Source organism: Bradyrhizobium sp. UFLA05-125 (assembly GCF_059803515.1).
On record NZ_JBANBJ010000056.1, the window covers coordinates 1 to 53,446 of the forward strand.

36 protein-coding genes and 7 pseudogenes are annotated in these 53,446 nt (G+C 57.6%); 22 read left to right on the top strand and 21 right to left on the bottom strand.

The window, feature by feature from the left end:
• The 9 genes from SO156_RS33380 to SO156_RS33420 form a co-directional block, all read left to right on the top strand.
• Window positions 1-160 (top strand): Dabb family protein (locus SO156_RS33380; RefSeq protein ID WP_498537771.1); only part of this gene is annotated, 160 nt, incomplete at its 5' end.
• A 117-nt stretch (window positions 161-277) separates the two neighbouring features.
• Window positions 278-1,672, top strand: coding sequence for an aminodeoxychorismate synthase component I (gene pabB / locus SO156_RS33385; protein WP_498537739.1), 1,395 nt, complete (start codon window positions 278-280; stop codon window positions 1,670-1,672).
• Entirely contained in the window at window positions 1,669-2,253 is a 585-nt protein-coding gene (locus SO156_RS33390; protein ID WP_498537740.1) for an anthranilate synthase component II, read from the top strand. The genes pabB and SO156_RS33390 overlap by 4 nt, the downstream gene beginning before the upstream one ends.
• 396 nt (window positions 2,254-2,649) lie before the next feature.
• Window positions 2,650-3,975, top strand: a complete 1,326-nt coding sequence (locus SO156_RS33395; RefSeq protein ID WP_498537741.1) for a lysine N(6)-hydroxylase/L-ornithine N(5)-oxygenase family protein — start codon at window positions 2,650-2,652, stop codon at window positions 3,973-3,975.
• A complete protein-coding gene (locus SO156_RS33400; RefSeq protein WP_498537742.1) occupies window positions 3,972-5,219 on the top strand; it encodes an MFS transporter in 1,248 nt (415 codons plus the stop codon). The genes SO156_RS33395 and SO156_RS33400 overlap by 4 nt, the downstream gene beginning before the upstream one ends.
• Before the next feature lie 23 nt (window positions 5,220-5,242).
• A complete protein-coding gene (locus SO156_RS33405; protein ID WP_498537743.1) occupies window positions 5,243-6,022 on the top strand; it encodes a phytanoyl-CoA dioxygenase family protein in 780 nt (259 codons plus the stop codon).
• Window positions 6,023-6,046: 24 nt separating this feature from the next.
• Window positions 6,047-6,376, top strand: a complete 330-nt coding sequence (locus SO156_RS33410) for a cupin domain-containing protein (RefSeq protein ID WP_498537744.1) — start codon at window positions 6,047-6,049, stop codon at window positions 6,374-6,376.
• 1 nt (window position 6,377) lies between these two features.
• Window positions 6,378-7,964: a class I tRNA ligase family protein gene (locus tag SO156_RS33415; protein WP_498537745.1), complete on the top strand. Its 1,587-nt coding sequence runs from the start codon at window positions 6,378-6,380 to the stop codon at window positions 7,962-7,964.
• Window positions 7,965-7,976: 12 nt separating this feature from the next.
• Window positions 7,977-9,113 carry an aminotransferase-like domain-containing protein gene (locus SO156_RS33420; RefSeq protein ID WP_498537746.1) on the top strand — a complete coding sequence of 379 codons (1,137 nt, stop codon included), beginning with the start codon at window positions 7,977-7,979 and terminating at the stop codon, window positions 9,111-9,113.
• Between the two features lie 1,257 nt (window positions 9,114-10,370).
• Here SO156_RS33420 and SO156_RS33425 read toward each other — a convergent pair.
• Window positions 10,371-12,464 (bottom strand): prolyl oligopeptidase family serine peptidase, encoded by a 2,094-nt coding sequence (locus tag SO156_RS33425; RefSeq protein ID WP_498537747.1) that lies wholly within the window; start codon window positions 12,462-12,464, stop codon window positions 10,371-10,373.
• Between the two features lie 1,376 nt (window positions 12,465-13,840).
• On the opposite strand from SO156_RS33425, the gene mddA reads away from it, so the two are divergent.
• Entirely contained in the window at window positions 13,841-14,626 is a 786-nt protein-coding gene (mddA, locus tag SO156_RS33430; RefSeq protein ID WP_498537748.1) for a methanethiol S-methyltransferase, read from the top strand.
• Between the two features lie 333 nt (window positions 14,627-14,959).
• Here the strand turns inward: mddA and SO156_RS33435 are convergent, their stop codons facing one another.
• Window positions 14,960-15,613 (bottom strand): methyltransferase, encoded by a 654-nt coding sequence (locus SO156_RS33435; RefSeq protein ID WP_498537749.1) that lies wholly within the window; start codon window positions 15,611-15,613, stop codon window positions 14,960-14,962.
• A 566-nt stretch (window positions 15,614-16,179) separates the two neighbouring features.
• Here SO156_RS33435 and SO156_RS33440 point away from each other — a divergent pair.
• The gene (locus SO156_RS33440; protein ID WP_498537772.1) at window positions 16,180-16,926 is read left to right on the top strand and encodes an outer membrane protein; all 747 of its coding nucleotides are present in this window, start codon (window positions 16,180-16,182) and stop codon (window positions 16,924-16,926) included.
• A gap of 1,119 nt (window positions 16,927-18,045) precedes the next feature.
• Here the strand turns inward: SO156_RS33440 and SO156_RS33445 are convergent.
• Window positions 18,046-18,810, bottom strand: coding sequence for an autoinducer binding domain-containing protein (locus tag SO156_RS33445; RefSeq protein ID WP_498537750.1), 765 nt, complete (start codon window positions 18,808-18,810; stop codon window positions 18,046-18,048).
• A 503-nt stretch (window positions 18,811-19,313) separates the two neighbouring features.
• Window positions 19,314-19,508, bottom strand: a complete 195-nt coding sequence (locus SO156_RS33450; RefSeq protein WP_498537751.1) for a hypothetical protein — start codon at window positions 19,506-19,508, stop codon at window positions 19,314-19,316.
• A 780-nt stretch (window positions 19,509-20,288) separates the two neighbouring features.
• On the opposite strand from SO156_RS33450, the gene SO156_RS33455 reads away from it, so the two are divergent.
• Window positions 20,289-20,498 (top strand): hypothetical protein, encoded by a 210-nt coding sequence (locus SO156_RS33455; protein WP_498537752.1) that lies wholly within the window; start codon window positions 20,289-20,291, stop codon window positions 20,496-20,498.
• The gene (locus tag SO156_RS33460; protein WP_498537753.1) at window positions 20,495-20,971 is read left to right on the top strand and encodes an isocitrate lyase/phosphoenolpyruvate mutase family protein; all 477 of its coding nucleotides are present in this window, start codon (window positions 20,495-20,497) and stop codon (window positions 20,969-20,971) included. Before SO156_RS33455 ends, SO156_RS33460 begins: the two co-directional genes overlap by 4 nt.
• A 507-nt stretch (window positions 20,972-21,478) precedes the next feature.
• On the opposite strand, the gene SO156_RS33465 is transcribed toward SO156_RS33460, so the two are convergent.
• Window positions 21,479-22,600, bottom strand: coding sequence for a KamA family radical SAM protein (locus tag SO156_RS33465; RefSeq protein WP_498537754.1), 1,122 nt, complete (start codon window positions 22,598-22,600; stop codon window positions 21,479-21,481).
• 371 nt (window positions 22,601-22,971) lie between these two features.
• Here SO156_RS33465 and SO156_RS33470 point away from each other — a divergent pair.
• Both SO156_RS33470 and SO156_RS33475 read left to right on the top strand, forming a co-directional pair.
• Window positions 22,972-23,180: pseudogene (locus SO156_RS33470) on the top strand (transposase); the annotation flags it as partial.
• A 1,010-nt stretch (window positions 23,181-24,190) separates the two neighbouring features.
• A complete protein-coding gene (locus SO156_RS33475; RefSeq protein WP_498537755.1) occupies window positions 24,191-24,517 on the top strand; it encodes a hypothetical protein in 327 nt (108 codons plus the stop codon).
• Between the two features lie 58 nt (window positions 24,518-24,575).
• Here the strand turns inward: SO156_RS33475 and SO156_RS33480 are convergent, their stop codons facing one another.
• Window positions 24,576-24,779, bottom strand: a complete 204-nt coding sequence (locus SO156_RS33480) for a hypothetical protein (protein ID WP_498537756.1) — start codon at window positions 24,777-24,779, stop codon at window positions 24,576-24,578.
• A 607-nt stretch (window positions 24,780-25,386) separates the two neighbouring features.
• Complete coding sequence (locus SO156_RS33485) at window positions 25,387-25,593, bottom strand: aminotransferase class III-fold pyridoxal phosphate-dependent enzyme (RefSeq protein ID WP_498537757.1); 207 nt, start codon at window positions 25,591-25,593, stop codon at window positions 25,387-25,389.
• Between the two features lie 1,227 nt (window positions 25,594-26,820).
• Here SO156_RS33485 and gabT point away from each other — a divergent pair.
• From gabT to SO156_RS33500, 3 genes are all read left to right on the top strand, one after another.
• On the top strand, window positions 26,821-28,137 hold the full coding sequence (gene gabT, locus SO156_RS33490; protein ID WP_498537773.1) for a 4-aminobutyrate--2-oxoglutarate transaminase: 1,317 nt from the start codon (window positions 26,821-26,823) through the stop codon (window positions 28,135-28,137).
• Window positions 28,138-29,020: 883 nt separating this feature from the next.
• On the top strand, window positions 29,021-30,247 hold the full coding sequence (locus SO156_RS33495) for an aminotransferase-like domain-containing protein (protein ID WP_498537758.1): 1,227 nt from the start codon (window positions 29,021-29,023) through the stop codon (window positions 30,245-30,247).
• A gap of 537 nt (window positions 30,248-30,784) precedes the next feature.
• Window positions 30,785-30,931, top strand: coding sequence for a hypothetical protein (locus SO156_RS33500; RefSeq protein ID WP_498537759.1), 147 nt, complete (start codon window positions 30,785-30,787; stop codon window positions 30,929-30,931).
• A gap of 374 nt (window positions 30,932-31,305) precedes the next feature.
• Here the strand turns inward: SO156_RS33500 and SO156_RS33505 are convergent, their stop codons facing one another.
• Window positions 31,306-32,958, bottom strand: coding sequence for a class I adenylate-forming enzyme family protein (locus SO156_RS33505; RefSeq protein WP_498537760.1), 1,653 nt, complete (start codon window positions 32,956-32,958; stop codon window positions 31,306-31,308).
• A gap of 650 nt (window positions 32,959-33,608) precedes the next feature.
• On the opposite strand from SO156_RS33505, the pseudogene SO156_RS33510 reads away from it, so the two are divergent.
• Window positions 33,609-34,469: pseudogene (locus SO156_RS33510) on the top strand (transposase family protein); the annotation flags it as partial.
• Window positions 34,470-34,589: 120 nt separating this feature from the next.
• Window positions 34,590-34,856 (top strand): ATP-binding protein, encoded by a 267-nt coding sequence (locus SO156_RS33515; protein ID WP_498537774.1) that lies wholly within the window; start codon window positions 34,590-34,592, stop codon window positions 34,854-34,856.
• Between the two features lie 635 nt (window positions 34,857-35,491).
• Here SO156_RS33515 and SO156_RS33520 read toward each other — a convergent pair.
• Both SO156_RS33520 and SO156_RS33525 read right to left on the bottom strand, forming a co-directional pair.
• Window positions 35,492-35,683, bottom strand: a complete 192-nt coding sequence (locus SO156_RS33520) for a hypothetical protein (protein ID WP_498537761.1) — start codon at window positions 35,681-35,683, stop codon at window positions 35,492-35,494.
• Window positions 35,684-35,859: 176 nt separating this feature from the next.
• A pseudogene (locus SO156_RS33525) lies at window positions 35,860-36,048 on the bottom strand (recombinase zinc ribbon domain-containing protein); the annotation flags it as partial.
• Between the two features lie 1,222 nt (window positions 36,049-37,270).
• Between SO156_RS33525 and SO156_RS33530 the strand changes: the two are divergent.
• Window positions 37,271-38,125: a formyl transferase gene (locus SO156_RS33530; RefSeq protein ID WP_498537762.1), complete on the top strand. Its 855-nt coding sequence runs from the start codon at window positions 37,271-37,273 to the stop codon at window positions 38,123-38,125.
• Window positions 38,126-38,180: 55 nt separating this feature from the next.
• Here the strand turns inward: SO156_RS33530 and SO156_RS33535 are convergent.
• The 4 genes and pseudogenes from SO156_RS33535 to SO156_RS33550 all read right to left on the bottom strand — a co-directional run.
• Window positions 38,181-38,486 (bottom strand): annotated as a pseudogene (locus SO156_RS33535) (IS481 family transposase); the annotation flags it as partial.
• A 370-nt stretch (window positions 38,487-38,856) separates the two neighbouring features.
• Window positions 38,857-39,615, bottom strand: a pseudogene (gene istA, locus SO156_RS33540) (IS21 family transposase); the annotation flags it as partial.
• A gap of 685 nt (window positions 39,616-40,300) precedes the next feature.
• On the bottom strand, window positions 40,301-41,560 hold the full coding sequence (locus tag SO156_RS33545; RefSeq protein ID WP_498537763.1) for a Glu/Leu/Phe/Val family dehydrogenase: 1,260 nt from the start codon (window positions 41,558-41,560) through the stop codon (window positions 40,301-40,303).
• A gap of 1,023 nt (window positions 41,561-42,583) precedes the next feature.
• On the bottom strand, window positions 42,584-42,808 hold the full coding sequence (locus SO156_RS33550) for a hypothetical protein (RefSeq protein WP_498537764.1): 225 nt from the start codon (window positions 42,806-42,808) through the stop codon (window positions 42,584-42,586).
• 455 nt (window positions 42,809-43,263) lie between these two features.
• On the opposite strand from SO156_RS33550, the pseudogene SO156_RS33555 reads away from it, so the two are divergent.
• A pseudogene (locus tag SO156_RS33555) lies at window positions 43,264-43,428 on the top strand (transposase); the annotation flags it as partial.
• 318 nt (window positions 43,429-43,746) lie between these two features.
• On the opposite strand, the gene SO156_RS33560 reads toward SO156_RS33555, so the two are convergent.
• The 7 genes and pseudogenes from SO156_RS33560 to SO156_RS33590 form a co-directional block, all read right to left on the bottom strand.
• Complete coding sequence (locus SO156_RS33560) at window positions 43,747-45,264, bottom strand: porin (RefSeq protein WP_498537765.1); 1,518 nt, start codon at window positions 45,262-45,264, stop codon at window positions 43,747-43,749.
• 563 nt (window positions 45,265-45,827) lie between these two features.
• Window positions 45,828-46,460 carry a Crp/Fnr family transcriptional regulator gene (locus tag SO156_RS33565; protein WP_498537766.1) on the bottom strand — a complete coding sequence of 211 codons (633 nt, stop codon included), beginning with the start codon at window positions 46,458-46,460 and terminating at the stop codon, window positions 45,828-45,830.
• A 1,024-nt stretch (window positions 46,461-47,484) separates the two neighbouring features.
• On the bottom strand, window positions 47,485-48,972 hold the full coding sequence (locus SO156_RS33570; RefSeq protein ID WP_498537767.1) for a porin: 1,488 nt from the start codon (window positions 48,970-48,972) through the stop codon (window positions 47,485-47,487).
• A gap of 705 nt (window positions 48,973-49,677) precedes the next feature.
• Window positions 49,678-49,785, bottom strand: a pseudogene (locus tag SO156_RS33575) (IS630 family transposase); the annotation flags it as partial.
• A 298-nt stretch (window positions 49,786-50,083) separates the two neighbouring features.
• Window positions 50,084-50,224, bottom strand: coding sequence for a hypothetical protein (locus SO156_RS33580; RefSeq protein ID WP_498537768.1), 141 nt, complete (start codon window positions 50,222-50,224; stop codon window positions 50,084-50,086).
• A gap of 524 nt (window positions 50,225-50,748) precedes the next feature.
• The gene (locus SO156_RS33585; protein WP_498537769.1) at window positions 50,749-52,965 is read right to left on the bottom strand and encodes a N,N-dimethylformamidase beta subunit family domain-containing protein; all 2,217 of its coding nucleotides are present in this window, start codon (window positions 52,963-52,965) and stop codon (window positions 50,749-50,751) included.
• Between the two features lie 55 nt (window positions 52,966-53,020).
• Window positions 53,021-53,446: nuclear transport factor 2 family protein (locus SO156_RS33590; RefSeq protein WP_498537770.1), on the bottom strand; the 426-nt coding region annotated here is incomplete at its 5' end.

The following is a 53,446-nucleotide window of genomic DNA, read 5'->3' on the forward strand; positions in this document are numbered from 1 at the left end:
GTTCGAGAACGAGGCGAAACTCGAGGCCTACAAGGCGCACGATCTTTACCAGGAATCAATCAGGCGGGTACGGCCACTGCGCGAGATGCGGTTGGCGGCAGACTACTGTGTATCGACTGATGTGCGGCTCATCACGCGCCGCACGGCGTCCGCCGGCTGAGGCTAAGCTGACCGTCGGTCTCACGAGCTTGCAAACTTCCGACCGAATGTCACTCTCCTTTGGCGGGCTATCATCGGAAGCGCGCGGACGCCAACTCGCAGGTCAAGTGATAGCCCGATGTACGTCCGCGAACTGCAATGGACTGCCCCTGTCACAGCAATGCGGCGCCTCGCCCGCGGGCCCCATCTTACATTTCTAGATAGCGCCGCAAGCCACGAGCTCCTTGGGCGCTACTCATATCTGACTTGCAACCCGTTCGGCACCTATATCATCGCGGACGGGCAGGCGAGCTGGAACGGACAGGCCATTGACGGTGACCCCTGGGACGTCCTTCGCACACTTCTCGCCAAGTATCCGCAAGAGCATCATCCTGATCTGCCGCCATTTCAGGGAGGAGCGGCCGGATTCTTCGGTTACGATCTGAACAGGACACTGGAGCGGTTGCCCGTGCCGGTACGTTCCGGACACCGCTTGCCTCAATCCATTCTCCACTTCTATGACGTCGTCGTCAGTTACGATCACCGCGACGGCAGGTGCTGGATCGTGTCGACAGGTTGGCCGGAGCAGGATCCCGCACGCCGGGCCTCGCGTGCCCGCCAACGAGCCGATGAGTTTGCAGCTCTCCTTGCCGGCCCATACTTGCCGCGGGACAATGCCTATGGCGCAGTCGGACCATGGCAGTCGAACTTCAGCCGCGCGTCTTACATTGCGGCGGTACAGCGCGTCATCGACCTCATTCTGGCTGGCGATGTCTTTCAGGCCAACATTGCGCAGCGCTTTAGCGCCAGGCTCCCGGCCTCATTTGATCCTGTTGCCTTCTACTGCCAACTGCGATCATTGAACCCCGCACCCTTTGCAGCGCTCCTGCGTTACGGCAATCTCACCATTGCATCGAGCTCGCCGGAGCGATTCCTGAAGCTCGACGGACGGCGGGTCGAAACGCGCCCCATCAAAGGCACGATCGCGCGCTCAACGGATTTTGGGGAAGATCAGCGTCGTGCACAACTCCTGGCCGCGTCCGATAAAGACCGGGCCGAGAACATTATGATCGTCGATCTCCTACGAAGTGATCTGTCTCGTGTTTGCACGCCGCATTCAGTCGAGGTTCCAGCGCTGTGCAATCTCGAAACCTATGCCTCAGTGCACCACCTCGTGTCGGTCGTCACGGGAGAGCTTGCAGGGGACCAGGACGCGGTCGGCCTCGTTCGCGCCTCTTTTCCAGGCGGCTCCATCACCGGGGCGCCAAAGGTGCGAGCGATGGAAATCATTGCGGAACTCGAGCAAGCCGCGCGAGAGGTCTATTGCGGGGCGATCGGTTTCATCGGCTTCAACGGGCACATGGATACGAATATTGCGATCCGCACGGTCACGATCGACGACGGCTTGGCTGTCTTTCACGCAGGGGGCGGGATAACGGCGATGTCGGATCCGGCTGCCGAATATGAGGAGACGCTCGCGAAGGCGCAGCGGGTTTTCGACGCATTTCGCGCCATTTCTACCGGTGAACTTTGATTATCATCATCGACAACTACGACTCCTTTGTCTTCAACATTGCCCGCTACTTCCGCCGGCTTGGTGAAGCAACAGAAGTTGTCCGAAATGATGCGATCAGCCTTACTGATATTGTTCGTCTCAAGCCGCGCGCCATGGTCATTTCCCCCGGTCCCTGCACGCCAACAGAGGCAGGCATTTCGCCCTCAATCGTTCGCCACCTCTCAGGTCGTGTCCCGATTCTCGGTATCTGCCTTGGACACCAGTGCATCGGAAGCGTTTTCGGCGCGCGCCTGAGGCGTGCACGTCGCCCCATGCATGGTCGCTCCTCATACGTTGCGCATGACGGCCGCAGGCTATTCGAAGGACTTCCTTCCCCCCTTTGCGTCGGGCGCTACCATTCCCTCATTGTTGAACTCGACCAATCACACGCGTCGCGTCTTATGGTCACGGCGCGCTCGGACGAGGGCGAGATCATGGCCCTTGCACATCGCGACCAGCCTACCTATGGCGTGCAATTCCACCCTGAATCGATACTGACCCAACAAGGAGACGCTCTGCTGACGAACTTTTTGCAACTGGCAAAGAGTTTCCAAGCCTGAGGATGGGCATTTATGTCGCCCGCCTCTCCTCCAATGAGGCGTCGGCGGAATCCGTAACACTTTAAGTCCGATCGCATTTCTCTGCCCTCTGGCTCGACCAGATTGATCGCGCCTTTCGGCAAGCGGAGGGCGGCTACGTCGCCCGGGCACGGCCAGTTCACACATCCCCGACTGCCGACCAGCGATTGACGTTAATCCCACCATTTACTCGCCATCCGTGAGACTGCTCGGCAGGAGAGGCGAATTTCTGCGCGCGGCGAGAAGACGCTAGCTTACCTAAATCCCGGCCCGGTCGGGGTATAAAAAGTCTTGTATCTCACGCGGTGTCAGATTGTAGGCTTTCAAACGCAGCAACCGACCACCTTCAATCCCTATACAGTTGTGAGAGAGACCTTCGTGGATACGCTGGATGTCATTGGCGTCGGGATCGGTCCCTTCAATCTCAGCCTGGCAGCCCTGATCGAACCTACCCCGCTCCGCGCACTATTCCTGGAGAAGCGCGGGGCATTCTGCTGGCATCCAGGGCTGGCGCTGCCGAACTGCCGGTTACAAGTGTCGCCATTCAAGGATTGCGTGACGCTGGTGGACCCCACCAGCCCCTATTCTTTCCTGAACTACCTGGCACAACACGGACGGCTCTACGGCTTTGTCAACAGACGCAATGCTTCGACCTCGCGGCGAGAGTTTACTGACTATTACCGGTGGGTCGCACGACAACTTGGCACGCTTCGCTACAACGAAGAGGTCGTCGACGTCGCGCCCTTCAGGGACGGCTATCGCGTCGATACGAGCACAACGACATACCTCGCTCGCGCCGTCGTAATAGCGGTTGGCGTTGAGCCAACGATCCCCCCGTGTGCCAGACCCTTCATTTGCAACACCGTCTATCACGCCGCTGACTATCTCGACGAGGACTCACCTGGTGCAGACGAGCATGTGCTCGTCGTGGGAGGTGGTCAGAGCGGCGCGGAGATTGTAGAGCACCTCCTCAATCATCCCAGCGCTCCCCGGATTACCTGGGTCACATCGCGCTCAAACCTGTTTGCGATGGACGATACCAGTTTCGTGAACGAGGCCTATGGGCCGGGCTACAGCCGGCGCTTTCATGCCCTGCCGCTCCAGCACCGCCGCACAATCATCGAGCGCGAAAAGCTAACAAGTGATGGCATTTCTGCCGAATTGTGCAATCGCCTCTATGACATTTTGTACGAAAGGAACGTGGAGGGTACGCCGTCTGACAGCTTCCTTCTCCTGTCCAGCGTCGTTGTGAAAGACATCGCGCCCCTTAACAAGCGCTGGGGAGTCAATCTGACGGATCTTGCCACGCAGCAACATCACAGCATCCTCGTTGATCGCATCATACTTGCCACGGGTTTTCGGCCGCGCACTCCACCCTTTCTAGAATCGCTCCTGGGCGGCGCGCATATGGAGGATGGCCTACCCGTGCTGGGCTCGGACTACGCGGTTAGCTTCAATCAGCATATGCCAGGACCGGTATATCTCCAAAATCAAGGTCGTCTGCAGCACGGACTGCAGAGCGCAAACTTATCGCTGGTGGCGTACCGCAACAGTCTCATCATCAACAGCCTCCTCGGACGTCCCTTCTATCTGGATCAATCAGGCCAGCAGATTCTCGATGGTTACGAGTCCACAGGCGCTGCGGATCTGAGCACCGTGCCGGATGCAACGAGACTTGCAGAACATCTGAGCGCAATCACATGAGTGCGTCCCGATCCTCCATCTTACGAATTGTCGATGTGCCCCCTTCAGCTGCGGACCGGCTATCTTGCAAACTGCCCTATCGCGCCTTTGCACCATTTTTGGTCGCATCCAGTATCATTGCGGCAGCTTACGGCACGAGCTTCATATTGCCGGAATATATGGAAGCGCTCGGTATGGAGGGCGACGCCGCGGGTACCGTTATCTCAAGTGGCATGGTTGCAACGATCGTGTGCTGTTGCCTGGCAGGCCGAGTGGCCCAGCGCATTGGCATTATGCTGACGATAGCTGCCGCATCGTTGGTGATGGCGCTGGCCATGGCGGCCTTCGCTGCTGCAGCATACGACACGCGAATGGCATACGCGGGCGGCATGCTCGTCGGTGCAGGATGGTCGGTATTGTTCATCCTCTCGCCGCTGCAGCTTATCCGTCACTTACGTCCCGCAGCCCGTATAGAACATCTGACGATCCTGTCCGGCGCCCAGATGGTAGGACTTGGGCTAGCGGCCCCACTCGGCCACTTTCTGACAGAATGCACCGGCTCCATGGCAATGATGTACGCAGTTTTCGCGATGGCCTGCGCAATCGCAGCCATCTGCGTAGGCGTCGCACGGCATGCCATGTTGAGCATCCCCTCGGTACCCATGCCTCACATCGAGGTCACCCTGGTCGAAACCATCGCCCTGCTCCGACACGCAACAGTCGCACCGATCCTCATGATCGTGGTTGCGGCCTGCATTTTTTCCGGGCTATCGACATATCAGAGCGCCTATGCAGCGTCACGTCAGCTCAATCCCGACCACTTCTTCCTCGTATTCACCGTTACCACCGTCGCGCTCCGCTTTTCAGTCGCCCATATGCTGAACCAAGTGCCCGTACACCGGCTTGCGCTCACGCTCTTTATTGCTACCGGCGCTTCATTGGCGTTGCTCATTATCAATCCTGGCGACACTCTGCTGTATCTATTGGCCGCCGCAATCTTCGCCACAGGCTACGGGCTCAGCTATTCCGCCCTTATCGGAATGGCCGTCAATCTTGCCGGCGAGCGCGGGCTTTCCGTACCAGTTACCTCACAAATCTTCACCTTAGCCTATTTCCTCGGGTTGTTCGGCTTTCCGTTCCTCGGAGGGCAGTTGATCGGTGGATTTGGCGTTGACGCGATGTTGCTCACGCTATTGGGCGCGACTGCCTTTAACGGGGTGCTGGCAATCGCACTTCGGCCAAAGGCAACAACCTACTCTCTGTAATCTTCAAAAAAAGGAGCTCGCACATGCTGACCGAGGCACAGAAGGCAAAATGGCATCAGGATGGATATCTTCGGCTTGAAGGCTTCTTTGATGCGCCTACGCGCGACAAGATCTCTGACTTCGTGGACGGCGTCGCGCGCTGGGATGTGAGCATCGACAAGTGGATGATGTGGTTCGAAAAAACGGCCGATGATCGCAAGATCATCTCAAAGGTCGAGAACTTCCTGGACTACCATGGCGCTCTACGCGAGACGCTGCTGGCCGACGGCCGCATTTGCAACGCGATCAAGACGCTACTTGATGAAGACACGCGGATGCTCAAGGAGCTGCTGATCTTCAAGTACCCTGATAGCGGCGGGTATCGCCCTCATCAGGACATATATCATATACCTCACAAGCTCTCCGAGCGGATGGTGCACGCCATAGCAGCCGTTGCCATCGACGATTCGGCTCCGGACAATGGAGGTCTATTCTTCACTCCGGGTCGCCATAAGGAGGGAGTTTTTCCCATGGATGCCGGTGGCGTCATAAATCCGGACGTGGTCGAGAGCTTTGAATGGGAACCAGTGCCGTGGAAGGCGGGTGACGTCTTTATTTTCGACGACTACGCGCCCCACTACTCACTGCCGAACAAGAGCGATCGCTCTCGCCGCACCCTCTATTTGGTGTTCCAACGCGCGTCGACCGGCGGTCCTGATCGCGCCGAATACAATCGCATGAAGCGCGCCTACAACCCGCCAGAAGGCAAGGTCGCTGACTCTGAAAATCTAAAGACGCCTAACGCTATCTTCTATCGCGACTGATCGCAGCCCTTAAGGAAAGACCACGTGTACACCAAGCAGATCGATCGCTCTCTGATGCGGACCGAATATGGCGTGCTGGTTTGCCGCCTGCTGGAGCATTTACCGGATGATCTCAGCCCCGAGTTCGGTGCCTCGGTCGTTGAGGTCGCCCCCGGTGGGGCGGTCGATCTGCACGCGCACCACGAACACGAACTGTGGCTCTTGATTTCAGGCCAGGGAGAATTCGAAGCTGACGGGCAGACGCAGTCGGTGAACGAGGTGACATTGTTCTACATGCCTCCACACCAGAAGCACGCTATCCGGAATGTCAGCCAGGAGAGCACGCTGAAATTCCTGTCCATCTGGTGGGATTGACATGCGCACCTATTTCGTATGTCCCGCTCCCCCCTGCCCTAACGGCAAATTACATCTCGGTCACATCGGCGGCGTGTATTTGCTTGCCGACATCTTCGTGCGCTTTCAGCGCCTGGCCGGCCACCGTGCGCACTTTATCACCGGCGCCGATGAGCACGGCACCTATACGCTTGTAAAGGCACGAAAGCTCGGCCAACCCGTTGGCGACGTTGCACAAAAGCACATTGACGAGATCCTGCAGGGCCTGCGTGCCATGCACATCACGCCCGATGTCTTCGTTCGCACATCGAGCGAAATACATAAGGAGAACGCGCTAACGATTTTCCGCGAGCTGCAGGAAGCTGGTTATGTCGAGGTCCGCAATGGTGTCCAACTCTATTGCGAGCATTGCGACGAATTTGTCGCGGACTCGCTGGCAGCTGGGAACTGTCCGGCGTGCGGCTCTGCGACCGACAGTAACTTGTGCGAGAACTGTGGCCTCGCCATTCGGCACGACGCCTTATGCAATGCCCGTCATGTCACCTGCGGTCACAATCTTGTACTTAGACCAATTGAGCAGGCCGTATTCGATACGCCTCGCCTTGCGAAGCTGCTGGACACAGCTATTGGAGAAAGTGCTTGGGCCCAGATCATTCGGGACAAGGCGCGCGCTTGGCTATCCAGCGACATGCATGGCTTGCCGATGTCGCGCCACTTCAGTCATGGTGTGGAGTTAGTCGAGCCCGAACCTTTGTTCGGCCAAACCCTGCTCACATGGTTTGAGGGCCTGTGGTGCTTTGACACCGGAATTCGCGAGCAATGCGCCAATGATTTTCTGGGCCCAGAAACAACCTTGCACGACCCTAGCACCCGGCTTGTGTTTTTCATGGGCCAGGACAATCGCTTCTACTATACGGTAGGTGTAACCGGCGCGCTGCTCGCGCGCGGCTACCCGATGCCCACCAATCACTCCATCCAGGATTTCTACAAGCTCGAAGGGGAGAAGTTTTCCACTAGCCGTAACCATGCGCTTTGGGCCGATGAAGTCGCGCGCGAGGTAGACCCCAATGTGCTTCGCTATGCGCTCGCTCGAATTGCGCGACCATTCGGCAGAGATGAAAACGAATTCGACGTTGATCAGCTGATCAGGGCGGCATCACATCTTCGGGTCTGGGAAACGGCATTACGCCAATATGCCAACAATGCACGCACATTGGACAGCAGGCGTTTCAGATCTCGTCTGTACATGCTCGCTCAGCATTACGCTGATGCGATCGAGGAGCTCCGATTCTGGGATGCGCTTGATGTCGTTGATACCTACTTCGAGGTAGCAGATTTTGCGCGTGACGACAGCGGCATGTGGAACCCCGCGCAGATCTCGCTGTTCCTGAGCCTTCTCTATCCTGTGGTACCCGAGCTGGCGATCCGATATGGCCGCCATTTCTTTGGTGCGGCATGGCAGCCATCCTTCGGCAAACCGGCTACAAAAGCAGGCCTGCCACCAAAGGTCGATTTCCCGCATGTCAGCACGGAGATACCTGCGAACTTCATTGCAGCCTACAACGAACGTTTTCGCCCCGATCGGCCTAAGCAAAACACCGGAATTTGAACGACAAACCCCATGAACTCAAATGTATCTCACCGCAGCACTCTGGCTCAGAGCTTTGCACCCTTCAACTACTCAACTGCAAAGAACGCCATCCATTTCGGGTATGGGCTCCCCGATCCGGCGATGTTCTCAGAGCTGGCTTGGCCGGACGCATTGAGCCAAAATACCGGTGTCACCACCGCCGACCTGCTTCAGTATACGGACGCGGTGGGTTTGCCCAAGCTCCGAGAAAAGCTCGCACAACGCTATAACGTGCAGCATGACCAGATTATCCTGACCGCCGGTGCGTCACAGGCTCTGCAATTGGTCGGCGACCTCTGGCTCGACCCCGGCGATGTCGTCCTGACCGAGGACCCATCCTATCTGGGTGCACTGCGCATTTTTTCGATCGCGGGTGCAACCATTCTCCAGCTTGGGATGGGAGCCGATGGCGTCGACCTGAACGAGCTTGAACAGACCTTGCGTCATAATGCCCGCGTGAAACTTTTCTACACGACGCCAGCGTTTCATAATCCGACTGGGCGCCAGATGTCGCGCCCCCATATGGCCCGCCTTGCAGCGATGCTAGCCCAGTATGGCGTGGCTCTGGTACAGGATCTCGTTTATGCGGAGCTGCCCTATGACGGCGAAGTTGACTGGCTGCCACCGGGCGGCAACGTCATTAATATTCACAGCATTTCCAAGATCGCCGGACCGGGCTTACGGGTAGGCTGGGTGCTTGCAGACTGTGACGTCATCGACAGACTGGCTCGCCTCAAATGCGACGGCGGCGTCAGCCCGATCGTCAGCAATATCGTCTTATCGTTGCTGCAATCGGACGCGCTTGACGCGCACATCGTGCGATTGCGCCAGCATTATCGTGCCAAGCGAGACAGCATGCACGCGCTGCTGCAGCGGAGCCACTTTTGCGATTTGGACTATCTTCTTCCAAGCGGGGGTTTTTCGTTCTGGGTTCGGCTGGCTGCAGGAATTGAGGCTGACACTTTCATTAAAGCTGCGTGCTCCGAGCATGACGTGCATCTTAGACACGGCGGAGATAATGGCCCACGCAGTGGCCATTATGTACGCCTGTGCTTCAGCTATCTCCCGACAAGTCTGATTGAAGAGGGCCTAGCGCGATTGGAGAAGTTGCACGCCAAGCTGTACTGATCATCGTCACGCACATCTTTCGAAGATTGATGGTTCGAACTGCTGAGATACGCCCATTCTCCGGCTAGCTCCGACATGCGCCACAACATGCATTCGAGCTTGAGCACCCGAACGGCACTCCGGTGGGATGACCTTTAACGTCTGGCGACATTAAAAATCCGTCATGAGCGCGGCCCCAGTGACGACCAGCCGTACGAAGCGTCCAGGACCGGGCGCACCAGCAACTCCATCCAGGCCAAGACGAGGCCGAGACTGTAGCCGATGGCGGCGAGGATGACGTTGCGCGCCAGCTCACAGCGCTCGAGATGTCAGCGACCAAGATAGCCGTCGGCCTTCATGCGACCAATCTACCGGCTCGATGACGAAGTGGCGCCTGAGCTCGCGCTTGATCACGACGAAGAAGTCGCGCACCTGACCGAAGATCACGACAGGAAGCGGGCTTTCCGACGCGATAGCTCCTCGTCAACATAATTGGCTGCTTGAGCAACTGGTGAGATCTCGGCAGCAATTCAATGATGCCGCCGAACCTCTAGCCATCATACGGTTGCTCAGGGCACACCTCAAAGTGCAGCACGGGCTGGCCCAGGGGAGCGCAGCCCGACATGGTGACGATGAAGTGATTTGACGCCGAACCGATGTGGCTGAGGCTTCCTCTTGCTGAGTACTCGATCTCCGGTAGTTCCGTACGCTGCTTTTTGCTGTGCGCGCACTACCGTCGATGTCCGAGCGGAATGCCTAACTTTAGCGCCTTCTGACGCAATGAACCGACGCTTCGCTTTGTAAGCTTTGAAATTTTCGTAACGGGTGTCTTCGCCCTCGAGTGCGCGCGTAGTTCTTTCACGTCCGCCTTCGTGTACTCGCGACGGACAATCTTCTTGTATTGCGTCTTGGCCATAACAACTCCGTTGGCATTCTTACGCACATCTAGCAGGAATGAAATGAAACTGCCAAGCGCGTGTGAGTTGCAACGCGACGCCTCCTCATGTGTCGGATTTCTCACAGTTTCTTCCCAGCTTGGAAGCGCGCTACCCCCAGATGGAAGCTAATCTCGCCCCCGGGCCGCGGCCAATATGTCATCCCTAAGCAAAACTCTGGCGCAACCGATTGATTCTGCACGAGTGCAATGCCGCATGAGCGTTGGCAAGAATCTATCTCGAGAGGTTTGCGTTCGGTCCCGACCTCGCTGTGGTCGAGATCGCTGAAATTAAGAGCAGCAGTTTCAGCCCTGGTGTTTGCGAGATCGGGGTGACTCTCGTTTTAAGTCTTCTCGTCCAGCCAGCCAATTTTGCGTTTCAGGAATTCGAAGCCGAGCACCTGAAAGGCGGCCTGCTCCTTGTTGTCCCTGCCATAGCCGTGACCGCCGCCGGCCGGCTCGTAGAGATAAGCCTCATAGCCCATCCCCTGGAGCTTGGCGACCATCTTGCGGGCGTGTCCGGGATGGACCCGATCGTCCCGCCGGGTGGTCGCGATCAGGATCGGCGGATAGTCCTGCCCTGGCTTGGCCATATGGTAGGCGGAATAGGTCTTAAGCCATTCCCACTCTGCGGGCTTGTCAGGATCGCCAAACTCGGCAATCCAGCTCGCGCCCGCGAGCAGCTTGGTGTAGCGACGCATATCGATCAGCGGGATGGTGCAGAACAGGGCGCCGAAACGCTCTGGGTACCGCGTCAGCATATTGCTGATGAGAATACCGCCGTTCGATCCGCCTTCTGCCGCGATGCGCTTTGCCCTCGTGACGCCGCGGCGGACAAGGTCGGCCGCGATGCTTGCGAAATCATCATGAGAGAGCCGCTTGCCGGCAAGGCGTCCGGCATCGTGCCACCGCGTGCCGAACTCGCTGCCACCGCGCAAATGTGCCTGCACCGAGGTACCCCCGCGCTCGAGCCACAGCTTTCCAAGCGCGGAATTGTAGTACGGCTTCACCGAGATGCCGAATCCGCCATATCCGCTCATATGGACGGGCGCTTCGCCGGTCTCACCTTTGGGTCCGGTCTGCACATAGGGAATGCGCTCGCCGTCGACCGAGATCGCTTCATGATGGGTGACCACGAGACCATCAGCGGTAAAGGTCTTAGGCGCCTCCTTCAGCAGGGCTGGACGGGCGACGCCCCGCTCCAAGAGCACAATGAAGGGAGGCGTGAGCGGATCCTGGATCTTGGCCAGAAGGTCACCATTGCCCTCAGATGGATCGCGATCAAGTGGCCAGACATCAACGACGCCGATATCGGGAAGCGAGTCCAGCTGCTCGCGGCTCCAGGTGGTGGGGGATGGCGTGCAGATCTCGAACACCGGCCGGAGTTCGTCGAGGATGGAGAGGACGAGTTTGCCATGGACCCAGAAAAATCCCTGCAGTGCTCGTCGCGGCCTCGCCACAAAAAGGACCACGAAATTGCGCTTCCCGGCTAGAAAGGCGGTCAACGATATGCCGATGAGAGTATCCGCCGGGTAGATCACTCCGGCAATTGTCGCAGCCGAGCGGAGCTTCACCGCGAGCCAGTCCTGATGCGCCTGCAGCCAAATATCGGTCGGAAGATCGAGCTTGACGTGCGCCCCTGCCTCGGTTCCGAGCCATGCGTGGAAATTGAAGAAATCCAGCTGCTCGCTGTACCAGACGCGTTGCTGTTGTCCGGTACGTTCGATCCCACAGCTGACGCCCATGCGATCAGGCGACGTCTCGAAAACCACGGCCGCGCGCTCGATGGGTTGACCGCGGCGCCACAATCGCACGGTTCTCGCATAGCCCGATATGGTTGCCATTCCCTCGCCATAGGCGCTGGACAACAGCAACGTATCGGGATCAACCCAACTGACGCTACTCTTTGCTTCCGCCAGCACAAAACCGTCAGCCACAAAGCTCTTCGTGGCCAGATCGAATTCGCGCAGCGTTACGGCATCGCTGCCGCCCCGCGATAGGGCGATCATGACGTGCGAGCTACCAGATAGCATAGCGGTCCAGCTCAGAAGCCAGTCTTCGTTCTCAGTCGCCGCGAGCTGATCGACGTCAAGTAGAGGATCCCATGATGGCTCAGACTTGCGAAATTCTTCTAAAGTGGTCCGACGCCAGAGGCCCCGCGGATTCTTGACATCTTTCCAAAGGTTGTAGAGATGGTCGCCGTGCCGGCTGACATAGGGAATATTGTCCGGACGGTCGTAGACCGAAGCCAGCGCGTCGCGATCCCGCGCGAATGTCGCGCCTCCAAACACCTGCAGAGTTTTGCCGGTCTGTTGCTCGACAAACTCGAGCGCTTCCGGGCCTTCTATCTCTTCCAACCAGAGATAGGGATCATCATCAGGAGCTGAGAGCGTTGGCTTTCCACCCCTTGGCGCTGACGGCGAGCTTGCTTTAGACACCGTACACTCCAATGTTAGCATCAACCGCGCTTTCTATACTCCATCGAGGGCGGCACGATATATTTCCCAGCCTACAACCTGACGCGGCATTAGATTCAAGCTCATTCTGTGAACTACAATTGCGTAGCGAATGTCCGCGGCTTAGGGGCTGGCACGGTCTGAGAAGCTGGACGCATCTCCGCATTTGGACGAAGGCTGCAGGCGATCCTGTTTGTTCAGATCGCAACATTATGTGAGACCGCCGACGGACAGCCTTCCAATCCTGCCTGCCCTCGCTCGCCCCATTAACTTCGGCAACAAGTCCGCCCTTTCCGAAGCCACTTGATGTGGCAAGACGCTATCGGCTTCGAATTTCACAATGTGTCCCATAAAACTCGCATACTATCCTGATTTCTTCACCGTCAACTTGACGCTATCTGCACCAACTTTGCGAAGCAATGGAGCTTCGCCCAAAGGGCATGTCGCCGCACAATGCTCGACATCTGCCTCTGCCATAAATTCATCGGGAGCGCTTTCCGCGGATGGCTTCGCGCGTTCCGTGCAAATCCGCCTTCCTGTGCAACGTATGACCGCCAATCACTTTTCACAGAGCACCCTGTATCTGTTCGAGCTTATGAACATGCGCATCGTAGCCGACAGTGATTGCTAAGGCAGGCGCGGTCGCCATCGCGATGAGACGCGCGGATCTCCGAACGAGCCGTCCCCAAATTTGGCCACTGATTCACTACTGAGAAGCCAAATCGCTCGCCCCAATCCTCGTCGGGCCGCAATCCCACGGGATCCCGTCCAAGAACGCGGAGCGTCGGACACTCAGCAGCACCCGAACACCAGGACACCGGGTTTCGGAGAACGCACATCATCGTCAAACACTCGTGCAAATCGGCACAAGGGGTGGCTGGCTTCATAGAGACGCCCATCTTGCCAACCGTGTCCCGGTGACTGCGGCGATGTCAGAGATCCAACAACTGGCAGTACTATTCCCAATGGCACGCCGTTAGCGACGCTGTTCTCTCGACAGGCTAGATCCGCATCGCATGCCGTGATCGGCACGTCCTTTGCTGAGATGAGGACGAAAGCCCCGCAGCCAAGGCTGCCCGCAACGGGCGGCGCTAGGAGTTCCCGATGAAACCCACCCAGTTGTTGCATCACTCCGCGCCCAATCAGGCCAGCCTTCCCATAAGCCGCGGTGTTTGGCTTGTGCATAGGGTCGGCCCCATTCAAGGTGGTACCGATTAGCGAGATATTTGACGGGGCAGAAAGCTATCGGCTGCATCTTCGGCGTTTGCCGACGGGCGACAAGGCTTTGATCGCGTGCCCGTTCTGACTCTTCGGCCCCCAACCGCGTGGGGCAATCCGTTACCGCAAGCGGAGAGACCATGCTCCAGATAAAGCCCACGAGCGCCCCGGCATCCCAGGGTCGATTGTCACGATGGATCGCATTTCTCTACGGCGTGCTCGCCTACGCGGCTTTCCTCTTCGCAATTCTATATGCGGTAGGCTTCGTGAGCGGCCTAGTCGTACCGAAAACGATTGACACGGGGCCTGGCACCTCGCTCGTCGAAGCGCTTTCCATAAATACGCTGTTGATTGCTCTGTTTGGCATCCAACACACCGGCATGGCGCGCAAACGCTTCCAGAATTGGTTGACGCGATATGTACCGAAATGCGTTGAACGGAGCACCTATGTGCTAATGGCGAGCCTGTGCCTTCTGTTGCTATTCTGGCAATGGCGTCCCATACCGACAATCGTTTGGCAAGTTACGGACCCCGATGTGTCGGTCATGATCGGGACGGCAGCGTTCCTTGGCTGGGTGCTGATGCTCACCAGTACGTTTTTGATCGATCATTTTGAATTGTTCGGACTACGGCAAGTCACGACTAATCTCACGGGCCGCGGCCTACCGGAGCCGCAGTTCCGGACTCCGCTGTACTACGAATTTGTGCGACATCCCATCTACCTCGGCTTCATTATCGCGTTCTGGGCCGCGCCCGTCATGACGATCGGGCATCTGCTCTTTGCAATCGGGGCAACCGCTTACATCTTTGTCGGAATTTTCTTCGAAGAGCGAGACCTCCTCAAGCTGTTCGGGAAGCAGTATCGCCAATACAGAAGACACGTTTCCATGCTCATCCCCTGGCCCAAATCGGAGGAAAGCGATTGAGTCAAGAAGACCCGACCACGCGTCGTCAGGCACACGGCCGCTAGGATCCGAGAGACGAAACATCCACCCCCGGCAGCTCTGTATCGCGAGGGCGCCGTTTTCTCGGCACTCTGACTTTCGGCGCTTCGCCGCACGCAGCAAAGCGTCGCGCCGAGCAAGTCCGACCCAATGAACGAGTTGCAATGGCGGTTTTCGCGCACCCTATGTCGTGAACCAGCTAAGCAACGGAACCGGCGCGACACACTTGAGCCACATCTCGAAAGGTCAGATCAGGTGGCCTCAAGATTCTAATCGCACAGCATGAGAAACAACTCGTCACGAAATTCAAGGACGCTATCGAACCACGAGTTCCCAAACGATCCGGACGTGGCCCCCTGGGCTCGTTGGTCGGAAAATATGCATATCTCTGACACGCAGCTTGCTCTCATCGATCAAGTTCGCAACGCGCCCAACATCTCCTTGGTCAGAGAAGAGCACATACATTAGGCCCCCATCATTTAAGTGCAGGTGCGCTCCTGCGAGAACCGCTGCCATGACTTGGTGGTCTTGATCGAAACACGAACGCTCCAGGTCGTCCCTTGCTTCGCGATTCCAATAGGGGGCAGCAAAGAGAATGACATCGAATTTCTCACCGGATTGCAGCGCAGAATAGGTGTCGCTATGGCGTACGTCAGCTTTGTCCGCGTAACCTAGCCGCTCGATGTTTATCGCCGTCGTGCGAACGGCTTGCGGATTTATGTCGAGCGCCACGAGGCGCCCTGCGCCGGCACGGAGCGCGGCAAGCCCTAGCACACCTGATCCGCATCCGAGATCGAGTACCGTCGCGTCATTTTCGATGCGCCATTTCGACATTAAGGCGTCCGGACCGTGACTTAAGCGTGGTGACAGAACGCCTGGCAGGATCTGTAGGGGCATGCCGTGCACCTCCACATCGTGTGGGAGTTCGCGCAGCCGCAGTTCGGCTAGCATTGCATCGACGTCCGTCATTTGGCACCGTTCAGATGCGCTCGCCCACGTACTCATTTTAACGCTCCATCTTTGGGTACGGACCGCGCGGACCATCAGGACCCACCTGCGTATCAGGCCGAGGCTTAGCGAACTTCTTCCGCAGGCCGGCAGTCTCCATACCTGAGGAGGTATAAAGAAGGATGTGCCGCACTCTATGGAGAACTTGCTAAGGCATCACGGCCATTCCTGCGCGCTTATTCTCGCTCGGATGAACACGACAGCTTCCAAGGAGATCCCTTTCTCGTCTTGCGCATCTAAAGACGACCAGCGCTCCACCCGAGTTGCCGATGCGATGGGCACCAGAATGCATCTGGCCATCCTCGATTAACGAGCTTCGACACACAGCCACCTACTCCGCTGTCGCATTGACCCGCCCGCGAGGTCTCGATGCGCGCGATGCTACTGAGACCAAAGCGTACAACCTCACGCAGCGTTAGATTCAAGCGATTCTTTCGAAGTAAATGTTGCGCCACAGTTACAGCAATTCGTGTTGGTGCTGTTATGACGCGCGCGGCTGGGGGCCCTCTAAGGAAATGAAGCTCGAAATGAAAAACTTGTTGCTTATGACTGCGAGCATCGTCGCACTCAGCGCTGCGGCGCCTGCATTCGCCGCGGATCTCGCTGCACAGCCTGTCTACACCAAGGCGCCGCCGCAACCCGCGCAGGTCGGGCTCGCGGCCTACGACTGGAGCGGATTCTATGCTGGCATCAACGGCGGCTGGGGTTCGAGCCATAACTCCTGGGACTTTGCAGGCACCACCCCTGAGGGCTCCCACGATGCAAGCGGCGGCACGGTCGGTGGGCAGATCGGATATCGCTGGCAGATTGGCCAGACAGTGCTTGGCGTCGAAGGGCAAGGTAACTGGGCCGATTTCAACGGCTCTAATGTCAGCGCTGCCTTTCCGACCAACAGCAATCACACGAGGATAGATGCGTTCGGTTTAGTCACTGGTCAAATCGGTTATGCCGTCAGCAACGTACTGATATACGCTAAAGGGGGCGCCGCAGTCGTGGGCAGCAGCTATCAGATCAACTCCGTTCCCCCAGGCACGCAGCTTGGGAGCGCGGACACTACGCGTTGGGGGGGCGCCGTTGGCGCCGGGCTTGAGGTCAACCTGACGCCGAACTGGTCAGCTGGCGTCGAGTACGACCACGTGTTCATGCCGACCAGCGACGTGAACTTCACGGCCGCCGGTGGTGGTGCGCTTGGGAACGATCGCATTCGCCAGGATTTTGATCTCGTGACCGCGCGCGTCAATTACAAGTTTGGCTGGCCCCTGGTTCTCAAGTAACGATCCCCTGATCTTCAATCGGCGATCGAGAGCCCCGGCCCTTAGCCGGGGCTCTTTGTCGAGATATTCCTCTGCGGGCAACGATCACCTATGTACCTTTTGTGCTTTGCGAGAATTCCCGCGTTAACGTAACTCAGGTCCGTTCTGACGGCCCACGGATGCGTCGGTGAGGCAGTGCTGACGACATCGACTGCGCAGATCGCCAGCGTCTGATTCGTCCGGAAGATTTTCGATCTGGGCCGTAGATTTGTCTCGCCTTCAGTGATCCAGCGTCTCGACCCATCGCCGAAACCACCACCCCCGTACTCCCGTGTTCCAACTTTGACTTTGAAAGCTTCGACAGACCAATGCTTTGGCGTTCGGCAATCAAGGCGCCGTAACAGGCATGCAATCTCCCATTGTGCTCGGCGAGGCACTCTTACACCATTTTTCGGTATGATCTGAAACGTAGCGATGATGCGTGGGCCTCGATGTATGCCGGCAGCGATCGACCATTACGAGACCACCTTGCCTGATGTCTCGGCAAGCTCGGATGGATCTCGCCGCCTATACTTCCGGCAGCGTCATCGATTGGCGTCGCTCAGCGAAATCGCTGACGTCGCGCACGCGCAGTTTGCCCCATGACACCGAGCCAGGCACAGGTCGATAGACGCACCGATGCCCCTGCGCTCGATGTGTTGTACCAAGTCGCGCTTAGCAAAGAATCCCAATAACCATCGTAATGAGACATCCTGAGACTGGGTTAAGCGCCAAAAACGGCGAGCTTTAATGCGACTTCAGGTCCCAATGTCTTGCAAGAGGCGTCTCTTTCGCAAGTATGCCAATACTGCGTATTCTGTATCAAAAGCCATTCGCCACGCGAATACCTGCGTAGAAGTAGATGGGACTAATCAGAATGCATCTTCCGCTAAGCGATCTCGTCGGGCACGCTAGGTAGCACAGAGTTACCTGGTCAGCTGGCAACGGCCGATGAAATGACATCGCCAATCAGTCACGGTCACGACGCAGTGGACGTCGCGACGATTCATGGGGATAGCGCAGCCGTTTGAGCCCATACAGTCACGAGGCCCGCTCCCTTGCAGATACCAAGGTGGTCCTTGCGAGCGGACACCACACAAGCTACGCGACCATTGGTGTTGCCGCTGCAGTTACCGAAAATTCAATAAGACCAAGACGAAGCGCCTTCACAAGGCCTTGAGTCCGGTTCGCTGTCCCGAGCTTTCGTATTGCGTTCTTAAGATGGAAATTCACCGTATTCTCGCTGACACTCAGTATCTTTCCGATTTCCCAGGACGATTTGCCCTCCGCCACCCATCGCAAGCAATCCTTTTCGCGCTCTGATAACGTCACTTTGCTATCGCAAGCGCCGTCCAAAGGTCTTGCGACCTCCGCAAACGCAACATGAAAATGCCAAGCCAGCGCGTTGAGACGCATCACATTCCGCTGAGGATCGGCATCTTCAAAACGGGATGCGAACGATACCACGGATATACGACCTGATGGCCCAAATAGTGGCACGCTGATACCGTGCTTCAGGCCTGCCTCTCTGGCCTCCTCGAGTACACGTTGCTCGCAGGCCTGAAGCCGGTACTCTTTGGCGAGCTGGTCCCATAGAAACGGCCCTGTAAACATCGGTGTCCGCCGGACGACCGGATCGACCGTGTAGTACTTGCGTTCCAAATAGCGCTGGCACCAGTCTGGCGGTACCTTCATAGCTATCAGAGGCGGTGGGCAGCCCGGCAGACGAAGCGGCTCCGCGAAGGTGAGCGCTCCGTAAGCGACTTCAGTGAAGCCCTCTTCGCTCGCACAGCTCACAAGCAGATCAAACAGCGCTTTGAGAGATTGCGTTTGACTCGCGCATTCGACGAAGCTGAAGAGATTCATATGGCGCCTCACGCGATCGGCAGAAAGCCGTTATTGCGCCGTTCGACTGAACTTGTTTCACACTGAGGTTGGTTGTATTCCCGCGCTGCTCCAGCATACATTGCGGCCGGGCGAATGCTGCGATACCTACGGAACGAAAGCGACTGCCAGCGCAGGTAAGAGCTGCAAACAGTGGCGATACGGGCGAAGTCGGGACGTCCGCGCGTTTCCGCCGGTTTGGATGACGGTGTCAACATTGGGACTCTCTATGCCCCAACAAGGGTGAACCGCGCGGGAAGCGCTTGCCCCCGTGTTACACACAGACTGGACGTCCCTTGTGGCCTCCCTGATCCACCAGTCAAGCGTCAGCCGGTCGCTCGACAGTCCGTGCAGGGAGATACTGCGTCCAAATCTGGTGGATTTGCGTGAGCCGCGGTGCGCAGATCGGCGTGATGATGCCATGCCCCAACTACTTGAATTCACCGTCGATGATCTCGCTGCGAGCGAAGATGAATTCGGCCGGGCTACGTTTCCTGCAAATTGTTGCGGCTCGCGGCCGCCAGCGCATAGCTGATCGGCAATAGCGCGGCGTCCGCGACGATGCGATCGGTCATGCGCACGGCGAGGGCGGATAAGGACACCGTCTTGGGCAGGGAATCCGATCTGTCTGGAGGTTCTACTGTGAGGACGGTAATCTCGTCGTCGAGCTCTTCGCGCACATCCAGCGCCCTTTACAGCAAAAGCCGATCGAGGCAGTCGATTATGGTCACTGCGCCGGCGTTTGCTGATTTTGGTGGAGGGCCGCACGTGAGTTTGCGAGGAATCGAGGACATGCTTAATGCAGATGACGCTGTGCATGCGTTTCTCCAAGAACTTTGCAAGGGGCCTTGGATGAGAGCAGCAAGTGTCATACCAGTCTCCGGCACGCGAAACTCGATCTGTAAGACAAGAACTTCGAAGAATTGCCAAGCTTCGCCCGATGAAGCACTGCGATATACGTCGGACTTACGACAACGTCGTCTGCACTTGCTGCGACAATCTGTAGATCTTGATCAAGACCCTCCCGATCCAGGGCCGCATACGATTTCCTCCTCGCGCTTTAAAAAACAGACCGCGGCAAGCTTGGGGGCCGCATGGTCGCCGGCGACCAACACTTCACTGATCGGCGCCGAACGATGCGCGCATAGCCGACGCATTTCAGCCTCGTACGACGTGATGGGTCTCCGACCGGAACAAGGTCTGGAATTCATTGTCCTCGGCTGCCGACATCGAGTTCTTTGCGCGCAAGTCAACTACCAACTTATAGCAATTGATCAATATAGGGGAGGGTGCCAATCACTGCCTAAAGGCCGTGCTGGTTGCGCCTCAGGGACTTCGGCATCAGCAAAGGTCTGTTCGCGCAAACGAAACCGATCGAACTGCGAACTCGCCGCCTGCTGATATGCTTCGACCTCTGGTTTGCTTGAACGACGGACCTCTCCTTTCTTATGGAACCCATAATGGGCTTTCAGGAGCAATCGCTTCCGATCCGCTTTCTCGTTGACGGCGACTTCAACAATGCGCGTCTTCTCGCACGCAAAGTCCGGCAACGTGGAGCTGCCTGGCTCGCGCTTCAGGATAGCTATTTTTCCGAAAATGAACTATCTTTTTTGGCGAGCGATATGCCCTCGCCGACATCGATGAGCTCTCAGGTCGACTGCGTGCAGTGAGGGATACAATTGGACAAGACTTGGTTCCTCGTGGCACAAGTAGAAGCGCTGATTGTTGGCCGTCCAATGGACGAAGCGGTTCGCGCGCTTACGCCGAAGCGGGAGCTGATGCGATCCTTGTTCGCTCGCGAAAAAGCACCGCGGATGAGATCCTTGCATTTGCGAGTGCCTGGCAGAACCAACTGCCCATCGTGATCATCCCAACAAAGTACTATCAAACGCCAGTCTCTGCATATTGCAATGCGCGGATCTCCACGGCGATCTGGGCCAACCACTCCATGCGAGCCGCAATAGTTGCCATGCGAAGGGTCTGCGCTCGCATCATAGCTAAGGAAGGCATTGCGAGTATTGAGCCCCATATTACGACGCTCGACGAGGTGTTCGACCTGTTGCGGTACGACGAGCTCATCCGTGCCGAAGCGCGATATCTCCAGCGTCGGCGGCTCCCTCTCGAGGAGCTCGGCTTTACATGACGTGATCTGATGTGGATGCACATCGAACTGTTCGGCCCGTGCTAGCGCTCGATCGCCCTTGACGTGCGGCAAGCGCAATCTTCGCCTTAAAACCAGTGTGCGATTCCGGCATGCTCGTCTCCTCACCGCCTCTCCTGATTCGCGGACCACTCTTGCCCGCTGTCAGGCAGAAACTGCACTTGTCGTACTGTTCAGATTTCGGAGCCGGCTCCTCCATCCAGAAGCCTTGTTCATATTTACGCCACTCGTCGAGATATGGGACGCATCACCGTCGACTTATTTGCGCGTTGACTGCCTTGACCAACAATTCGACCATTAGCGTATCGGGGTGCTGGAAAATCGCATCCCCCTTTGCGCTCGCTTACCGCGAGTATAAACAATCGTTGGGTCTCAAATCACTGTACTGTCGATTGACTAGTTAGTTCGTATAAAAACCCTGTCCGTCTCTTGTTGCGAGTAGCGGCCATCAGCAGGATCAACTGGTTAGCCAATTGGTAGTACTGGTTCTCAAGCATCCGGATCTTTCCAAGTTCTCCATTCATAGTTGCGCAGCACAACATGCCCCGGTCCCGAGCCAATCAGGTAATTCGGATTGAGCGGTGTCTTACCAAGGGGCGTGCAGATCACATATTGGGGCACCGCAAACCCTGTGGTATGTCCGCGGAGATTTTCGATTATATGTATCCCCTCAGCTATCGATGTTCTAAAATGCTCAGCTCCCCGCACTAAATCAGCATGATACAAATAATACGGTCGCACGCGGGCCATAACCAGTGCGTGGACCAACCGCTTCATAACGTCGATCGAGTCATTGATTCCTTTCAACAGCACGGATTGGTTTCCCACGGGAACCCCCGCTTCAAGCAATCGTTCGATCGCGAGTTTGGCCTCAGATGTCACCTCGTTGGGGTGATTGAAGTGAGTATTTATCCAAATTGGATGATACTTCTTAATGATTCGACAGAACTCAAGCGTAATCCGCTGGGGCAGCGTTACAGGAGCCCGGGTGCCGATACGAATGATCTGCACATGTGGGAGCTGTCTGAGACGCGACAGTACGTACTCTATCTTGTTGTCGGCAATCGTAAGGGGATCACCGCCGCTCAAAAGCACGTCCCGAATTTCTGGACGCTCTTGGATATACGCAATTCCACTGTCTATCAAGGATCGGTCACTGACGATTGAATCGTGATTCGCATGCACCTTGCGCGAGCAGTATCTGCAGTATGTGGAACACAAGTTAGTCAGATGAAAAAGAACGCGATCGGGATATCTGTGAACGATGCAGCTCACATCGGTCTTGCCTTCTTTCCAAAGTGGATTCTCGGACTCCACGCCTGATCGGTGGAACGACGGGAGTTGGTCGATATGATAAATGTCAACGAGCTCATTGATGTTTGGCATAGCTTGGCGGCGAATCGGATCGTTTGGATCGTTCCGGTCCATCAATGATAAGTAATATGGAGTTACCTTGAAGACATATCGCTTACCCACTTTGTCGAACGCTTCTTCTTCTTCCCGCGTTAAATTTATGTGCTTCCTTAGGGCTTCGGACGTGGTGATGCTGTTAGCAAGCTGCCAACGCCAATCGTCCCAGGAGCTATTTTGCGGCTCTTTAGTAACTGACATACGAGAACTCCGAGATGATTACTTTCCTTTTTGGTGGTGTTTGGGCCACGACAGTCAAATGGCACAGGAACGAGCTCATCTTCCCGCGATATGGGTGCTGGCGGCCCGCCCCGCCTGGCACGCTCCGTCGCATTCAAGCTTCGTGCCAATTCCCGACCGATAAGAACAAGCGATTTCGCGGGATATGTGCGCTAGGAGCCTATCTGAGTAGTGACCGGTCAAGAGGGTGCGATCTGATTTTTGACGATGAGCAAGGAATTTCACCCTTGGAAAATCCATAAGGCCCAGCTTCTGGCGGCCAAACCCTGCAATTTCGTTTTTGGATTCCCTTTTGCGACGAACCATGACTCTGTTGCGCATCGGATGTGACAATGCAGCCGAAGAAGAACAAAGCCACGGGATCGAGTGACGTGTTTCCGGTGCTGGATCAGATAATCAACATAAAGCACGAACTGGTTCAGCTGCGACCTGGATCGACTGCGAGATCGCTCCGCTTTACAGCGAGAACGGCCGGCCCAGGATCGAGCCCCGCTTCATGATCAGAATCTTGCTGCTCCAGCACATTACGGCTTTGCGCGAGGTGCGCGGCGTCGAGCAGCGGCAGGGCATCATCGGATTACCTATGACTTCAGGCTTTGAAGCCGGTGAGACCGAGATGCCCCATGCCGGGAATTTCGCAATCGAACAGTGCACGTATCATTTCGACACGCTTGATACTACCGTCGAGTTAAACCGACGGCAGCATGCCGCAGCAAACCTCCGGCGTTCGGTGCCGTGTTCTCAGTGCTGCGGTGAAAACTGAGGACGGCATATCGACGCACGAGGCACCGTACGCGAAGCTGCTTCCAAGTGATGATCCATCATGCCCATGCTGACTGGCAATGCGTTCTCGAATCCGACCCAAGTCTGTCAAAGGACGGTGTCGACGATGAGGTCGGCAATGCGCTTCGTCACCGCATCGTAAGCGGTGGTCATTACGACACGGCTCCCTCTTCTCTCCAACGGTAAATGATTGGAACTGTGCCGCGTCGAGATGCCGCCCCGAAATATGTGTCAAGATCCTGACATTCAGTGACCGGCTTTCCGGAAGTTGGCGCTTCCTAGATAAAGGGAGAAAGCGGTCAATAGCGACAAAAAAAACCAGTTTGCTCCCCAATTTCAGGATAAAGCGCATCAACGCTTCCAATGATCGCGCGCGATCCGTCAATGGAATTTCGACGTCCTAAGGTCATGCGAAACGGCTTAGGGCCGTTCCAAACTACTTGACCTGAGGGGGGTCCCTCACCTCTGGACAGCCCGGGATGTGACGCTCTGTCCACACAAAACTTCGAGACCTCCGCCGCCCGACTTGAGCCAACACGAAGCTGCGGTCAGCAGGGCCGCAAGTCCAAGTGGACCAGATTTTTCGGGTCGAATACCGAATCCGCGCGCCCCGCACGAAACGGGATGAACGATGAGTGGCGCTGTCGGTAGCAATCGTAGTCACAATATCCTCCGCGTGTTGCTACATCTCGCACCTAACCCGGGCCCAAGGAGCAAGAGCATTCAACGGAGGTTCGATCGCGGCGCGGACTCCTTTGATTTACGACTATGAACTTCGTGATGCGATCCGTCGGTGCGCCGACCCGGAGAGCCTGTTGCGCTATCTGGTGGTTTGTTTCGTTTTTTTGCGCACGTTCGGCGCTGCAACGGCAGTTGGCGCGAAAGACGTTCAAACTCGTTACTTCATGCGGCTCCGTTGCGGGCCTGGCGTCCGACGGCATTTACCATTCCGCGAGCAAAGCGAAGCCATTGACGATCGGCTTCCCGGCGCGCATCGAAACGGTCGATGCATTTTTTGGAGCAAAGCGCCGTTCGCCACCAATAGTGGCGGATCAACCCGAACTTCCCGCCGCATACGGCACAGCAATTTACTGAACTACCGCGCGAATTAGGAGAACCGTTTTGCATTCTCGCCTCCTGTGGGCATTCTGGGTCACCGCCGTGCATCTTCTTCTGCGTGGCGCACGCCCTGGACAGTTATCGGCGGCAGCCACTCTGATGTCCGGCCTGACGGCGTCAGATCGGCCTTCGTGCGCGCCATCGTATCGGCGACGGCGCGATGACGGAGTGCTGGGAACGCCAGCGCGACCTCCTTCCCAGAGATCGCGCCGATCTCTGCGTCCGGAACACTGTACATTAACTATCGGTTTGGCAGGCCGGACCAGCGGAGCTGGACAAAAACAACTTCATGCCAATGAAGAACCTGCACTGAAATGAACGTAAATCAAAACGCCTGCGGCCACGCCAATACCAATCTCGGGCAGATCAATATCGGATTGGAATTGGTGCCATGGTTGCCCTGAAACGGTTCGCGTCTCTTCGTCCAGACGAGCAACATGACGCAGGCCGTGGCTGTGCCGCAGTTGACCACTGGATCGGTCGAAAGCAGTGCTCTCGATGGAGGCGCCTCAGAGCGAGCTATCAAGTAAACGCATCCGCAGAATCGCGGGTCTTTGCATAGATGTCATCGAGGTCGACCGCTGTCAGGCAAGACAGCGGCATCACGTAGATCCTATTGCCGAGCGGCTGGAGCAGCAAGTTACATCGCAGAACCGATGCCACTAGCTCGAAATATTTGGGTTCTTGCCAAAGATCCAGGTTGGCTTTTGCGGCGGCGCAAGCACTAGACATATATGAATAAGAATGCGCCTCGAAAATTTCGACACCAAGAGTGTCACCGCGAGTGGAAGTGCTCCGCCCCCTCAGCCTTTCGAACAGGAGGCAATACCTGATGTCACATCGGCCTACTCGCAAGCGAATAATGTTCCTATGCGGCCCCGGCCGGCCATGACCTCGTCGGGAATGAACAGAAAGTCCCAGACCTCACAGATCGGCTTCATCTGTCTCAGCACGCAGGGCTGGGCACATTCGCATCCACCTGCCCCCAATATCAGAGGTTCCACGATAAAGGTGGCGGGTATTTCGTTTCGACATTCAGGATTCGAGCGCATCGAGCGTCGCCTGCTCACGAACCTTCGCAGGAAGGGGATTGAGGCAATGTCGAACACAGAGCCCGTACCGGCGTTGAACACGCCCTGAGTAGGAATGTTGCATCACGACAATGCGTTTTCGCTGCTTGCCTATATTATACCAGTAGCCGAGTGCCATCTTTGAGGCGACTTACACACTGGGCGAGCCGCTGTCGGAGACGAAGACATGTTCCAGGCCACGCGGTGCGATTTGCAAGAGTTGTGCCGCTACTTGCTCCGCCGGATCGTGGTGTGACCGGCGAAGATGATCTGGGTGAGCTTGCTGGCTTGTCCTGGAATCTCGCGCATGATCTGCGGATGGCAATGACCATGCGTCACGATCTATCAGGAAGAGATTGCATCCAAGACCGGCCCCCGCCTGCGATGTACAGATAGAAACCCACCGCGGACAAACCTGGTCATCTCGGCTTGAAGCGCATGTTGTGTGAAGGGATGCCAAATCGGACTTCATCCTTGGCATCATGAATTCAAGAAATGATTGCGGAGGAACGCGCCCTCGAACACGGTCTGCACGGAGAGTGGAGCAAACCCGGTCCAATTGCCACTTCGTTCAGTCTACGTATTGCCGCAGGAGTTGGTCTTGTGCAGCGCGCGTTGTGTCTGAAAGAAAATGTAGGGCTTGTCTCCACTCCGCCGACCCTGTTGCGAACGCGACATTGTGCAAGAAGGGGCCGAACGCAATCCGCATTGTCTGCGCTGGCCTAAATCCTGCAAGATGAGCCGTGTGTGATGTCGCGCCAAAGAGATTAAGAGTGCGTCTGAGTTTCGACCTGCCAAGCCACGATGATGGGCTCCAAGAATTTCCAGTGCGTCTGCAGCTTTCTCGCCGACAAGGAACTCATGCGCACGAGTCAAGGGGAGACAGATGCAACGCGAGGTATCGAACGAACTGTGCAGCGCAGTTAGCTGGTGCGCGATCATTATCGGGCTTGTTCGTCTACTTGCTGTATCGTGACAGAATGCCCTGGCGCCCGGGCAGTTCGCTCGAGGGGATCGCCTGTGACCACGGCAGATCCTATTGCCGGTATAGGGTGGCCGCTGCCGCGTGCACGCAGGCAAGCGCCGTCGGCTCACCCAGCGACTTGATTCTAAGGCTTTACCGAAATTAGGAGCGAAACCTGTGCATAGCCGCTGCACTTGTAGCCTCGACATCGGACGAACGATTGGGAAGGAATGACTATGAAGTCTATGAAGAGTGCTAAGGTTAAGAGCCGCAAGGAAGCCGCGACGCCACGCGGCCAAGGCACGATGTGCAACATCTACGCCGCCCGCGCCGAAAACGCCCAGCTTTGGGATATCGAAGGCCGGCGTTTCATCGACTTCGTCGGCGGCGTCGCCGTCCTGAACACCGGCCACTGCCATCCGAAGATCCTGGCAGCCATTCGCGAGCAACTGGACCGTTTCACCCATACGTGCTACGGAATCGTGCCGTACGCTTCTTACGTGGAGCTCGCCGAGAAAATCAATCAGCGCGGCCCTGGGACCTTTGCAAAGAAGACGGCATTCTTCACAACCGGCGTCGAGGCGGTAGAAAACGCGATCAAGATCGCGCGTGTGGCTACAGGCCGCACGGGCGTGATTGCCTTTACGAACGGATTTCACGGGCGTTCACTGTTCGGCACAGCGCTCACGGGTATGGTTTCGCCGCACAAGCTAGGCTTGGGGGCTTTTCCCGCTGGCGTGTTTCATGCGCCTTATCCGAACCCGCTGCACTGCGTGAGTACAGCCGAATCGCTGCGCGCGATCGAGTTTCTCTTTAAAGCCGACATCGATCCCAAGTGCGTGGCCGCTATCATATTGGAGCCGGTACAAGGCGATGGCGGTTTCTACGTGGCGCCGACGGACTTTCTGTGCGGGCTACGTACGATTTGCGACGAGCATGGAATTCTGCTTATCGCCGATGAAGTGCAGACCGGTTTCGCACGCACTGGCAAGTTCTTCGCCATGCAACATCATGATGTTGTGCCCGACCTGACGACTATGGGGAAGAGCTTGGCGGGCGGCATGCCGCTGTCAGGCGTGGTGGGCCGCGCCGAAATCATGGATGCGCTCGCACCCGGCGGGTTGGGCGGCACGTACGCGGGCAACCCGCTCGCGATCGCTGCAGCGCACGCGGTGCTCGATATCATCGACGAGGAGCGGCTTTGTGAACGTGCGACAGCCCTGGGAGGACGGTTGAAGGCAAAGCTGACCGCGCTGAAGAACTACGTACCGGAGATCGCGGAGGTTCGCGGGCTGGGTGGAATGATCGCGGTCGAGTTCTGCAAACCAGGCACGCGCGAGCCGGATGCTGAAGGCGCGAAGAGAGTGATGGCGCGCGCACTCGAGCGCGGGCTTCTGTTGCTGTATGCTGGCGTCGATAGGAATGTGATCCGGTTCCTCTTCCCGCTCACGATCGAGGACGCCGTCTTCGACGAGGCGCTCGGCATTCTCGAAGAAGTGCTCACGGTCGGCGTAACGCCTGACGTGCCTTGCCATTGCAACGGCGGCAGTCAAATCTTTTGAACTAACACCCCCTGTAACGAAACAACGGCCATTGTACAGCCGACGTCGCCCGACTCTTACCCCTTCACGCAATAAGGCAAGGTCGCGGGAGTCAGGTAGAACTTGCAGGTGTCGAAACCGCTCCCGTGGCGGCGAGCCGACTCTTTTTGGCGCTTTTCCAATCGGAGAAGGCAATCGATTGACGGATGGTCCACTCTTCTAGACCATGCCGTGGATCGGCGCCGCCTGGTTCTGCGGTGGCTTGTTTTATGGATTTGGCCATAGCCACTTCGCGCTGACGCAAGCCCGGCGACAGCTAAGTTGCTTGCGATGTGGAGCCGACATACGGTGCCAACTCACCTGCGAGCCTGACCATAGTGGAAAGACTCGCTGAGCGCGCCTTGATGTACGCGCCACCACGCTCTCGCGTCATCCATGTCTGATTGAAGACCGCCAATGTCCTGGATTCGACAAAAGCCGGTCGGCCATTCCACAGGACGGTTAGTAGATACGCGCGCGTGTCTCTCTCGTTAAGCAAAACACGTGTCGGATTCCGCAACTGGCACGCCGATTGCTAGGGTGAGGAAGCCAGAGCCAACCGATGCGGCTCGTTCCAGGAGTTTCCGATGAAGGCAGCCGGATTGTCTCTACATAATGCGCTGAGATTGGTTCTGCTTGGTGACGCGCAGGCGGAGAACCATCAATGTCGCGGTTACCGCGAACTTCGCTGCATGGGCCAACCCAGATCGCCGGACTCAACATGGCCAGATAGCGCTCGCGTGAGATCGATCGTCAGATCAGCCGTGGCGAGCTCGCCACACTTCACTGAAGAAAGCGATGGGCCCTGATGGCCGCATGTTGCTAGCCTGAGCCGCTGCCGCACAACTGCAAGGAGGAGAGAAATATGAATCAATCTATGAATCAGAGCACGCCGCGCTATCGCTGGGCCAAACGGGCCCGCGATACTGTTGCCCCGAGTGTGGCGGCGGCGGCGCACGGCAATCTCATCGAGCTCGGCGGCGGATACGATTTCCCCGACACGCTGCCGGACATCGTATCCGAAGCGATTGCGGCCGCCGAGTTGAAGCGCGAGACATTGCAATATGGTCCGCTCTATGGCCTAGATGACCTGCGCGACGCCATCGTTAACTATCTCTGCCAGGATGGGGTCACGGCGGCTCGTGAGAATATCCTAGTCGTAAACGGCGCCAAGCACGCGCTGGACCTCGCGTGTCGGGTCTTCCTCGAGCCTAGCGACCCGGTGATCGTGGCCGCTCCAACTTACATGAACGCAGTCAGGATACTCAACCATGCCGAGGCGCACTTCATTTCCATACCCCAGGATGAAGAGGGCATGGACACGGAGATCCTGAGAAACCGTCTGCAGGCACGGCGCGATGCAGGCGAGCCCTTGCCCAAGCTGCTCTTCGATATGCCGGACTTCCACAACCCCACCGCCATTGCTATGTCGGCTGCTCGCCGGCAAAGGCTCGTCGAGTTGGCCACGGACTATGATTTCGTTATCATTGAAGATGACCCCTATCGACACATCCGATTCGAGGGCCAGCCTGTGCCCCCGATCAAGGCCTTCGACAAGAACGGCCGGGTAATCAGCTTGGGCACCGTCTCTAAGATTCTTGCGCCAGGGTTGCGAATCGGCTGGATAAATGCAGACCCGGCAATCATCCGCCGGATGGCATCGCATAAATCCGACGGCGGCACCTCCCCCTTGCTGCAACGAATCGTTGTTCAGCTCTTCCGGAATGGGACGGTGAATCGGCACATCGCGACGCTGTCTAGCTTGCTGCGTGTTCATCGTGACGCGATGATCGAAGCTGTTCGCGAGCACCTCCCGGGCACATCGCTTTATTCGCCAAACGGCGGCTATTTCCTGTGGGTGTGGCTGCCGCCTGAGATTGATGCCGACGAGCTCGTGCGTCGCGCCGCAAACGAGGGCGTCTCCATCATCTCGGGCCGGCTGTGCTTCGCCGAAGAACCGCCCGGTTCGTTCGTGCGCCTCGCCTATAGTTTCAGCGCGCCAACCGGGATTGTCGAAGGCGTCAAACGGTTGGGTCGCGCCTACGTCGCCATGCGGTCCGAGGTCGGCGGGTCAACCAACCGGGTCGTCTGACCATGACCGGCTTTACTGACCATCGAGTACCGGGCCATGGCAGCTTCGTGAGTCAGTCTCTGCAGTTTGCTCAGACCAAGCGCACGACACGCATCGGCACCGCCTTAACGCCAGCACGGACGATCTCGCGTCGTACGCGACTCCATCGAACGACAATAAAAGGATTGACGCTGTAAGGAGACTCAGCAGTTGAGCCGCTCAAGATGCCGGTGCTGGCGAAACATCCATCGGGCCGAACGGCGCCATCGGGAGGAGGATGGTAGTTGCAAGCTATTTAAGTCTTGCACTTAACGTCGCGTTGTGCGTCCCCACGATTGCGAATGCGAGGCGAGAGGACGCGGCCACCTGGCCCTCAACCTTTCATATTCCGAACTTGTGGCAGCCAGCTACTTGAACTCGATTCGTACGATGCTAGGCATGACTATCGGGTCGCTGTCTGCGCCAGATCTTGTCAAGATGGACTAGCCATCGGCAGCTTGGTGCCCGCTGCCAGGCGTGTTGAAGGCGCGGCGCGCGTCCCAGGTCCCGAGGCATTTAATGCTGGCCGTGATTCTCGCGATCGGCGTGCGCGCCAACCATCGCCTGGAGGACTGCAATCATCACTTTGCGCTTGCTACCAAGAGAGGGGCCACCTTAAACTGGACATCAGCCCGGATTCATCACTCGGCCAGTTGCCGCTATTGAGCTTGGGCGTGGCTCCTTGCGCCGAGTCAACGTGGAGCACGAATCGCCGGCATCAGTCACTTTCGCTAACGCGGCTTATCCGCGCTGATCGCGTGCGCAAACTTCTGCTGGCGCTGAAACTTCGGCCAGGTTTCGAGACGTGCAGCGGAGAGCCCCGAACCGGACTTCTTACCCATCGATCATCCGCACAATACAGCTTTGGATGTGAGCAGTACAGCACGGACATCGTCGCAGGCGACTGATGAGCGCAACGCTCTATGCACCCTGACAACGATGTGCAGCTACGGCACCTTGCCTGAAGGGCAACTCCGTTGAAGGAGAGAATAATCAGTTGATGACTGCGCGCGTGTGCTAACTGGACTGAAATATCGGCTTCAACGCCAGCGCTTCTCCTGGTTGTCGTAGGCGCCGGCAAGTGGATCGCTGAGATTCATAAGCTCACGTTTAAGCACTTTGTCACTGGAGGTGGTTCGCGGAAGCGCCGAAGTAAACGCGATGTACCGCGGCACCTTGAACACAGCAAGACGCGCGCGAGCATACTCGAGAATGCGCTCCACGGGGAGATCAGCTGGCGTGACACCATCCTTCAGTTCCACGCAGATTTTGATCTCCTCGCCGCGCTCAACATCGGGAACAGGCACTGCGGCCACATCCGCGATCTCAGGAATCTCGCGGACAACGGCTTCCACCTCGCGTGCAGAGATGTTCTCGGTGTCCACCCGGATGATATCCTTTTTGCGCCCTACGAGCCAGTGAAAGCCAAGTTCGTCGCGGCGCAACAAATCACCCGTCTTGAACCACTCGCCTTCGAATGCGGCGGCATTCGCTTCCGGCCTGTTCCAATAGCCCTTAAAGACCGCACGACCTTTTACCCACAGCTCGCCGACTTCGCCGACCGGCGTGGGGCTGCCATCCTCGTTCGTCAACCGCAGCGCCCGAAAGGGCGCGCGAATCCCGACCGAGCCTGAATCTTCCATCTCCTCGATATGAGGAGGCAGTGTGCCATATCCGACTTCAGTCATTCCGTAGGAATCCAAGACGCGCACGCGAAACCGTTCGCGGAATCGACGTACCGTGTCCGGATTCCAACTGTCGGTCTGCACGACCTGCTTCAGGCACGTCAACGCATCGGCTGCGGTTACACGCTGCCTGGCCAGCGGCTCGGGCAACGAACACCACTCGATGCGGAACTGCCTGATCCAGTCGAAGAATTGTGTGGAAATGTATTGCTTAGCCAGGTACAGCGTGCCGCCTTGGCGATACGAACTCAGCAGAGTCCATTGGGAACTGGAATGGAAAAACGGCCCTGTGGATAGATACCTTTTGTATGACTGAAGGTCCCGGATGACTCGCTGATACGACGTCACTCCCCAATAATCGTGTGTCAACATGCAGCCTTTCGGAAAGGCCGTAGTCCCCGATGTGTATTGAATGTTAAGCAGGCAGTCGGGGCCAATATCCTCGTCGACCGGCGACTCGTCGACGCCCTTAAGCAGTTCATCGAGCATAGTAACGATCGCGGCAGAAGGATGATGTCCGACAAGAATCACTCGCGACTTGGCGAGGTCTTGCGGCCAAGGGTCCATCGCGGAGAACACTGGCCATGCGGATTCGTCGACGATAGCTACTTTCGCCTGCGTGTCGGTTAGAACGTGTTCGATCTCCCGTGGCGTGTAGTGGCGGTTAACCGGGACCAGCACCGCACCGAGCTTTGCAAGCGCGAACCAAAGGATCGGGAATTCGATGCGATTGGGCAGCATCACAGCGATGCGATCGCCCTTGCGCACGCCGAATGCTTGCAGCATACGCGCATATTTGTTGGACCATCGGTCCATCTCGGAGTAGGTCGCGCGCTCGCCGCGCTCGAAGATATCGATCGCTGTCGTTGAGCCATGCGTCCGCGCCCGCATTGAAACTAATTGTGCGACAGTGATCGTTTCATATGCGGCTTCCAGCGCCTCAAATCTGCTCGAAACATTCGCAATCTGGTCGCGGAGTTGGCTTCGTGTCGAGTTTGTATGGGGCATCGTAAGGAACCTTAGGCTTCAGGGGACAAAAACAAGCCGCCAACGGGACGCAACCTTTCGATTTGACAGCTCGGTGAAGTTGCCGATCATCAGAGCCAACGCGGTGTCGCGGATTTCTTAGGCTTCAGCCCGCCGGCTGGCACTTGAGATTCTTGGGCAACTATCATTGGCTGCTCCTTTCGTGCGCAATTGGAATGGAGATGCCAAGATCCAATTCGTCATCGGCGACGGTTATGGGTGGAGAGAACTTTGATGACGTCACAATTTGACTCGGAGGATTCCGGTTTTCGAGCGCGACATTGTGCATACGCCTAACAACGAGTTGTAAACGGGACCTGAGACCTGCGACCGCGCCTTTCTTCGATGCAATAGCGAACTTTCGCAACGATACGAAAGAAAGCGTGAGACATTCACCGGATTGGCTACGCTTATCATTGCCGCAGCTTGCGTCAGCGTGATGAGCTACGTTATGTCTGTGCGCGAGTTAGTAGCTGATCATAGACCATTAGCAATTGATCGAGACACTACCTACTCTGATGGGTAACTGAGGATTTGATATTTGAGGATGCAGTGTCGGCACCTACAGCATTCAATAGCGGCGGAGCGATCGCGGGTCACTGATTTGCGGCGGGGTTGATGACTTAGACGCAGTCGAGACGCGGTTCATGAAAGAGCTATTGTTGCTCACGCACACTGCAGCCTGTCCTATGAGGGGGTGTGCGAGTGTTGGGTCCGCGACCTATTCCAGTACCTCACCATAGTTCTTCCAACGCCGGCTTCCCGTACGAGCGCTCGGGTCTGAGGCATTGGCGCAAACGGCTCGGCGGCAAGCTGGAGCTGTTGTTGGCCGAAGTTACGCGCCAAGACCTCGAGCGGGTCACGGTCGACATACTACGGTGCAGCCGAAGGCCATCAGCTTTCCGACTGATGCCCAGCCGCTGCATGCGGCCATCAAGCGGCTCAACCGCCCCTGTCGAGCAAGCACTCCATCAGGCTGCGGCAATCCTATTCTCGTGTGGCCAAGGCTGCCGCGATATGGGGGGCCGCTACGCCCAAGCTCAAACAGTTCAAGCGGAATCAGCGGCAGTGCACATCCTGCGCAGCCGGCCAGGCCGGGTCATCCGCCGCAAGATCGAGGTAAAACCGCGCTCGAGGAAGCGTTCGCTCTTTCCCTTACGGCGAGCCAGCCAGATTCGCTCGCAGCAGCAGCGCCAGCGCGGTTGGAAGCCTTTATTGCTTCCATGCCCCGGGGGTAGACTGCATCGGCAATGGCTAGGCAGCCGCGCCTTACGAGTTCAGGGTGAACGCTGCCATCGTCACCAACAACCGCCGGCTCCCGCCCTATAACCTCTACGACGGTCACACCTTCCGAAGGCGTCCTCTATCCGATGGACTCGGTGCGCCTGCGCGACCAGTACCAGCCCGATGCGGCGAGGGACCGCACTGAGACGCTCACCGGATGCACGATCGAGCGGGCCTCCGTCGACACGAAGTATCGCGGCAACGACGCGCCGCGGACGAAGTGCCGATCCAGCTTCCAACATCCGCGGAATGCGCTACTACAACTAGGAAAACCCACTTTGCTCACCCATCCGCCCCTCGATCAGCTCCAGGCGCTTGGCTCGCACCGCATGGCCAAGGCCCCCTTCATCGACATCGAAGCCGGCGGCGAGGCTGCGAGCCTCGGCCACGCCGAGTGGCTTGCGTTGCTGCCCGAAGGCGAAGCGTCGCGACGACGCAACAAGCGGCTGTCGAAGCGGCTGCAATATGCCAAGCTGCGCCAGCAGGCCTGCGTCGAGGACATCGACTATCGCACCTCCCTCACGTCGAAGACCGATGGATCGACGACGATGCCCACCTTTTTGATCTGCGGCCCCTCCGGCCTCGTCAAGAGCTGACTCGCCCGAGCGCCGGCAACAAGGCCTGCCGCCACAAACGCTCCGTGCTCCATCAGCGCCACCATCATCACGAGCCAGCTTCGTGCCGATCAATGGCACGCGCTGATCCGCGACCCGATGACTTCATGATGCCTCCTTCTTCGAATGCTGCGTCGTACCCGATTGCGAAGCTGACTGATTTGTCGATCTGAGAGTTCGATCCGCCATGCTGGCCTTTGGGCAACTGATGGCCTGTTAGCAATCCGTGCGCGAGATAGTGGTTACCCCAAGCTCAGCCGCCGCGCTCTGATCGAGAAGCTACCGTCGGGCCAAGCGCGTTAGATCCTTGTCGACGCCGTTGATTTTGACGTTGGGAATTGCACCCAGACGTTCTCGCTTTTGAAGGCGCAGCCTCGCGTTGCGACGAAGCCTTTCTGATTGAGTATTGCCGCGATCTCGCCATCCAATTGGTGTTCAGCATTCAACTCGATGATCCGTCGCCGCACCGATCGACGTCGGTGTAATCGCGGTAGGTGTGAACGCGCTGTTTGATGCTGGCTAATTGCGCCGGTCTGCCAGACAATCTTGAGCGACACCTGACCTCGGGTCTGCTTCTGATCAAGAACGACTTCGCGGATGACGAATCGCAGAATACGCTAGCGATCGGCTACCGACGAGATGGTCGTTTTGCAAATTCGCGGCAGGTTCTCGCCGAGCGCTTGTAGCCCTGCGCGTTCCGCCGGGCCAATCAGAAGCGACTCATGCACCCGCCAGCGCGCATGCTGCTGCTCGACCGCCTCGACGACAAGCAGCTTCTCTTCCCTAGTCCGCTCGAGTGAGCGCGCCACGCGTTTCTCGGGCTCGCGTCATACAGACGCCGAGCGCGCTCGGCCTCGTTGCAGGCACGCTCCACGCTAAGCGCCCACTGGCGCTCGAGCTGACCGCTCTCCTGCTCCAGTTGGCCTGCCGCCGCAAGTGCGATCTCAATCTGATCGGGTACCAGAATATCGAGGACCACCCGTTCGACCAGCGCGTCAACCGCCAAGGCCCGGACTTCCTGACACGGTGCACTGTCTTGCTGGTCCCGATCCGAGCGGCAACAATAGACCGGATAGTCGACATTCGGGCCCGTGTAGCGAATGCTCATGCGCCGTCCGCAGCGGCCGCAAATCGCAGACGCGATCCGGCGGCCAGCCCAGGCCGATCGCGCGATCGACGAGGCGGTCCTGCAGCTCCGTGCTCTCCTGGTGCTGGCGCACCTGGTTCACAGATGACTGCTGCACTTAGAAATAGGCCAACTTGGCTCGGCGCGTAGTTGTGAGCCACTCGTCAGCGACGGTCGAGCTGATCAGACTACCCAGTTCCTTTCAGGCGTGCCGGGAACCGCTAGCATTCGCCGCAGCAGCATGGCGAGAATTTGAGCGACCTGAATCTGCGTCGCGGTCGACAGATTCGACGACAGGCGCGGAATGTCGGCCGTCGTGCGGCCGGGTGGATTTGCCGACGTCGGCAGGGGCTGATGCGCTGTAGATCCGCGGCAAGCGGGACGTGATTGGCGTCTCGGTAAGATCCGTCAACGCGATCCGAACCGCCCGCGGCCGGCCGGCCGGCTGCGCGACAAAGACGTAAGCAGGACCGCGCCCCGACCGCTCCTTGAGCACCTCAAACCTAGCCATAACGCCTCGCGCCCCGGGCGACATCAAATCGAATGGCGGGCGAGATCATCTCGGAATCTTGGGCTAGATCAAATCGGTACACCGGGCTAGATCATCGGAATCCGCAATCATGAAGCCGGCGACGATCCGCTCGTCAAATGCGAGATCCCCTTCTGCCCCGATTGTCGCGGCACTATGCGCCGCGCCCATGTCGTCCCGCTAGCCGCGCCCGCGACCATCCGTTTCGTTGCGACACGTTATGACCAGCGCAGGCACCTGCGTCGTACAAGTCAGCAAAAAGGTTCGTTCGAGGAAGCTGCCGAAATTAGTAGTTTCACGCGCCGGAAGATCGTGCGAACGTTGACGTGACATGGCGATAAATGAGCGTTCATAACTGCAGGCAGGATTCTTATGATGCATTTTAGGATGACGTCTGGGGTTAAAGATGGGAAGGGATTTCGCTGTCATTTTAGTGACATTCGCGACCTGATCTGGACTGAACTCTCGCTTTTGATCCGGGGCACAATCGCCTCTCAAGCGCAATCGCAGATATGCGGATTCCTGCGATTAAGCTTCGGACCTTCGATTTCTCAATTGGTTATCGGAAGCCAAACGAAGCATTTTGGACTCCAACTCTTGGAAGAGTTGAAGTTGTATCTCAATACCTGGTTGATACAGACAGCGCTTACGACAGGGTTAACAACGCGCCCCGCAACTACACTCCATCATCGCATCTAAGGCATGAGCAATTGTGGCCGCTTGAATGCGTGAGGTCCAAATATGTCGATGTTAAGTAACGGACTCGTGTTTGCTGGCACCCGAGGACTCGCAACCCGGTGCATTCTGTTTATTATAGAGACCTGCGGCAAAGATCTAGTCTCCGCTATTCTCGGCGCGCCCCGCAACAAGGAAACGTGGTGGAGGCACGAAACCAGCGAAGAACTTTGGGAAGTCGCGGATCGCCACGGAATACCATATTTGCAGTCAATGGACGACCTCTCCCATCACGGTGGCTTTCTCGTAAGCACGATGTGGGACAAGATCTTCCCTGCCCACGTCCTTGCACGATTCGATCGAGGAGGAATCAACCTCCATCCCGCTCCACTGCCTGAATACCGTGGCAGTTGGGCGCGCACACAAGCGATACTCAATGGCGACATGAGCTTTGCGGTGACCCTCCACTTTCTCTCGGAAGGCGTTGATACGGGCGACATCGTCCGTGAGTTGCGGTTCCCAATCCTACCTTCCGAGACAGCTTTGTCTTTAGACACGAGAGCGCAACTTTATAGCTACGCGCTCTTCTGCGAAGTCTGGCTGCGCTTATTGGACGGATCCTTTACCCGGCGATCCCAGGCCGCGCTGATAGCCGAGGACAAGCGCGAGCATCGCCTCTATACCATGCGGATGGTCACCGAACTTTTGGAATCGGCGGACGTTCCTCGAAGCGAGCAGCAACTCGAGCGGCTCTATCGCGCTTTATACCTTCCGCCCCGCTTCACGCCTCCAAATTGGCTAGTTGAAAGGGTTCGGACGATAGACTCTGGTAGCTTCTTCGAAGGCTTAGGTTTGAACCTGGCGGAGGGCTCGCAAGTGGTTCCAGGATTACCTGAGATTTTGCTTCGGCGGAAACTCTAAGCGATCGAGCAAGATTGCCCCTGGAGCGCTCGCCCTTTGAACGGGACCGGGATGTGTTTAGTCTCGGCATTTGCTGGAGCGGCTTGAGTTTGAATCGTCCGATGGGAAGTCCAGCACTTACGGATGTATTCGTAGCGTGTGAGGCCCTTCAGGTCTTCAGCCGCCGAACGTAGTGCTAGGCGGTGAGGAAGTCGGCAGGTTGAGATTCGAGCTGATCGTGTCGATTGTCATGGTAGCGTTGGACGGTCGTTTCCTTGATCGTGCGGTTCATGCGCTCGACCTGGCCATTGGTCCAGGGATGCTTGATTTTGGTCAGCCGTCGTTCGATCCTGTTTTCGTGGCATCGCACATCGAACATATGCGTCACGTATCTTGCCGTCGGGGGCCGCGATCAGAGCTTCGAGAAAGGCCGAGGTAGTAGTTAGGTGCCGCTTATGTTGCCGTGTCGGATTGGTGGGCCGTCCGGCGGTCTCTCGTTTCCGTAGGCGCGATCGAGCCCGTGCTATGGGATCGAGCCGTAGGTGGTCCCGCCGATGTCGTTGCCGCGCTGGCAGGCGGCCTCGATGCGGGCCGAGCCGCAGCTGCGCTCGAGCCACAGAATGCCGGGACAAACTCGGAAGTCCTGCTCGTGGTGAGCTTGGCCTTCTTGATCGGCTCGACGAGAGCGGCTTCCATTCGGCATAGCGCCGGTGCGCGCTCGGCATGTGCTCCGGCATCGTGGTGTGGCAATGTGGCCCGTCAGAGCGGGCGGAGCTGGCGACCCGGCTACCCTTGTGCAAGATATCGATCGTCCCATCGATGATGCGCGCCCTGAGCTCTGCGCGGATCAAACGTGAGGGCGCCGAGTAGTAATCGCCCGCGATCTCGACCTGATAGTCGGGTGCGACATTGCATTTCTTCCATTCTGCGTACCGATAGAAGGTCGGGGGTAGGGTTTTAAGCGCCCGTTTGTCGATTTGTGCGAACAGCTCGTTGCGGTTCACGCCGAGCTTGCGCATGATCTTGGCGTTGAGGTCGGCGATCGCCTCGCGAATTGCCGCATTGAGTTCGTCAAGCGAGAAGAAACGCTGCTGGACGATTTGCACCGCCGCGTTGTCGCGCGGCTTCCGCGGACGCGTGCGCAGGATCGCGGTCCCGTAATGCTCGGCCAGCTCCTGGTAGGTGCGGTTGAAGCCCGGCTCATAGCGACAGATGACGGTGACGCCGGATTTCCGATTGTCGCAGACGATCGCCTTCGGCATGCCGCCGATCGCGCGCAAGGCATTGACGTGCACAGCAATCCAGTCCGTCAGCCCTTCCGACCAGCGCGCCTCGGCAATGGTATAGTTGGATGCCCCCAGCACGGCGACGAAGACATGGACCAACTGCTGGACGCCGGTTGCGGCGTCGAACACCGGCACCGTGTCGTCCGCGAAGTCGACGAACAGCTTCTCTCTAGGCCCATGCGCCTGCCGCATGGTCGGCGAGATCGTATCGCTCCATTTCCGGTAAAGATCGCATAACTAGCTGTACCCATAGGTCTGCGTGTGCTCCGCGCGATATTCCTCCCACAGCCTAATTAATCCGATGCTGCGCGGAAGGTTGGAGAAGTTTTGAGACTGCGGCAGGACGGTTCAGCCTTCGCCTCGAAGTATAGTCTCCGCCTCAGGTCTTGCAAATCCTCGTCAGATCTCGCGGCGACGGGGCGTTCAGACGAAGGTGAGATCATGGCCCGCGCACACCGCCACCGCCCCACTTGTGGCGTATAGTTCCATCCTGAATCAATATCGGCCGCGCAGGGGCAGGTGCAGTTTGAAAACTTCTTGCGCCTCGTAACCGGGTTTGTTTCCCTTCGCGGAAGTTATCGGCTCGCGGCCGAGACAGAATGCCGATCCATGCAGATAAGTTCGCTCGGGATGGCAAACAGCGGCTAATTTTTCCGCAAAGAAATATGGTCCACTGCCGGTGTTACAGCAGTGGCCCAGTCCGAGTCGGGAGAAAGTAGCAGACGAGCTGGTCTGCCAGCGGATTTTCGAATTATTGCGGGCGACCTGCTTACGCGAATTGCCGCTACATCGCTGGTTCGCTGGTCGCATCCTCCACCCAACCGTTACGCGAAAACACTTAAACTCTGCCAATACCGATTTTGGATCGCACTCGCCGACGTTGCGACCTGCACTATCGACCAAACGAAATCTACGGGAACAATCCGCGCGTCTCCTTGGCCCCGCGTACCCGCTCTACACCGATCGCCATGGCGGCGGTGCGGTTGAATACCCCATCTCGCTTGCTTCGCGTCAATACCCGATCGAACGCACGATCCAGAAGTTGATACTCCCGTCGTACCACCTCCTCCTCCTCCCAGAACAAGCGCTGGAGGTCTTGCACCCATTCAAAGTAGCTGACCACCACACCTCCTGAGTTACACAAGATGTCAGGAATGAGAAAGATCTCATCTTGTCGCTGCTCCAGAATCCGATCGGCTTCCGGTGTCGTCGGGCCGTTGGCGCCTTCCGCAAGTATACGACAGCGAAGATCAGCGGCGACTTTGGCGTCGATCACCCGTTCCATTGCAGCTGGAACGAGAACTTCGCAAGGCAATGTCAATATCTCCGCTGCGTCCAAAGCGAGGTCATTAGAGTAACCCTCCAAATTACCCTGCCGAGCAGCGTGTCGGACCAAGTGCGGGATATCGAGACCGGCAGGCCGATAGAGCGCGCCTGTGTGATCGGTCACCGCGATGACCTTGACTCCCATGTTGTATAGTTCCAGCGCGGTGATCGAACCCACATTTCCGAATCCTTGCACGATCGCTGTCGAGCCACCGAGGTTGATTTTTAGCTCGTCTGCGCCACGATGGATTAGATGAGCAACTCCCCTCCCCGTCGCCTCGCGCCGGCCCAAGGTCCCGCCCGCGCTGACAGGCTTGCCCGTCACGATTTCGGTCACCGTTTGTCCCTGATACATCGAATAAGTATCCATGAACCAGGCCATGATCTGCTCGTTCGTCCCCATATCGGGGGCCATCACGTCGGTATGAGGGCCAACGAAGGGGATCATTTCTTGCATATAGCGGCGCGACAGCGCTTCGAGTTCGCGCTTGGACAGGCCTCGCGGGTCGACACTGATGCCTCCCTTGGCACCACCGTATGGCAATCCAACCAAAGCACACTTCCAGCTCATCCAGATTGCGAGCGCCGCTACTTCACCGAGATCAACGCTCGGAGCGAAGCGTGTGCCGCCTTTCGTGGGACCAAGCGTGAGGTGGTGCTGCACACGGTAGCCCTCAAAAACCGCTGTCGTGCCGTCATCGCGGTGGATCGGGCAGGACACGGTGACCGCTCGCTTCGGCATTAGTAGCCGAGCTCTAGTGTCCTGCGGTATGCTCAGATAGTCGGCTATGACCTCGAATTGTTTCACGGCCATGTCAAAGACCGGCCCGCCATAGGCACTCACGTTCGCTCCTTAGGTTGATTGAAACAGCAGAACAGAAAGCACGCAGGCCGCCTCCTAGGCGCGTCGCGGCCGAAAGCAGCGACGACGAGCGTAGAGTTGCTGAATTGGTTTCGAAATGGGCGGCAAAACGCTTGTATGTGTTTCATGTACTGTGAGCGAACTCCCTCCGGGCGGGCAAATACCAATTTCAGAGGAACTAAGACCAGATTGGAATGGTACCTGTTAGCCGGTCGATTTTAGAGAAAAATCGAGAGGCAGCTCGAAAGTGGCGCCGGAGCTCCGGGAAGTTGGTTTTCGCACCGCAAATCACGTCGCTGCCGCGTTCGGTCTTCGACTGCTGCTGGCAAACCCGACAATCCGGTGCTCGCGCGTCGTAAAGCCCGCGAGCGGCAACGCGCTGGCGCTCGCGCTAGTCTTGAGACAGACTCGGGCGAATCAAACACTCTCAGCGTGAAGCCGTATCAGCGATTTCATCCTGACCGCCTAGGTGTGCCAGGCGTTGCGGGTCCGTGCATCCAAAAACAGGAGTTTCACCCAAGCTTCGCAATCCGTAGCCATCGACCACCGCTCTCGCTGACGACCTCAACCCAAGCGCACCGTCCAGAACCGCACCTCAGCGGCTTTTGAAACTCCAAGACCCTGTAACCGTTGCCGGGTGACGTTCACGGCCAGATCGCGTTGCGCAGAGCAGAATTGGCACTCGAAGAAATTTCCCTTCCGGACTCCTACCGGACTGGAAAATCCGCGCTGGATCTCGATCCCAAAGGCTGTCTGGAAAGAAGTGCAGTTCGCCGGGGTCTCGGTTCTTTTGCTTGCCCAGGGAATGGACTGAGTGGGCACCGTCCGGTTCGGAGGTTGTCGCCTGCACGCAACCACTGTTCATCGACGCCACCGGCCTAATCGCACTTGCTGAGATTGTTGCGGTTCGCACGGTCGGGCTACGCCTCCCTGCGTCACGAGCCCGGCGAAGCTCTCTCATAGTGATTGCCGCGCGGCAGTTTGCCGACGCACGGAAGCTGTCGCCTAAACAATGAGGTAAATCGGATGCGTCACCCGCACAAACTGCAGCGGCGCGTCCGAAACGATGGCGTCGACGGAGGCCGGATAGCTGTTGGCATCGCTGCGGCTAAGTGAATCAGACGCCTTAGCTAGCACCGTCGTCCCGTCGGCAACAGGTTTGATCTCTGTCGGAGAGACGCTCATGCAGCGGGCGCAGTGGAAGGCGGCATGTCCAACCCAGTCTGCCAAAATGTCCCCGGTCTGCGAAAGCGTCGAGCGGTCGAGATCGATGCCTTGGCGGGCGTAGATATCGGCCTCCGGCCCGCCGCGCCGGGGCGTCCGCCTGTATGCCGTCCTAGCGCGAAATGGGTATTCGGTGCGCGGGGTAGCGGCAACGCCGAACTGAAGGGATTATGTCCTGCCGCTCGCTCTAATCCTTGGAAGTCGCCCTGCAGCATGGACAGGTTTTATCATCAATGTCGACCGGAACCTCGATCGCGGCTGATGATCTGAGAATGCTCCGCGATTGACGCGACGCTTGCGTGCGTGTTCCGCTCGCCGCTCCGGCGCTGTCGCGTCCTGGCTGACTTCCATTGACGTTGCAGTTCTTTGACCATCGGATGCAGCCGCTCGGCCCCGTGCCGCTCGGCCAGCAGCATCGCCTTGGCGGCTCGGGATCATTAAGCTCATCGCTGGACACCCACAGAACCGGATGTGAGGGGCGCATCAGCGTCGCCAAACGGCGACACGGGCTAAATCGATGCCGCTACAAGGGAAGTGCCGGAATGAAGCGTTGGGTCGGGCTCGGCGTCCTTGCCGATAACCTCATCAATATCGGCCGCGTGATGGAGAAGCAGTCGCCGCAATAACGGTTCGTACCACCTCTCCCTGGGCTTCCATCGCCCCGCCAGCCTTCGGCGGGGTTTATTGTTGTTCGTACGTTGACCCGTCTCTTCAAAACCGCGAATTTTGCGCCGGAAAGTAGCTAGTGCTCAGTCGTGGCCGGGGGGCGCACCAAATAAGCCAGCTCTAGCGAAATGGCTACGACTTGACCCGGCGCGACCTAACGCTGCCACGCTCCTCATATTTCGGAAAAATTAGATCTGAGTAACAAAAGCCTCCGGCAGGGATGCCGGAGGATCAAAATCGAGCCTACCTCTTTTTTGGTTCCTTAGTTCGACGGAGACTCAGAAGTTGCGCTGAGCGCGGAGCAGCAGCGTGAGGCCGCCTTGGTCTTTCAGGTCGTACACAGCACCGGGCTTTGCAATACTCGACTGCACCGGCAGCGTCACAGTGCTTCCGCTGGCGTATTTCTGATCGAGGACGTTGTAAGCGAGCTCTGCGCCAAAGACCAGGTTCTTGACCGGGGTCCAACTGACGTATGTACCGACTACCGCAAAGTTGAAGTCAGGGTTACAGCCAGCAAGGCCGCTCGAGAGCGCTAGCCCTGTAACGACCGCGCCACAAATATAGCCCTTAGCAGTGCCGTTGTAGCGCACCGCGCCCCAACCACCGAAGATACTGGTATGCCAATATTCATTCCAATTGTGATTGATGGCGCCGTTGAAGCCGAATGTCGTGGTCAACTCCTGACCAGCGCCGACAACGAACACAGAGTCAGCGATACCAGCGATTCCAACGCTCTGATAAGCACCCGCCAAATTCGAGCCGCCATATCTCGCGAAGTTGGTCGACATATAGTCGTTGAAGACGTAACGGCTTGCACCATTTGCATAGACGCCAGTCACGTTGATCGAGTCACCCGGACCGGTTGGGAGGTTCTTGATCGAAAATGCCAACTGACCCGCCCAGCCCCACTTATCACTCGGATAGCCGGTAACCTCTGTCGCGCCATAGTAAGCAGCATGGTTATCGTGAGCCGCGAGGGACGCCTGAAAGAGGCCCCAGGACTGGTCAACACGAAGCGATGCGATGAGGTCTGGAGCTCGAGTACCGCCAATGTCGTTGGCGCCGTAAGTACCGGTGGCGAGACCCGCAGCCGTGGCTGCGCTCACGTTCCAGATGTTGGTTGTGTCATGGAGAGTTTGATCCTGCGCCGAGAATGAAGCCGTGATACCTTGACCGAAGTCAGCGGTATAGGACACTTGGTTCACGGGATCCCACGCACTGCTACCCGGCAATTCAACGTAGTTTCCGGGATACTCGCCCCAGGGGGTAGAGAATTGCGATCCCGTCCTACCAAAGGTGAAACCAGCGAACTGGATGAAGGCGTAATAGAGACCGGGCGCAGCACCGCCAATAGTATTTGCACTCGAGTTATAACTCGTACCGCCACCAGTGAGACCGGTACCGGCACCGTTATAACCGCCTGTTGTCCAAGTGAACCAGACTTCGGCGTAGGTGCGAAGCAGTCCATACTCGGTCGCCGTACGCGTGTCGACGCCCAAGATCGTGCGGGTACGACTTGTATAGTAGTTGCTTAGGCGGTTCCGTGCGGCTCCAACCCCGCTGTCTGGGGGATTATAAGCACTGTTAGTGTTAAAGGTCACGTCGGCGCGCACATAGCCACTGAACTTGATGCAAGTGTCAGTGCCCGGAACGTAGTAGAATCCGGCGCCGTACAGCGAGCAGATTTTCACGTACTCGACGGCCTTCGCCTTGATGGGCAGATCAGCAGCCCGCGCTCCGCCAACAGCAATCAGACCCGCGGCCGAACTGATCAAAAGACTCTTCGCCACCTTCATAATAGCCCTCCAATTGTTTCACGTCAAAAAGCGGCCGCTCAAGTTTTAAGAGACTAGCCGCCTTTGCCCCCCATCATTCTCGATCTACAAGGGCCATCCTCAAACGCTTACTGTAGATTGCATCAGCAAACGTCGCGGCGCGGACCATTCCGCTGCTCGCGTGATCACGTTGACAGAATACATTCATAATGGGCGCACGAAATTTGTACGAAATGGACGAACTTGAACTCGCGTTCAAGGGCGAGTGCTCCGATCGCATCACATCGGTACGATTCGTACCAACAAACGATCGGACGTACGTTTTATAAGCTTGTCTTTATGCTATCCGACTAACTCAGAAGCCGGAGCGCTCAGCCAGACAGTACGCGCCACATGGGTGCGCCTTAAGCCCTTGCCGTTGAGATCAAGACGGTCGGCGCTCTGAGCGAAAACCTCAACACGACAGCCCCTTCGTCCACGGCAGCGGGCTGGATGAGGATCGACGCCCGCCGTGGCGGCCTCAGAGGATTTCCAGGTGGCGTGAAGGCACCAGCGTAGAGCGACTCGAGAAGCTAAAGGGTGATTCAGAACGCGCGGACTTTGCTAGTCACCGGGGCTTTTGTTGCAGGCAAGGACGAGGCATAAGCGCCTGAAATAAGCCTGTAACAACAACATACCTTCTGCTCGAGGCACTTGCGTTCATCTATTTGCAATACGCCGCGCGTCTTGCGAATTAGCCCTTGCTCTTCGAATCGGATTAACGTCTCTGTGACCCCGGCCCGGCGCAATCCCAAGACAGACGAAAGGTAGTCATGGGTAACTGGAAGTACATGAGTCCCAACAGCATCACTGGCCAAACAGAGCCACAACGCGAGTCGTTTTTCGCGATCGTGTCGAACGCCACACAATCCTGTCTGAGCGCAGTGCAAGTTCAGCGCGTGAACGTAACGAAAAAGATGTTCTTGGATTTCGGTGCGCTCATTCATCATCCGACGCAAATCCTCGACAAGGATCCTGTGCGCTCTTCCCGGAAAGAGCACGACAGACCGATGGGTCGAAAGATGTCCTCCCAATAAGAGTGAAGCGCCAACCGCACCACGATATCCGATTACCGCCGTTTCAAGGATGCTTCCCTCCGCGACGATCCTCAGCGAGACAAGGCCGGACTCTATGAAATAGACGTGTTCAACATGACTTTTCGGCTCATGCAGAACCATACGTTCTCGCAGGACAATAGGCTCGAGGAACTCTCCTATTACGGCGAGGTCTTGCAGAGAAAGACTCGCAAGAATCGCATTCTTGACAAAGGATCGCGTACTAGTGCGCACGTTATCAGACCGATGGACCATCGGCTGTCTCCCGGGCACCCGGTCGGTTGAGGAACGCCCATGGTTTGATAAGTACCTCCTCCTCGGTAATTGTCCCTAGATAGGCCTCTGAACGGTCCCTGGGCCTGTCCGCCTCAAAGAGAGCCTGATGGACATCGAAGTATCTCTGCAATTCAAATGATTTCCGGGAGGGTTGCTTGCTCAAAGGAGCCCTACCTCGAATTCTGCAAACGCCGCCAGCGAATAGCGGGCCGTCGTCAGCAGCAGGATATATATCATCTTGCCCCTCCACTCCTGCGCAGATTGTGGACGAACCACCTTCGGCGACGCCAATACCAATTTCGGAAAGGTCGATACCAGATCGGAATTGGGAAAGGCACGTTCCGCTTCTAATCTTCGAGGCTAGCAGAATTGTTTCTCGCTAGTTCCTAGACGCAACTCGAACAGGCATGATGTATTCGGCTTCTTTTGGCTGAATGAGCGACACGCCTTCGGGAGTTGCTGCAAACCATTTCTTGAGGGGCTTGATTCGATCCAACGATCTGAACCTCGCTCGACGTCGAGCGGGTACAGCTTGCCTGGCGCAACATCATCCGCAAGCAACGCGATCTTCAGCGGATACGCGTTGCGAAGGCCGTGCCGCCGAAGTTGACGTCCCAAAAACTGAGGAAAGTCCTTCGGCGGCGAGCGCGCGAGAGCTGGGCGGACGCGACTGCCATAAGCTGCCGGTCGAGCATGTATTCAATATAGAGTTTCGCGTGCAGCCTAACGATGCTAAGCACGAAAAAAGAAAGCATCGCGAGGCAGATTCCGATGTCAAGTAGAAGGCCTCCGATGGGCATATCGGAGGTCTTCCTTGGAGGTCAAACTTAGATCTATGAAGTCGCTTTCTTTCTCCTTCTGCTAGTTTGATTCAGAAATTGCGCTGTGCGCGAAGTAGCATGCTGACCGAGTTCTGGTCCTTCGCCTCGTAGATCGCAGCTGGCTTGGCAACCGGCAAGTTCGCCGTGCCCGCACCCGAGAACGTGCCCGAGTACTTCTGGTCCAGGTGGGTCCAGACGACGTCCGCCGTGAAGGCCAGGTTCTTCACCGGGGTCCACACGGTGTTCACGCCGATCGCGGCGAGGTTGAAGTCCGGGTTGCAAGTACCCGCGAAGCCGAGCAACGCAGCAGCGTTCGCACAGATCGCGGTCTTGCCACCGGAACCATACTGTACTGCGCCGTACGCGCCGTAGATGGCGCTCGCCCAGTTCGGGTTCCAATTGTGGGTATAACCACCGCGGAAGCCCCAGGTCTTGACCGTCTCGATACCCGAACCGGCCACGAACACGCCATCAGCAATGCCCGCGATTCCGATGCTCTGGTAGGCGCCAGCCAGGCCAGTGCCGCCATACATAAAGAACGTCTGCGGAAACAGGCTCTGGAAGTTGTAGCGGCTTGCACCATCCGTGTAGACTGCCTGCAAGTTGATCGAGTCGCCCGGGCCAGTCGGGATGTTCTTGATCGACAACGCACCCTGAACCGCCCAACCCCACTTGTCGGCAGGATGACCGGTCGGCTCAGTAGCGCCGTAGTAGGCCGCATGCAGGTCATGGGCGACGACCGAGAACTGAGCCAGGCCCCAAGCCTGATCAACACGGACCGCGCCGATGACGTCAGGCGCACGAGTACCGCCCCAATCGTTGGCACCGTACGCACCGGTAATCATGCCAGCAGCGGTCGCAGCCGACAGGTTCCAGAGGTTCGACTGGTCCTGCTGAGTGGGATCCTGCAACGCCACCGAACCGGTGATGCCCTGGCCGAAATCAGCCGTATAGGCAACCTGGTTTACGCCAGTGACGTGGTTGGAACCGCCCGGAAGGGTGTCGGGACCGCCAGCCGGATAGCTCTGCCACGGAGCATCGAAGATTGAGACGGTGCGGCCGAAGGTGAAGCCAGCGAACTGGATGAACGCATGGTAGAGGCCGAGGGTGCCGCCACCGATGCCGTCACCCGCATAAGCCGACGGGCTGCTGCCGGTGTAGACGCCAGTCGTCCAGGTGAAGACCATATCGGCGTACGTACGAACCACGCCGTACTCGGTCGCGGTGCGCGTATCGACGGTAAAGTCCATACGAGCGCGGCTGAACCAGTAGTTGGTTAGACGGTTGTTCGCACCCTGTGGCGCGCCTTGGCTGAACGAGTAGTCGCCTGCACCAACCGTGGTGTCTGCACGGACGTAACCACCGAACTTGATGCAGGTGTCAGTGCCCGGCATGTAGTAGAATCCGGCACCATACAGGGAGCAGATCTTTACGTATTCGACCGCCTTGGCCTTCACGGGAAGATCGGCTGCCTGCGCTCCGCCAACGGCGATCAGACCCACCGCCGAACCGAGCAAAAGGCTCTTCAACATTTTCATAAATTTTCTCCAGACTATTCCACCTCGCAGTGGTCGCTCAAGCACTACGGCAGAGACCAACCACCTCGCCTTGCCCTGACGCTTCCCTAACTGCAGGGCCTTCCGTGAACGCCAACTGATAGATCGAACCAGCCGGCGTCGCCGTGCGGATGATTCCGCCGCTCGCGTTCTTATGTTGACAGACTGCGTTTGTTATTGGCGGACGAACTCCGTACGAAACGCACGGATGCGTGCAGGCATCTCGCAAGCGTGATGCAGTCGTGTCATAACGGTACGTTTCGCACCGGCGACGCACAAACAAGGTACGTTTCGTACGATGGCAAGAACGGCCATTGGCGTTGCCGAATGATCTATCGGCCTGAAATGTTCGCGGGCGCATCGGCCGGACATTGATCTAACATGGCTGTCCGCGGCGCAGGTTGTAATAGCGGTGGCCCATGCCGATTTGGACATTGTGACCACGAGCTCGCGGCAGGTCTCTCAAGCTCTCGGGCCGCCGGAGCATTCGCTTCATCGAAGGTTGGCTGGCGCGGGAGTATCTTGATGTCATCATAGGGGAGCACAGCCGGGAGGATGGCGCGTTGGTCAACGCCCCGATTTCGGCAATTGCGCCGACGCCACAAGATCCAAATCACGTCGGCAAGCAATTTAGAGCATCGGCCAATCATGTTGCAGCGTATCCGGCGGCGATGAAGTAGTTGCGGCATTTGCCGCGCTCACCCCAAACCGCTCGCCTGCCTCTCGGTGTGATGTGCCCGCCTTCACAGCGTTCAGAACTCGAACGCGAAGATCCACCGAAAGAGCCTTTGACATGCCTGACGGCCTCCGCTCCGGCAGACAGTTTGAATCAGTTCGCCGCTGATTTGGGTATCCCTTTCGACTCACTCAACTCGGCGAATGCTCTAGCGTCGGCGGCTAGTGAATCTCTTCAGAGAGCATTTTGGTAGCGATATGTCCTCTCACACTCACGAGCGCCGTCAGCCATGCCCGAATTGAGCTGGAAGTCCTCGCCCTTGATGTCGTGAACGATTGTGGACGCCGGCCAGGTCAAAAGGGGCGGGCCGACACCCTTGCTGGAACGAGCAAAGCAGGGCACATGCTCCCGCCGTCATCAGCCAAGGTGGTCGTCGTTGGCCGGCCGCGGCGGCCGGTAGACCCCAGAGCGCGCGATGCCAAGCAACATGCATTGCCGGCGGATCGACAGCGCCTTGTCGGCGCGATCGTGCATTCCTCGACGATCCGGCGTGCTCATCTTCCGGACCTCCTCCACGCTAAAAATCGCGCTGGACTAGTTGTCCAATCTTGTCCTGCAGCTTCTTGAACTCGCGTTCGCGCGTTTCCTAGCTCTCCCGGCCGAGACCCGCGTCAAAGGCCCGCGCCGCCCGTTTCGGCAGTTGCTTCTTCCAGGCATAGATCTGTTCGGGTGAACCTCATAGCGCTGGGCCAGATCGGCCACCGTCACACGTTCCGGCACCGCTCCAGCGCGATCTTTGCCTTCAGCGTCGCGTCGATCTTACGTCTCGTTTTCGTCGTCATCATGCGCCCATCTATCAAAACGGAGCAGCTCTTTCCAACTAAACACATGGTCCCCAAAATCCGGGTCCATCTCAGGCCGAATGCCATAGGTGCCGTCACCACTAGATGAAAAGAGAAATGAACAGATAGCGAGTGCCAACGCGGCCCCTATTGCACGGTTGCCTTGCGACTACGGTCATGAATGGAGCCAAGCAAGGGATGCGATCGGACGCGACCATCTGCAACCCACAACTGCCACGATCAACGATTTGCAATGAACCGATTAAGCACGTTCAACGTAATGCGAGAAACTGCGTTCGTGTAGTTGTCGATCGGCAGACAACCTATCCAACAGATTGATCCGACCGAAAACACGGCTCCGCCACTCTTGGTCGAAAGCCAGGTCATGTCTGCGCGCACAAGCCGATTGTCGGATCCACCCTGCTCTCCGGGGAGGATGTAGGTGTAGTCTTCCGCGACGGGCTGGTAATGCTCGCTTAACCCGACGGATGATGCGAGCACGGTTGTTTCAGGCGGCGTCCCGTAGAGAGCATCCACATGGTCCAGTTCGTCGCCGGCCGCGCCGTCCAGCATCATGCCCTTAGTGCCGATCAGCTTGTCGGTGACGCCTTCGAAGATCCATTTGTGTGCCGGTCTTTCAGCTGCATCGGTTCGCTTGTAGGGACCTGCCTTGCCCCAGCCGGCCGCCCCCGTACCGATCCCGGTGAGGCGCTGCGGAGGGCGACCGCGATAGCGCCAAAGGCTGCCCCGTTCGCCGGTCGAAGCATGGACGTTCTCGCCCGGCTGCGACGTGTAGTTGCGCATCCCCGCGTGGCCGCGTCGCACTTCGATCACATGGGGCAGCTCAGGATGGAAGCTGGTGACCCAGTAGAACCCGTTACCGCCAAGATACATCAAATTGCCACCGCGATCCACGTATTCCTGGAGCGCATCCATCATGCGTTCCGAAACGTACTCCGGGTGGGAGCCAGTGACGACGACATCATAAGCCTGCAGTGCAGCGAGTCCCTCGAGATGCAAGTCCTCGTCGGTCAAGACGTCGTAATCGAAGCCATGGTGTTCGAGCCAGTCGAGCAGGTAGAAGTCGCCCGCGAAATGTCGATACGAGTCGTTGAGCCAGTTGAAGTGAAAGGGGCGGAAATTCAATAGCGGCCGCAGGCGTGAGGCATACGTCACCCCGGCGCCGTCTTCATGGTTGTTGTACATGGACAGACCGAGCTCGGGGTGTGCCTCGGCGTACTTGTCGGCGTCTTGCAGTTGCACGCGTCCGGACTTCATCGCAAATCCCTCGCCGATGTAGCTGCGATGCTCGTTGCCGTAGGCGAGATATGTGTTCGTCGGCGCGAGAAATAGCACCCTTGAATGGCGCGAGCCAGCGGCAGGGCGGACGTAGAACGGCACCCAGTCTTCGTCCGTGCCGTCTTGGATTCGCAACGCGTAGACACCGGATCGCCATTCCGGTTCGATTTCGAGAGTGAGGCTCGGCTGCCAATCGCCTCCAGCTACCATGTCGCGGTGGAAGAGAACCGCGTTGTATTCGTCGGGCGCGAGTTCCGGATGGTCCCGTCTGCCGCACCAGCGCGAGCCCGTAACCGCCCGCATCGGAAGGTTGAACAACGTCAGAACTGGACCGCCGCTGACGTCATTCGGGATGACCATGGGAGCAGTGTTCCTGCCCATCGACCAGGAATGGAGTAAGCGCGAGCTGAGCAAGCGGTCTGCTCCGGCTCCATTCAGGATCACACCGATTTCTTCCGGACTGAGAGCGGAAGAAGCGAAGACGAGGTCGCCGATCTTGCCGGTGAAATGCTTGTGGGCAGCCCCTCCGTTCTTAGCTGCCGCTAGCGTGACTTGGCCCAAGAAGCCTCTTGGGAAGAAGCCCTCGCTTCGAAGCGGCGCGAGCGTCTCGCGGATTTCTTCCGCCTTCCCGGTCACAGAAATTTTGGCCGCGGCGAATCTCGCCGCATGATCTTCCACAACGAGGGTGACCCGGTACCACACCCGCGTCGCGAGTTCAAGGTCAAGTGTCGCGACCCGGAATCCATCGACGATAAGAGCGAGCGTGCGGCCGGAGATGACAATGGCCGTCGAACAACCGGCGCCGTTGAAACAGATGAGCGCCTCCTCGGCGTCGGGCAGCAGGCTCGGCCAGAACGAAAACGCAAGCGAGAGAGGTAGACCACGCGCCGCCATGGGCGCATCTACTAATTCCGCATAGCCTCCAATCGACGATTTCTGTTCGGCACCCGCATAAGATGGCTTCAGGCGGCTTGGCATGACTTCATGCCTTATGCCGCCTGCGCCGTCGCGGTTATCGACGCTCACAAGGCGGTAGACTTCGGCATTGAACTCGCCTTTTGGAGCACTCACAAAGAATGTGAGGCGTCCGCCCTGGCGGGCACTCAATCGGTCGGAATAGCCCAAGAGCCTCTGGCGGCCGTAGTCTCCGACACTCATGCGCTACCCTTCCGATCCAGTTCCGATTCGATCAATGCCTCGTCCACCGTGTCATTCAGCGTCCCCAGGGGGTCGACCAGCCTGCCTCCGGCGATTGGAACCACTCGTTGAGTCTCGCCGTGTGTTTGGAGATCCTCCATCCCTCCGGAGTCCGCACGTATTCGTCTTCCCACATAAAGAGCGTAGGCGTTGGCAACGGAGCCGGGCCCTTCTTCAAGTCCCATTCGGTGCGGTAAAGCGTGACGAGGGCCCGACCGGACGCGTGGTCGGAATCCTTCACGTCAATCACGATGTTCGACAGAAAGTGCCGCTGCACGAGCTTGCCGGCTCGCTGCGAGTCCCTCTGGTTCCTGAAGAGTTCGTCGATCCCTTTCCGATCCAGGACTTGTTTCCGAGCCGGGAGCACCAAAGTGCCATCGTTGCTGAACAAGCGGGCGCCTTCCATCGGATCGATGAAGTCGACGAAATGGGAGTAATCGAG

Bases quoted from the DNA above. Each gene is read 5' to 3' on its own strand.
- SO156_RS33500 (WP_498537759.1), top strand. From the start codon at position 30,785: ATGCTGGCCGTGATTCTCGCGATCGGCGTGCGCGCCAACCATCGCCTG.
- SO156_RS33495 (WP_498537758.1), top strand. From the start codon at position 29,021: ATGAATCAATCTATGAATCAGAGCACGCCGCGCTATCGCTGGGCCAAA.
- SO156_RS33420 (WP_498537746.1), top strand. From the start codon at position 7,977: ATGAACTCAAATGTATCTCACCGCAGCACTCTGGCTCAGAGCTTTGCA.
- SO156_RS33455 (WP_498537752.1), top strand. From the start codon at position 20,289: ATGGGCTTTCAGGAGCAATCGCTTCCGATCCGCTTTCTCGTTGACGGC.
- SO156_RS33435 (WP_498537749.1), bottom strand. From the start codon at position 15,613: ATGACGGACGTCGATGCAATGCTAGCCGAACTGCGGCTGCGCGAACTC.
- SO156_RS33560 (WP_498537765.1), bottom strand. From the start codon at position 45,264: ATGAAGGTGGCGAAGAGTCTTTTGATCAGTTCGGCCGCGGGTCTGATT.
- SO156_RS33445 (WP_498537750.1), bottom strand. From the start codon at position 18,810: ATGAATCTCTTCAGCTTCGTCGAATGCGCGAGTCAAACGCAATCTCTC.
- pabB (WP_498537739.1), top strand. From the start codon at position 278: ATGTACGTCCGCGAACTGCAATGGACTGCCCCTGTCACAGCAATGCGG.
- SO156_RS33475 (WP_498537755.1), top strand. From the start codon at position 24,191: ATGAACTTCGTGATGCGATCCGTCGGTGCGCCGACCCGGAGAGCCTGT.
- SO156_RS33505 (WP_498537760.1), bottom strand. From the start codon at position 32,958: ATGCCCCATACAAACTCGACACGAAGCCAACTCCGCGACCAGATTGCG.
- SO156_RS33440 (WP_498537772.1), top strand. From the start codon at position 16,180: ATGAAAAACTTGTTGCTTATGACTGCGAGCATCGTCGCACTCAGCGCT.
- gabT (WP_498537773.1), top strand. From the start codon at position 26,821: ATGAAGAGTGCTAAGGTTAAGAGCCGCAAGGAAGCCGCGACGCCACGC.
- SO156_RS33585 (WP_498537769.1), bottom strand. From the start codon at position 52,965: ATGAGTGTCGGAGACTACGGCCGCCAGAGGCTCTTGGGCTATTCCGAC.
- SO156_RS33530 (WP_498537762.1), top strand. From the start codon at position 37,271: ATGTCGATGTTAAGTAACGGACTCGTGTTTGCTGGCACCCGAGGACTC.
- mddA (WP_498537748.1), top strand. From the start codon at position 13,841: ATGCTCCAGATAAAGCCCACGAGCGCCCCGGCATCCCAGGGTCGATTG.
- SO156_RS33580 (WP_498537768.1), bottom strand. From the start codon at position 50,224: ATGAGCACGCCGGATCGTCGAGGAATGCACGATCGCGCCGACAAGGCG.
- SO156_RS33465 (WP_498537754.1), bottom strand. From the start codon at position 22,600: ATGTCAGTTACTAAAGAGCCGCAAAATAGCTCCTGGGACGATTGGCGT.
- SO156_RS33480 (WP_498537756.1), bottom strand. From the start codon at position 24,779: ATGTACAGTGTTCCGGACGCAGAGATCGGCGCGATCTCTGGGAAGGAG.
- SO156_RS33515 (WP_498537774.1), top strand. From the start codon at position 34,590: ATGGCCAAGGCCCCCTTCATCGACATCGAAGCCGGCGGCGAGGCTGCG.
- SO156_RS33405 (WP_498537743.1), top strand. From the start codon at position 5,243: ATGCTGACCGAGGCACAGAAGGCAAAATGGCATCAGGATGGATATCTT.
- SO156_RS33565 (WP_498537766.1), bottom strand. From the start codon at position 46,460: ATGGTTCTGCATGAGCCGAAAAGTCATGTTGAACACGTCTATTTCATA.
- SO156_RS33415 (WP_498537745.1), top strand. From the start codon at position 6,378: ATGCGCACCTATTTCGTATGTCCCGCTCCCCCCTGCCCTAACGGCAAA.
- SO156_RS33400 (WP_498537742.1), top strand. From the start codon at position 3,972: ATGAGTGCGTCCCGATCCTCCATCTTACGAATTGTCGATGTGCCCCCT.
- SO156_RS33485 (WP_498537757.1), bottom strand. From the start codon at position 25,593: ATGCGCTCGAATCCTGAATGTCGAAACGAAATACCCGCCACCTTTATC.
- SO156_RS33570 (WP_498537767.1), bottom strand. From the start codon at position 48,972: ATGAAAATGTTGAAGAGCCTTTTGCTCGGTTCGGCGGTGGGTCTGATC.